Here is a 56,726-nt window from a genome sequence, read left to right on the forward strand (position 1 = left end):
CGGCGGCGAGGCGCAAGACGCTGTCCAGCTCCATGGGCGCGCCGAGCAGCCGCGCGAGCGGCTCACCGCCCGGATCCTCGAGCACCAGCAGGGTCCGGCCGTCTTCGCGCAGAAGCTCCAGCGGCCGCACCGCCCACGCGCCATCGAGTTCGTCCTTCAGTGCGAATTCATGGGCAAGGCGATCGAGGCTGGCGGGCAGGGGATGGTCGGTGGCAGCCCGCACAATCAGGACGTTATTGGCGCTGCCATAGCCCGGGCGCTGCCCTCGACAGAAGACACGCTCGCCGTCTTCCCACACGATCTGAAGGCTGAGGTTGTTACCCATCGGCGCTGGAACCATGTGAAGGGTTTATCCTGCACACTCCGCCGGGAGCAACGTGCGCAGACCGGCGAGATTGTAGATGACGGGAATGCCCACGACCTCCGGCACGGTCGACCTGCAAACTGCTTCACGCGCAATGTTTCGGCGAGGATGGATGGCAATCATCCGTCGTGCTCCCCTTCGTGGTTTGCACATCGTCGTCGGACATCTCGCTGAAGCGTGTAGGAACGAGGATGCAAGGGGGCGCGCCCCCTTCACTGTTATCGACCAGGGAGAACGCTTCCAGGATTATGGCCTGTACGTCCTGATGCAACATCGTTACGTCAAACGGCAATCGTGCTGCGAATGGATCCCAGTCAAAGCACCCTACCACACACGACTTCAACGCGTCTCGTGGCAACTCCGACACAAACTCGACCAGCCCTTCAAACGCCGTAATCGAATTGATCAGCAACCCAACCGGCAACCGTCCGCGTGTCTCATATTGACGCGCGAGCGCCTTCCGGGCAGCCGAGGCACTGTACCCGCAGATTTCGAGTGACTGGACCACAGGCTTCAGATGCCGGGCCTCGAAAGCATCGCGGTACCCGGCAATACGCATTTCAGTCGCGTATTCATTGGCGATCCCGCCGACAAACACCAGTTCTTCTGGAGGGGCGCCGCGGGCCTTGATCTTCTCGATCAAAACGTCAGTGAGCACCCGTGCGCCACCTCGATTGTCTGAGACAACCGACGGTGCCCCCTCACCAGGCAGGTCGAGGTTAATAGACGATACACCCGCTTCTGAACAGAGATTGTTTAGCGGCGTCGGGTTTTGCACGCCGGCAATGAAGAGCAACTCTACGTGCTGCGACAGAAGCGTCTGGGTGACGCTCAATTCCACCGAGGGGTCTCGTTGAGTACTGACGACAATGGGGCAGAGACCCCGACTTCTGGCCTGCTCCTCAAAGGTCTCGGCAAGCCCCGCGAAAAAGCGGTTCCTATAGTGGGGAAGGATCATTCCCGCAAGTCCGGAGCGCGAAAGACGTAATCCGCGCGCTCGCATGTTGACCTTGTAGCCAAGGTCTCGCGCGACTTCGAGGACGCGATTGGCGGTTTCCTCCTTGATTCGATACCGCTCCCAGGTTCCGTTCAACACCATGCTAACCGTGGATGTCGAAGAACCCGTCGCTTTCGCGATATCGTAAATCGTGGATTTTCGTCTGGAATCGGTGGGAGCCATTTGGTTCACTTCAGCAGCACATTCGTTTTCGTACCGCAGACCTTAGACCTTTCGGCACGGAAAGCAAAATCAGGGTTTCCACGGAGTTGACCAGGCTGCTAAATAGATTCAGCATTCGATTTACCGGATAGCTAAATGGATTTAGCAAACGGCGCCGCCCCCGGCCGCGACCACCCAACAGCTGAACAGAAACGTTAGGAGACAGACATGCGCGTCAACACAAAGAAAGCAATCACACTGGCGGCGGTTATCGCGATGGCCGTCGGTGCAGTCACCTCCGCAGGCGCTCAGGAGGCCAAGCCCGCCAGCCCGAAGGGCAAGGTGATTGGCGTAACGAACCGCGACATGAACGAATATTTCGGGACTATCTCGAACGCCATCAAGGCAGAAGGTGAGAAGAATGGCTTCACTGTCATCCTGACAGACGCCCAGAATGACATGACCAAGCAGCTCAAGGATTGCGAGGATCTGCTTTCGCGCCATATCGATTTCCTCGTGTTGAATCCCCAGGAGCCGGCAGAGGGGGCGCAGTGCGCGAAGAAGGCAAACGCGCTGAAAATTCCGGTGATCACCTTCGACAGTGGCCTTCAAGGAAACGCGAAAGTTCTCACGCAGGTTCGCGCGCAGAACTACGACGGCAACGTACAAACCGGGGAGTTCGCCGGCAAGTACATGGGGAATAACCCCATCAAGCTGGCGATTGTCAGCGGTTCCGCAGGCAACGTGGTGTCGCAGGACCGCCGCACTGGCTTCCTCGGCGGCTTCAACGAATATCGCATGAAGAACTACGGCAATTCCAACGTGAATGTGGTTGCTCAGCTTTACGGCAATTGGAATCAGAATGACGGCCGCAAGGTCATGGAAGACATTCTGGTCGCGCATCCCGACATCAACATGGTGTATTCGGAAAGCGACGCGATGGTCATCGGCATGATTCGCGCGATTAAGGCACGGAACATGCAAGGCAAGATGAAGATCTTCAGCTTCGACGGCAACAAATTCGCCTACAAGGCGATTATGGACGGTGATCTCGTAGCTACCGGTGAAAACTCGCCGAGCCTTATAGGGAAAACCGTTGTCGACGTGCTTAAAGAGTACGTCGAGACTGGCCGCCGTAACTTCCCGGACATCACATATGTGCGAAAGCTGCTGGTGACGAAAGACAACGTCTCGACCGTCTACAACGCCAACTCGCCGTTCTAATCGCAGCGTCTGCTGTCGAGAAGAGAGACATCGCGTCTCCCTGGCTTATCGCTTCAGGGCAAGTCGGTTCTGCGGAAGGTGTGATATGGAAACCTATGCTGTTGAAATTGATTCCGTTTCCAAACGGTTTGGCGGGATACACGCACTCAATAATGTCTCTCTGAAAGTCCGCCCCGGCGAAATTCATTCAATTGTCGGTGAGAACGGTGCCGGAAAGTCGACCTTGATGAAGGTGCTTTCAGGCGCTGTGGTCAAGGACACCGGAAACATCGCGATTTTCGGTAAGGAGACGGACATCGGAGACACGGTAACCAGCAAAGAGTTGGGTATCGGGATCATCTATCAGGAGTTCTCGCTGGCGCCTGACCTCAGCGTTGCCGAGAACATCTACCTCGGCAATCTCAACGGTGGGAAAAAGCGGCTCGTCGTTCCTTTTGCAGACTTGTTTCGCAAGTCAAAAGGCATCCTTGACCGGCTCGGCTTCAAAATTGATCCACACCGGCTTGTCCGCACCTTGCCCGTCGCGTTGCAACAGGTCGTAGAGATCGCCAAGGCGCTCTCACAGGATGCCAGGATCCTGATCCTCGATGAGCCGACTGCGGTCCTGACAGACTCCGAGTCTGAAAAGCTGTTTGGGATTCTCGAGAGTCTTCGCAAGGAAGGCGTTTCGATTATCTATATTTCGCATCGCCTCGAAGAAGTTCTCCGACTGTCCGACCGCATCTCAGCGATGAAAGACGGCGAACTCGTTTCCACCAAGGACGTAGGTGAGCTCGATAAGGCCAAGATCATCACCGAGATGACTGGCCGGGAGTTCGCAACTCTTTTCCCCAAAAGGGAAAAAATCAACATCGGGAAAGAGCTCCTCCGTGCTGAGAATCTGTCCGCAAACAACGGAATTCATAACGTCAACCTCACCCTCCACAGGGGCGAGATTTTGGGTCTTTCCGGGCTGATTGGCTCCGGACGGACAGAGTTCGCCCGTGCAGTTTTCGGCCTGGACAAGATCACCGAAGGTGAACTCTTCGTCAACGGAGAAAAGGTCTCCGTCAAGAACATCAAGGATGCCAAACGGCTCAAGATTGGGCTGATTCCCGAAGACCGCAAGCACCAGGGGCTGGCGCTTCGGATGAGCATCCTCGAAAACATCACAATGGCGAAGGTCAAGGGTGTGATCAAAAAGTTCGTACTGATCAACCACAAAAAGGAAGAGGAGATCGGCTCGCAGTATGTGAAGGAGCTTCGCATTAAATGTGGGAGCGTTCATCACGCTGCAGGTTCTCTATCTGGCGGCAACCAGCAGAAGGTCGTTATCGCGAAGTGGCTGAACACGGCTAGCGAAATTCTCATTCTCGACGAACCCACTCGAGGCGTTGATGTCGGCGCCAAGGTCGAGATCTATCACGTGATTAACAAACTGGCCGATCAAGGATTTGGCGTCATCCTCATTTCATCCGAACTGTCGGAGGTTATCGGGATGGCAGACCGTGTTGCCGTCTTTACAGAGGGAACCGTCTCGGGGGATCTGCGCGGCAAAGACATTAGCGAAAAGGCAATCATGCATTTGGCCTTTCCTGTATCCAATCAAGAGGCGGTGGCATCATGACTACATTTTCGACAAGGTTGGGTGGAGCCAAGTCCGGCAGCGCAGTGCAAAAATTCCGTAGGGTGGTATCCGAGAACACGGTGATTTTTGTTTTCATCGCGATGCTGATAATCGCTGGTTTCGTATCAAATAATTTCTACGACTATAGCAACATTCTGAACATCCTAAGCCAGGTCTCCTATCTGGGAGTAATTTCCTGCGGAATGTTGCTCGTCATCATGATCGGCGGCATTGACCTCTCGGTCGGTTCGATGGTCGCGCTGTCCTCCGTCGTCATCGCGGTGTGCCTCGAGAAGTATGGATTCGGGTTGCTGACAAGTCTGGCGCTGGGCATTGCGGCTACCTGCCTGGCTGGTTTTGTCTCGGGCCTGCTTGTGGCGAAAGCAAACATCGCTGCATTCGTCGCGACGTTGGCAATGATGACGATTGTGCGCGGTCTGGCTTTAACTGTGTCCGGCGGTCGCCCAATCATGATTGACAACGACTTTATTGCGAATTTCGCGCAGAGCAGCGTCTTTGGCGTACCGCTGCCGATTCTGGTGATGTTGGTTTTCGCATTCGTCACGTGGTTCATCTTGCAGAAGACGATCGTCGGCCGGATTCTGATTGCCACCGGCAGCAATGAGACATCTGTTGTCTATTCCGGCATCCAGGTGTGGTTCTTCAAAGTCTTCGCCTATGTTTTCTCTGGGTTTGCATGCGGAATCAGCGCCGTCGTTCTCGCCTCACGGACTGGCGTCGGTTCTCCGATCCTTGGTGAGGGGCTGGAGCTCGACGCGATCGCCGCAGTTGTCATCGGTGGCGCCAGCCTGCAAGGCGGTCGAGGCCGCGTGTTGAATACCATCGTTGGCGTCCTGATCCTCGGTGTGATTTCAAACATCATGAACCTGGCAGGCATCCCCGACTATTTCCAGCGCATCGTGAAGGGTCTGATTATCGTGGCCGCTGTTCTGACCGAAGGCTTGCGGACGAGAAATCGCCACTAACCAATTTACTTTTAAATTAGAGGTCCGTGATGTCATATCTCGATGAATTGTTTGGCTTGACGGGAAAGTCGGCGTTCATTACTGGCGGTGCACAAGGCATTGGCAAGGCAGTCGCACTGGCAATGGCGCGCAGCGGCATGAACGTCGCAATTGTCGACGTCAACCAGGCCAAGGCCGACGAAGTCGCTGAAGAAATCGAAGGCCGCGGCGTCAAGGCGTTGGCTCTCAAGGTAGACGTCACCAACGCGGCAGAAGTCGATTCGATGATGACGCAGATCGTCGGCAAGTTCGGCCGACTCGACGTCGCCCTTAATAACGCGGGCATCGCTAACAACACGCCGGCTGAGACGCTTGACCTCGCCGACTGGAAGAAAGTGATTGACGTCAATCTGAATGGCGTCTTCCTGACTGCTCGAGCGGCTGCACGACAGATGATTGCTCAAGGTGGAGGTTCCATTATTAACACGGCCTCCATGTCGGCGCACATCGTCAACCGGCCGCAGACGCAAAGCGTCTACAACACATCGAAGGCCGGCGTCATCCAACTGACGAAATCGCTGGCGGTCGAGTGGGCCCGGCACAAAGTGCGTGTGAATTCCATCAGCCCGGGCTACATCAAGACTGAAATGACTGTCCACGTGCGCCAGGATTGGCAGGATTCATGGATGAGCCAAAGCGTGACGCCCGCAATGGGCCTGCCCGAGGACTTGATCGGCGGCGTTCTGTACCTGGCGAGTGATGCCGCGGCATTTACCACGGGCGCAGATCTCGTGATGGACGGCGGATTCACTGTAGTTTGACGCTACACTTTTTCTACTACGCTCGGGCTTGATTTGCCGGAGTCATCGATTGCGATTGAAAACCTGAAGGGGCTCTCATGAAATTCGGAATCTACTACTCCTACTGGGAACACGAGTGGAGCGCGAAATTTGCGCCATACGTCGAAAAAGTCGCGAAGCTGGGCTTCGACGTAATCGAGGTTGCCGCACATCACATCAATGAATACAGCGACGCCGAACTCGCCGACATCAAACGGTGCGCGCAAGACAACAACATCATACTGACCGCAGGTATCGGGCCGTCTAAAACGCGGAACCTGTCGTCGCCGGAAGCATCGGTCCGCGAAGCGGGCAAGGAGTTTTTCAAGCAAACGCTCACGAATGTCGCGAAGCTCGACATCAAGACGATCGGCGGCGCACTGCATTCCTATTGGCCCGTCGACTATACGAAACCGGTTGACAAGGCTGGTGATCGCGCTCGTGGTGTTGAAGGCATCCACGGCATCGCGGACTTCGCTAACGACCTGGGGATCGACCTCTGCATTGAAGTCCTCAATCGCTTCGAAAACCATGTCCTGAACACCGCAGCCGAAGGTGTGGACTTCGTGAAAGACGTTGGCAAGCCCAACGTCAAGGTCATGCTCGATACGTTCCATATGAATATCGAGGAAGACAGCATTGGTGAAGCTATCCGTACCGCTGGCCACTTGCTTGGGCACTTTCACACCGGCGAGAACAATCGCCGCGTGCCGGGTAAAGGTCGAATTCCATGGCACGAAGTTGGCTTGGCGCTTCGCGACATCAACTATGCGGGAGCGGTTGTGATGGAGCCGTTTGTGAAAACGGGCGGCACAATCGGGTCCGACATTAAGGTTTGGCGCGATCTCACTGAAGGAGCCGATGAGGCAAAAATGGATGAGGATGCTCGTCAGGCGCTCGCGTTCTCCCGCTATGTGCTGGGAGGCTGAAATCCGTTGGCAATGAAGTGGCGCTGCTTCGAACAGCATTCGCCGCTTGTGGCCTGAGGATTGGCCATTGGCTTGCCGACGCACCGAAAGCCGAACGGGATTCGCTTCATAGTACATAGTCATACTAAGGTAATTACTGGCTATCGCTATGATAAAACCAGCTTCGTCTGGTGAAATCACGCGCGTGGTTGATGCCCGCATCGTGCGCGGGCAAAAGCTTACCCGGTTTCATCCTGCGAGGGCAGATTCGCTACGGGCGCTCAGTTCGGGTGCCGTGTCGAAATTGCTTCCGGACCGCTTATGACGAGCGCTTGTCACTGCTTCCAACGGTAAATGTAATGGCAACTCCATCGAGTACCCGCTTTTCTCTCGGCATCGACCTAGGCACGACGGACCTGAAAGCAGCACTTTTGGGCGAGGATGACTCCGTGCATGGGACCGCCTCTTCACCCGTGAAGAGCTACTACCCGCGTGCCGGCTGGTCGGAGCAGAACCCTGAAGAGTGGTGGAGCGCATGTCTTGCTGCGCTTGGCGACCTGCGCAGCCGATTTCCCGATGCCTGGTCACAGGTGGACTGCATTGGATTGTCGGGACAAATGCACGGCGTCGTTGCTCTTGACGTCAACGACGAGCCTGTACGGCCCGCCATTATCTGGAACGACTCCCGCGCGACGGTGCAGGCAGCCGAATTGGCTGAGCGATTCGCGTCGGCCGTCGATTTGCTTGGAAGCGTGCCCATGGCAGGATTCACTGCACCGAAGATGTTGTGGCTCAAGAAAAATGAGCCTGGCACTTTTGCAAGAATCGATTGCGTCATGTCGCCCAAGGACTTTCTTAGGCTGCGCCTGACAGGCTTGCGCGTCACCGACACGTCTGACGCGGCCGGCACCCTCTGGCTGGACGTTCCCCGACGCGCCTGGTATGAGCCCATTGTCAATGCGACGGGTCTCACGCTGCGACAGTTGCCTGAGATCGTTGACGGAACGAGCCCGTCTGGCTATGTCACGAAGCAGACTGCCGAGCAGTTCGGGCTTCGTACTTCGGTCGTGGTCGCGGGTGGTGCAGGGGACAATCCGGCCTCAGCCGTCGGTATTGGTGCATGCTCGGCGGGTGACGCGTTTATCACACTTGGCACTAGCGCTGCCGTCGTTGCGTTGACTGACGATCCCACTGCCAACATCAGCGGAGGAATTCATCGCTTCGCTCATACGTTACGCAATGAATGGTATGCGATGGGCGCCATCCTGTCGGGGGCAAGCTGTCTGCGATGGGTGACAAGAATCCTGTCCATGCCTTCTGAACAGTCTTTGCTCGATCTCATATCAGGCGCTGTACCCGTCAACGAAAATCCGCCGCCAGACGCCCCCCTGTTTCTGCCTTACCTGGCGGGCGAACGCACGCCATACAACGACCCGCTAGTTCGTGGCGGATTCATGAACCTGGGCGTTGACACATCCCCCGCCTTGCTCGGTTATGCCGTCCTCGAGGGTGTCGCATTTGCCTTGCGCGACGCGGCTGCGGCCGTCGAGTCTTCGGGCGTGGCGGTCGGCAGATGCGCGCTTGTCGGCGGCGGGGCGCGAAGCGACTACTGGGCGCAGTTGCTTTCCGACGTACTGGGACGAGAGTTGCACACGCTGGTTGGGAGCGAGCTTGGAGCCTGTATCGGCGCAGCGAAACTAGGTTTTGCTGCCTGCGGCCAGGACCCGGCGCGATTGAAGACCATACTCCCGTTGAAACGCAAGTTCGTTCCGCAGCCGGCCCGTACCGAAGCATTACAGCAGCGATATCGCAAATTTCGGAGCCTTTTCCCGGCGGCGCAGTCGCTTACTTCCTGACCACAGTATTCGGATAGAACTTTCCTGCCATGAATCAACTCGACCAACTTAAGCAGTACACGACGGTCGTTGCCGATACCGGCAACTTCCTTGAACTGAACCAGTTCACTCCGCGAGACGCAACTACCAACCCGTCGCTGATCCTGAAGGCGGTCAAGGATTCGAAGTACGCTCCGCTGCTGGCACACGTCGTCAACCGGAGCAAAGGACGGTCGCATGCCGAGGTGGTCGATGCGGTGCTAGTCCGGTTCGGGCTGGAAATTCTCGGAATCGTACCGGGACGCGTGTCGACGGAAATCGATGCGCGGCTCAGCTTTGACACGCAGGCGACGATCGAACGGGCTCATCGGATTATTGGGTCGTATGAAGTCGCGGGCATTGATCGCGAGCGGGTACTGATCAAGATCGCCGCGACATGGGAAGGCATTCAGGCTGCCTGGCTCCTCGAGCGCGACGGCGTCCACTGCAACATCACGCTCCTGTTCGCGCTCTGCCAGGCGGTCGCGTGTGCTCATGCTGGCGTCCGTCTGATTTCTCCGTTCGTTGGCCGCATCTATGACTGGCACAAGGCCAGTGAGAAGGGAAATTGGGACGAAGAGGCCAACGCCGGAAGCAATGACCCGGGTGTGCGGTCGGTTGCGACGATATACAAGTATTACAAGCGCTTCGGCATTCAAACCGAGGTGATGGGCGCGAGCTTCCGCAATACAGGGCAGATTCTAGCGCTGGCAGGCTGCGATCTGTTGACGATCAGCCCGGACTTGCTTGCCGCACTGAAGTCGTCGACGGAACCGGTCGAGCGGATGCTGGCGAGCGCGGAAGACTGTAATGAGCCAGCCGAACAGCCCGAATACTCGGAAGCGCAGTTCCGCTATCTCCTCAGCGAAGATGCGATGGCAACCGAAAAGCTCGCCGAAGGCATCCGGGGTTTTGCAAGGGATGCTGCTGCTCTCGATAGCCTGATCGATGGTTTGCGTTGAGTAGTGGTCGCAACGCGACTTCGAAACGACTCAGCCTCGTAGCCTACCGGAACGCGGTTATCGGCGATGAGTGCGGCGGGCTGCGCGAGCCACGTCGGATGGTGACTTTCGCCTTAGCCGACTGATCAATAGCTTAATGCCGGAGTCGGAAATTCTTCGCGGATCTACCCAAATTCAGCACGCTATACCTCCGGCAAATGCTGGTCATCGTAAGCGGCTCGCGCCGGCCGTTATAGACGGTGACTGAGAGGGACGCCCAGGTGATGCCCATCATCTCCTCAAGATTGCGAAGACTCAGCGAGTAGGCCACATACCACCGCACGCGCAGCGTGCATTACGTCCAGCGGAGGTATTGTCAAGTTGGTGCTGGGGTCGACGAATATAATTGGGCATGAAGAAAGCTTCCGTCTCCGTTCTGCCATCGGGCGAGGCGCCGATTTCGTTCAAGGGCTATCGATTTCCGCCGGACATCATCAGCTACGCAGTGTGGCTGTACTACCGGTTCCCGCTCAGCCTGCGCATGGTCGAGGAGATGCTGGCGGCACGGGGCATCGAGCTTACCTATGAAACGGTACGGTGCTGGGCGACGAAGTTCGGTCTGGCGATCGCCCGGCGCATTCGTTCGACAGCGCCGGGTCGCGGCGACAAGTAGCACCTGGATGAGGTGGTCGTGACGATCAACGGCAGGAAGCATTGGCTGTGGCGGGCCGTCGATCAGCACGGCGCAGTGCTCGGTTCATGGACAGGTTTCGAATCAGGTTTCGAATCTGTTCATGGCGTGCCGTTACAACCGGAACGCGCAGCGCGCAGCGCAAACGCGAGGCGCGTGCCCGAGCAGCACCCTCATAGCGCGCTGAAGTACCGCTCGCCACGTGCGTTCAGGCGCAAGGCCGATTTATCAACTCAAGTGTGAGGCGGTGTCCGGAGGTACAGGGGCAAATCCAAAGCTCGGCGGACCAGCACGCATAGTTGCGGCACTCTGCCTGAGCCTCTCCTGTTGCTTGTCGAATTGCATCGCATCTCCAATCGCGGTTTCCCGGGGCGGTTTCAAGGGTGAAGCGCAACAGCGAGATTAGTGTTTAGAGGTTTGAGGTTGATTTGCTGATACGAGGGTCGCCCCTTTCGAACAAAGCCGTCCTGTTATCGCTCAGTATGCGCCGAAGATCCGGTCGAGCGCCGCGAGGATGGCCTCACGTCGATCTGAAAGGGAACCGATGCACTTGCCGAGAGCGTTCAACGGGACCGCGCTCATGCCAGGCGTATCAAGGAAACATTCTTCGCCGTTGACTTCGAAAATGGGAAGCAGGTCGGATGGTTTGCCGGAGAAGCCGAGATGTCGGACAGGTCGCAGAGGAATCACGATGCGCGTCGGTAGAATACCGACATGGGTGCTTTGCACGTCGAGCAGGTAAGGTGCAAGTTTGCGCGTCTCAATGTCGGGGTTCGTGTAGAGATCAAACCGGCCCATTAAAACGTCCTGTATTTCGCGAGCGGAAGCCCGTCGCGATCGACCATCGCAGTGTAAGCGGCGACCAACTGGGCGTTATCATCCGCCCAACGGCGCGCCTCTGCCTCCTGGATTTCTTCGCGCACGCCGCGCTCGCTCGCCCGCGAAAGATTAATACCAAGCTGCTTGGCCCGCTCCAGCACCTCAGGCGGCAAGGTGACGTTGGTGGATTTACGCGGTCGAACTTCGAGTGATTTGCCCATGTGCGGCTCCATGTTGCATACCATGTGCATTATGATGCACAAGTTCGACGGATCGCAAGTGTGTTGGCTGGTGTGTAGAAGCTAAGTTGTAATGTCCGCTTTTTCGCAGCGTAAGCTGACCGGCCGCCGGCGATCCGGCGCGGGAGGCTTTGATGGCTGCGATGCGCCGGCCATCCTGAATAATGGCACCGTCGTCCGACTTGATGAGATTGAAGGCTGGATGCCGTTGAGCCCGCGCATGCTGACGGATATCAGCCAGACCGGATCGGGTTCGAAGTGGGAATGCCGGGATGACATCAGCAGCGCCCAACTAGAAGATATCAATCGTCGGTTAATTCTAAATGCGGAAAGGTCGGTGTATTTCAGCAGCGCAAACCAGCGTACGAAGTACCTTAATCGGATGGCGGCGTTGAGGGCGTAATGTTCGAATTTGCCGACGATTCGATTGGTCGGATACCGCTTCCGCCGCCTTAGAGTATCGAAAGGGTGATTGAGCCGTCATGCCAGGGGGCGAACGCTCAGCAGACTGCGGAAATCGGGCCGGACTGAAGATGAACTGGCAATCGAGTCCACCCTTACTTCGCGGCCTGACCTCCCGGTGTTGTCTTATCGCGACATCGTCGGCCGGTTGTCGAGAGGAAGCAGCGGGCCTGATGGCGTTTTGTTCCTCACTTTGGCTTTGACCGATCGTCGGAGTGAGATGAAGAAATTCCACAATATGGGAAAACTGTGATTGGACGAAGTTGGGGGTGAGAGTAGGGGTGGCCTCAGATTCCTAAGTTGGAAGTCAAACCCAGCAAGGGTTTGCAGTCGACGCCATTCCCCCTCCGTCTCCGCCAGCAATGGTGGCAAACCCCGCAGAGTCCAGGCTCTGCGGGGTTTTGTTTTTTTCGGCCCTGATTCAGCGTGGTTTCGCGTCGATGCGTTGCGCGCTTGAACAAGTTCGTTCGCAGTGAATCCAATAGATCGCCGATGTGTGGCGACCGCAATTTCAGAAGAAGCGTGTCGGTACGCTCCGATGTGCAATCGGAGCGGCCGCGCTGCTGCATCGGCGATGCTTGTGTGTGTCTCCAGCGATAAAATTGCGACGAGGAATGCACTCTGCACATCAGGCATGTGTGTGCGCCTCACTCACTTCGATTACAGGCTGGCGCCGTTTTCACCGGAATGCGCTCGCATGTAACCAGACGTTACGTAGCCCGCGGCGGTGCGATCTTGTGCATTAGTTATTACAAGCTTGAAATACGCGGTGAGCCGCCTTGCGCTATATTTCCGCCAACAAAACACATTCTTCCAAAGGATGATCAATGAAGTCCACTCGTCTTGTTCCACTTCTGATCGGGGTTTTGACGTTGGCTGCATCGGGTGCTGCAATGGCCGGAGGGCTGAACGTCGGGGTTAATATCGGCATTCCCGCGCCGGTCTATGTTGCGCCGGCTCCGGTCTACGCACCGCCGCCACCGCCTCCGCCGCCGGTCGTCTATCAACCGGCTCCCGTGTACTACGGCGGCCCGGCGATCGTGGTCGGCTGGCATGGCGACCGCTACTGGGACGGCCGTCGCTACTGGGCGCGCGATGATTGGTATCGCCATCGTCCCCCGGGCCACAGCGACTATGGCCGCTATCACTACGACAATCATCGTGGCTGGCATTAAGCTGTAGAGCGCGATCAGGTTAGCGCCGCAGATTCAAAAAATACCGCCCGGAAGGGCGGTATTTTTATGCCCGCCGCACATGGTCGGTACGCGAATGCAACGGTAGCGTCCGGAGCCACGCGCCTACGCCGCAGGCGTACTCATCATGCAGGCGCCTTCATCGCGAGGCAGCAGGCGCGCTCATCGCTCACTCGGCCACGGCAGCCATGCCGCCCACCACCGCACTGAAGCCGCTATCGACGTGCACGATTTGCGCCGTCACACCAGCCGCCAGATCCGACAGCAGGAACGCCGCGGTATTGCCCACCTGTTCGATCGTCACGTTGCGCTTGAGCGGCGCGTTCTGTTCGACGAATTCGAGAATCTTGCCGAAGCCTTTGATGCCGCTCGCGGCTAGCGTCTTGATCGGTCCCGCTGAAATACCGTTCTGCCGAACTCGGTGGCGAATTCGGTGATGCGGTCCTTGAAACGCTCGCCGACGTAGGTGAACGCCAACTCGGCGCCTTCGCGCTTGCAGGCTTGCGCGATGCCGTACGCAATCGAACGGTTCGACAACAAGCCGGTCAGCAGGATGCGTTTGCCAGCGAGGAAGCCCATGAAATCTCCTGAACGCTCTGCGCGCCGCGCACACGAACGTCGCGCGAGATGGATGCGCGGACTGCGCGGATTAATTGGGTAGAATTCTCTCACATTGCCATTGCCCACTGACCAACAAGGCCCCTATGACGACTGGCTCGCGACGGGTTCAAACGCCGGTTGCATTTCGATGCAGCGTGATTCACGGACTCTCGCGTGCCGGTCTGGCAGTTGTGCCGCGTGCATGGCGCTCGGCGCGCGCCGTCGCGACAGCCTGCATGCTAGCCATGGCCGGTTTGCTCGCGGCGCCGCAAGCGCATGCGGTCCACGCCATCGCGCAATACGGCGAGCCGAAATATCCGGCTGATTTCAAGCACTTCGACTACGTCAACCCGGATGCGCCGAAGGGCGGCACGCTGGTGCTGGCTAACCCAAGCCGTCTCACGAGCTTCGACAAATTCAATCCGTTTACGCTGCGCGGCAATACGGCGCCCGGTGTGGACCTGCTGTTCGAAAGCCTGACCATCGGCAGCAGCGACGAGGTCGCGTCCGCGTACGGGCTGCTCGCCGACGACATCAACATCGCGCCGGACGGCTTGTCGGTGACCTTCCGCATCAACCCGCGCGCGCGCTTTTCGAACGGCGATCCGGTCACCGCCGACGACGTCAAGTTCTCCCTCGACACGCTGAAGAGCCCGCAGGCCGCACCGCAATTCGCGTCGATCTTCAGCGAGATCAAGCGCGCGGTGGTGGTCGATCCGCACACGGTGCGCTTCGAGTTTCGCCAGCGCAATCGCGAACTGCCGCTGCTCGCGGGCGGCATGCCGGTGTTTTCGCGCAAGTGGGGGATGAGGCCGGACGGCAGCCGCATTCCGTTCGACCAGATCGCGTTCGAAAAGCCGATCGGCAGCGGCCCTTATCTGATCGAACGGTACGACAACGGCCGCACGATCACGTATCGGCGCGATCCGAATTACTGGGGTGCGGAGCTGCCGGTGCGCGTCGGCATGAACAACTTCGATCGCATCGTCTACAAGCTGTATTCGGATAGCACGGCGCGGCTCGAGGCGTTCAAGGCCGGTGAGTACGATGTGCTGGTCGAGTATGTTGCGCGCAACTGGGTGCGGCGCGACGTCGGCAAGAAGTTCGACAGCGGCGAACTGATCAAGCGTGAATTTTCGCAACACAACGGCACCGGCATGCAGGGCTTCTTCCTGAACACGCGGCGGCCATTGTTCCAGGATGTACGGGTGCGCAAGGCGCTCGATCTCGCGCTCGATTTTCAGTGGCTGAACCGGCAGCTGTTCTTCAATCAGTACCACCGTATCGACAGTTTCTTCGCCAATACGGATTTGCAGGCGAAGGGCTTGCCAACACCTGGTGAGCTGGCGTTGCTCGAACCATGGCGGGCACAGCTCGACCCCGCCGTGTTCGGACCGCCGCCGAAGCAGCCGGATACCGATCCGCCGGGCTCGCTGCGCGCCAATCTGCTGAAAGCGCGTGAGCTGTTGCAACAGGCCGGCTGGACCTATCGCGACGGCGCGTTGCGTAACGCCAAGGGCGAGCCGTTCCAGTTCGAGATTCTCGACGACTCCGGCTCGGCCGCGCAGATGGAGCCGATCGTCGCGACCTTCATCCGCAATTTGCAGAAGCTGGGCATTACCGCGACGTTTCGCGTGTCGGATTACGCGGTCTATCAGAAGCGCCTCGATGCATTCGATTTCGACGTCACCACGATCCGCATGCCGGACGTGCAGGTGCCGGGCTCGGAGCAGATCCAGCGCTTCGGCAGCAAGGCCGCCGATACCACTGGCTCGGACAACATGATCGGGCTGAAGTCGCCGGTGGTCGATGCGGTTCTGAACGCGCTCGTGCATGCGCAGACGCGCGAGCAACTGGTCGACGCGACGCATGCGCTCGACCGCTTGCTGATGCATGGCTACTATGTCGTGCCGCACTGGTACAGCGGCACGCATCGGGTGGCGTTCAAACGCGGCCTTGCGTGGCCGACAACCCTGCCGCTGTACTATGGCGCGGAAGGCTGGATCACGTCGATGTGGTGGTACGAGCAGCCGCAGACACAGCCACAAGCAGAGCCGCAACCGCCGCCGCAAACACAGCCGCACTCGTAGCCACAACCGCCGCCGCGCCAACGCGCGATTCATTCACCGCCTTCGCACCGGAACGCCGCCCATGTGGAGCTACATCCTCAAACGCCTGTTGCTGATGATCCCGACCTTGCTCGGCGTGCTGACGCTGACCTTCGTCGTGATCCAGTTCGTGCCGGGTGGCCCGGTCGAGCAGATGCAGCACGAACTGCGCAAGGGCGCGGAGAGCGGCGCGCCGTTCGGTCTGCGCTCGCATAGCGGCGTCGACGCGCAGCAGATCGCGCAGCTGAAGCAGCTCTATGGCTTCGACAAACCACCGCTCGAACGCTATGTGCTGATGCTCAAGCGCTTCTCGACCTTCGACCTCGGGCAGAGCTATTTCCGCCATCAAAGCGTGTGGTCGCTGATCGTGTCGAAGCTGCCGGTGTCGATCAGCATCGGCCTGTGGACCTTCTTCCTGACATACCTGATATCGGTGCCGCTCGGCATTGCGAAGGCGGTGCGCAACGGCTCGCGCTTCGATATCGCGACGAGCCTCGTGGTGCTGATCGGCTACGCGATTCCGGGCTTCGTGCTGGGCGTGCTGCTGCTCGTGCTGTTCGGCGGCGGCACGTTCCTGCAGCTGTTTCCGCTGCGCAATCTCACTTCGGACAACTGGGCGCAGCTGAGTCTTGGCGGCAAGATCGTCGACTATCTGTGGCACATCACGTTGCCGATCACGGCGTCGGTGGTCGGCAGCTTCGCGGTCATCACGATGCTGACGAAGAACGCCTTTCTCGACGAGATCCGCAAGCAATACGTGCTGACCGCGCGCGCCAAAGGTCTGTCGGAAAAGCGCGTGCTGTGGAAGCACGTGTTCCGCAATGCGTTGTTGCCGCTGATCGTGGGCTTTCCGGCAGCGTTCATCGGCGCATTCTTTACCGGCAGTCTGCTGATCGAGACGCTGTTTTCACTCGACGGGCTCGGGCTGCTGTCGTACGAATCGGTGGTGCGGCGCGACTATCCGGTCGTGCTCGGCACGCTCTATCTGTTCACGCTGATCGGCCTTGCGACCAAGCTGATCTCCGACCTCTGCTATGTGTGGGTCGATCCCCGCATCCAATTCGAACAACTGGAGCGCTGATGAATCGAGCCCGCCTTTCAGTCGACGCGGCGGCGCGCACCGAACCCGCTCGCGCGCTCATGTCGCCTTCGCCCGCGCGCCGCGTGTGGCAGCGTTTTCGCCAGCAGCGTCTGGGTTACTGGAGTCTGATCGTGTTCGTCGTGGCGTTTGCGGCGAGCCTCGCGGGCCCGCTGTGGTCGAACGACAAGCCACTGGTGGTGCGCTACGACGGCCAGTTGTATTTCCCGATGTTCAAGACTTACGCCGAGACCACGTTCGGCGGCGATTTCCCGACGCCGGCCGATTATCTCGATCCGTATATCAAGCATCGCTTCGACGCGCCGGGCAACTTCGCGCTGTATCCGCCGAATCGCTACTACTACGACACGCTGAATTACTTCTCGAAGGCGCCGAACCCGGCGCCGCCGTCGCGCGATAACTGGCTCGGCACCGACGACCGCGGCCGCGATCTGTTCGCGCGGCTGCTCTACGGCTTCCGGGTGTCGGTGGAGTTCGGGCTGGTGCTCACGCTGATCGGCACGCTACTCGGCATCGCCGCGGGCGCCGTGCAGGGTTACTTCGGAGGACGTATCGATATCGTCGGGCAGCGCCTGATTGAAATCTGGAGCGCGATGCCGGAGCTTTACCTGCTGATCATCTTTTCGTCGATCTTCGAGCCGGGCTTCATTCTGCTGATCGTGCTGCTGTCGCTGTTCGGCTGGATCGGCTTGTCCGACTACGTGCGCGCGGAGTTTCTGCGCAATCGCCACCAGGACTATGTGCGCGCGGCGCGAGCGATGGGCTTGTCGAACTGGCAGATCATGTGGCGCCACGTGCTGCCCAACAGTCTGACGCCGGTGATCACATTCCTGCCGTTCCGGATGAGCGGTGCGATTCTCGCGCTGACGAGTCTCGACTTTCTCGGCCTCGGCGTGCCGTCGCCGACACCCAGCCTCGGTGAGCTGCTCGCGCAAGGCAAGGCGAATCTCGACGCGTGGTGGATCTCGTTGTCCACCTTCGGTGTGCTGGTCGCGATGCTGTTGCTGCTGACCTTCATGGGCGACGCGCTGCGCAACGCGCTCGATACCCGCATCTCCGATGCGATGCGCGCCGGAGGCAATCAATGAGCGCAACGGTTCATAACAACGCGCAACCGGTGCCGGCGCCGCCGCTGCTGGAACTCGACCATCTGCAAGTGAGCTTCGGCGACACCGTCGCGGTGAACGACGTCACGCTCGCGATCCAGCGCGGCGAGCGGGTGGCGCTGGTCGGCGAGTCGGGCTCGGGCAAGAGTGTGACCGCGCTGTCGATCCTGCGGTTGCTGAGCGACGCGCAGGTGAGCGGCTCGATCCGTTTCGACGGCATCGATCTGCTCGGCAAAAGCGAACGCGAGATGCGCGGCATGCGTGGCTCGGACATTGCGATGATTTTCCAGGAGCCGATGACCGCGCTCAATCCGCTCTATACGGTCGGCGACCAGATAGCGGAGACCATCGTCGTGCATGACGGCGTGACGGCGAGCGAGGCGCGCAAACGCGCGGTCGCGCTGCTGGGGCGCACCGGTATCGCCGAACCGGGCAAGCGTGTAAACAGCTACCCGCATCAGCTGTCGGGCGGCCAACGGCAGCGCGCGATGATCGCGATGGCGCTCGCGTGCCGTCCACGGCTGTTGCTGGCCGACGAGCCGACCACGGCGCTCGATGTGACGATTCGCGCGCAGATCGTCGAGCTGCTGCTGGAGTTGCAACGCGACGAAGCGGAAAAGCGCGGCATGGCCGTGCTGCTGATTACGCACGATCTGAATCTGGTGCGCCACTTCGCGCAGCGCATCGCGGTGATGGAGCGAGGCGTGCTGGTCGAGAGCGGGCCGGTCGAGCAGGTGTTCGAGGCGCCGCAGCATCCTTACACGCAGCGACTGCTGGCGAGCCGGCCGCAGCGCACGGTGGTGCCGGTGCTGCCGATCTCGCCGGTGCTGCTCGAAGCGCGCGCGGTCACGGTCGACTTCAAAACGAAACTGCCGGGCTTGGGCGGCTGGTTCCGGTCGGGACGTTTTCGCGCGGTCGCCGACGCGAACGTGTCGGTGCGCCAGGGCGAGACGCTCGGGATCGTCGGCGAATCGGGTTCGGGCAAGTCGACCCTCGCGATGGCGCTGCTCGGTCTGCAACGCACCGCGCACGGCGAGATCGAGTTTCAGGGCAGGGCGCTCGGCAGGTATCGCGGTGCCGAACAGACCGCCTTACGCGCGAACATGCAGGTTGTGTTTCAGGACCCGTTCAGTTCGCTTTCGCCGCGTCAGACCATCGAACGGATCGTCGGCGAAGGACTGGCGCTGCATCGGCCACAGATGACGCCGCAAGCGCGGCGCGACAAGGTGGTGTCGGTGCTGCGCGAAGTCGGCCTCGACCGTACGGTGCTGTACCGCTATCCGCATGAATTTTCCGGCGGCCAGCGTCAGCGGATTGCGATTGCGCGCGCGCTGGTGCTCGAACCGCGCGTGCTGATCCTCGACGAACCGACCAGCGCGCTCGACGTGTCGATTCAGCAGCAAGTACTGAAATTGCTCGCCGGGTTGCAACAGAAGTACAACCTCGGCTTCGTTTTCATCAGTCACGATCTGGCCGTGATCGGGGCGATGGCGCATCGCGTCGCAGTGATGCAGAACGGTTCGATCGTCGAAAGCGGGGACGTCGAGAGGATTTTTGCGACGCCGTCGCATCCTTACACGCGAAAGCTCCTGAAAGCGGCCCTTGACCATTGATTTTTCAACCCTTTCGCCAATTGAGTGCGTATCTCGATTGTATTTTTCTATTTGTTTTGACATGTGAATACTTACTGGCTAGTATCGACCAAACTTTTTTCCGTAGACCACTGATTTTTAGGCAAAAACTACCGACCAATGCAGCACAGAAACCTGACCCAGGCTTGCACGCGCGTCGTCGCCGGGATGTTCATTGGCGTCTTGATGGCAGCAGCTCCCGGCGCGTTCGCCGACGAAGTAAGCAGTTTCGCTCAAAATGCGTCATATTCGACCGCCAGCGGGTCGAATTCCTTGTCCTTCTCCAATTCGCAAACCACCGCTTCGGCTAGCGAAGGCGGCAGCGCCAAATCGTTCCTGTCCGGCATGGCTGGCAAAGCGGGCGACGTGGTGGTCGGCGCGCTGAACATGATCGGCGTTCGCTACCGTTGGGGTGGCAATACTCCTGATTCGGGGCTCGATTGCAGCGGGTTCGTGCGCTACGTGTTTCAGGACACGCTCGGTATGGCGCTGCCGCGCCGCGCCGAGGAAATGAGCCGCGTCGGCGAGAAGGTTCGCGTGAGCGACCTGAAGCCGGGCGATCTGGTGTTCTTCAACACGATGCGCCGCACGTTCTCGCACGTTGGCATCTATATCGGCGACAACAAGTTCGTGCATTCGCCTTCCACGGGCAGCACGATCCGCGTCGACGACATGGATAGCGGCTACTGGGAAAAGCGTTTTACGGGTGCACGCCGGATCGAGGCGTCGTATCAGGAGGGCGAGGATCTGCGCAAGCGTGTGAACGCGACGATTGGCGCGAATAACTGATTCTGGCCGGGTCGGCAGTTTGGGCGCGATAAAAAAGCCTGCTTCATGCGAAGCAGGCTTTTTGCTTTTGGGCGGGTGTTTTGTGCGCAGCGCGCCCGCAGCGGCAACCTGCGCTCTCCAGCTGGCTACGCCGCCGCGCGGCTCGCGGCCAGCTTGCGTTGCAACTCCGGCATCATCTTCGCCGCCGCTTCTTCGCCAGCCAGAATCGCCGCGTTGCGCTGCGAGAAGTCGCTGCCGCTCATCGCGGCCAGATTCGGCCGGATCACGACGTCGGCGTACTTGTCGAGTTCATAGGCCTTGATCGTCTGGCCCATGATCGTGAAGGTCTGCATCAGCACGTCGAACGAACTGGCGGTCAGGCCGCTTTCCGGGCGCTGCGAAATATCCACGGCGATCACGAAATCCGCGCCCATCTTGCGCGCGAACGAGGCCGGCACCGGACTCACCAGGCCGCCGTCGACGTATTCATGGCCGCCGATCTTCACCGGCTCGAAAATCGACGGCACGCTGCACGATGCGCGCACTGCGATGCCGGTGTTGCCGCGCTGGAACAGGATCGGCTGACCGGTTTTCAGATCGGTGGCCACCACGCCGAGCGGCTTGGGCATCTTCTCGATCGGGCGATTGTTCAGTGTCTTGTTCAGGTAGTTCTGCAGCGCGACGCCTTGCAGAAAACCGCGCGTGCGAAACGGCATCGCCCAGTCGCTGATCGACGCTTCGTCCATGGTCAGCGCGAGCTTGTTCAGCGCAAAGCCGTTCATGCCCGATGCGTACAGCGCGCCGACCACCGAACCGGCGCTGGTGCCGGCCACCAGGTCGATCTGGATATTGCGCGCCTCGAGCGCCTTGATCACGCCGATATGCGCGAAGCCACGCGCGGCGCCGCCGCCCAGCGCAAGCGCGACGCGCACCGGCCGCGGCGATTTCTCAGGCGGCGGGTTGACGGTGGGCGTGGCGGCGACCGGCGCGCAGTCGGTTTTGCCGCCGGTCGTGGTGCAGGCGGCCAGTACCGCGGAGGCGGCTGCCAATGAAAAGTTGCGGCGGGCGAGACGGGGTGAAGAGGGTTTCAACGAATTCTCCAGCAGCGGCGCGGGCGACGCATTCGGCGTCGCCGCGGGCCGCGATCAGGCTGATGGTCAGACGGACAGGATCGCCGCGGCGATTCCGCGCGCTGTGGACCTATCTCCAGCCGCAGCGCGCGCACATCATAAATCAAAGCCCCGCGCGCGCGGCGGCCTGGTAATGAAACGTTGCAGAGGAAGCCTTCGGGTGACTTGGAGCGCGGCTTTAAGGTGGCCTCGGCGTGGCTTGTATGTCGCTCAGGCGCCCGCCAGCGCTCGAACACACATCGTCGCGCACACCGCCATCGGCCATTCGGACGAGGCCAGGCAACGCGCGTGCGGAAGGTATAATTCGGCTCTCGCATTTATTTCCCTCGTGTCCATGCCCGGCGCTGTGTGCCGCATGGGCGCGGTCCGCTGCCGCGCTTCACGGGCGATGTCCGTCCAGGCGCCGACGCCAGTCTTCCGAGTAACCGCTAATGACCACCTCCGTTCGTACCCGTTTTGCACCGAGTCCCACTGGCTTCATCCACCTCGGCAACATTCGCTCCGCGCTCTATCCGTGGGCGTTCGCGCGCAAGATGAAAGGGACCTTCGTGCTGCGGATCGAGGACACCGACGTCGAGCGCTCCACCAGCGAATCCGTCGACGCCATTCTTGAAGGCATGGCGTGGCTCGGCCTCGATTTCGACGAAGGCCCGTTCTACCAGATGCAGCGCATGGACCGTTACCGCGAAGTGCTCAGGCAGATGCAGGACGCGGGCCTCGTCTACCCGTGCTACATGTCGACGGAAGAGCTCGATGCACTGCGCGACCGGCAACGCGAAGCGGGCGAAAAGCCGCGCTATGACGGCACGTGGCGTCCGGAGCCGGGCAAGGTTCTGCCGCAGCCGCCGGAAGGCGTGCAGCCCGTGCTGCGCTTCCGTAATCCGCTGACCGGCGTGGTCGCATGGGACGACGCGGTGAAGGGCCGCATCGAGATCTCGAACGAAGAGCTCGACGACCTCGTGATCGCGCGCCCGGACGGCACGCCCACCTACAACTTCTGCGTGGTGGTCGACGATCTGGACATGCGCATCACGCACGTGATTCGCGGCGACGATCACGTGAACAACACGCCGCGGCAGATCAACATCCTGCACGCGCTCGGCGGCGAAACGCCGGTGTACGCGCACTTGCCGACCGTGCTGAACGAGCAGGGCGAGAAGATGAGCAAACGTCACGGCGCAATGAGCGTGGTCGGCTATCGCGACGCCGGTTATCTGCCGGAAGCGGTGGTCAACTATCTGGCGCGTCTGGGCTGGTCGCATGGCGACGCGGAAGTGTTCACGCGCGAGCAGTTCATCGAATGGTTCGATCTGGAGCACCTGGGCAAGTCGCCGGCTCAGTACGACCACGACAAGCTGAACTGGCTCAATGCGCACTACATCAAGGAAGCGGACAACGCGCGCCTCGCCGGGCTTGCCAGGCCGTTCTTCGCGGAGCTGGGTATCGAGGAAGCCGCGCTCGCTCAGGGCGCGGATCTGACGGCGGTGATAGGCTTGCTGAAGGATCGTGCGTCGACGGTGAAGGAGATCGCGGAGAACGCCGCGATGTTCTATCGCACGCCGGCGCCCGACGCCGAATCGCTGGCGCAGCACGTAACCGGCCTGGTGCGTCCGGCGCTCGCCGATCTGGCCGCTGCGCTGAAGACCGTGGAGTGGACCAGGGAGGCGATCGCCGCCGCGCTGAAGACGACGCTTGGCGCGCACAAGCTGAAGATGCCGCAGCTGGCGATGCCGGTTCGTCTGCTGGTGGCGGGCACGACGCACACGCCATCGATCGACAGCGTGCTGATGCTGTTCGGCCGTGACGTCGTCGTGGGCCGCATTGAAAAAGCGCTGGCTTGATCGAGCGGGTTCGCGCGTGCGTTGAGAGGGTTTGCATACGGCCTGAAAAAAGTCGCATGTAATTGCTCAAAGGGTATTTACAAAGCGCAGATTGGCCTCTAAAATCTCGTTTCTCTGATGTGCAGGGGGTATAGCTCAGCTGGGAGAGCGCTTGCATGGCATGCAAGAGGTCAGCGGTTCGATCCCGCTTACCTCCACCAACAGCAGAGTAAAGTTGTTCTGAAGTCTGGAAGTTGTAGAAAAAAAGACTTCACAAACGGCTGCAACGTAGTTAGAATATCGGTCTTCGCAGTTGACGAAACGAAATAACTGACAAGTTAGCGTGAGTTAGCGGCGAATTAAAGACAGATCTGAAAAGATTATGTCCCCTTCGTCTAGAGGCCTAGGACATCACCCTTTCACGGTGAGTACAGGGGTTCGAATCCCCTAGGGGACGCCAAACATCAGCGTCGCTTTAGTATTCGAGTAATAGTGAAGCAGCGCAGCTTGCAGAGAAATAACCGACGCTCGCAAGCCAGGGTGTAAAGACTGGAGTGGTAGTTCAGTCGGTTAGAATACCGGCCTGTCACGCCGGGGGTCGCGGGTTCGAGTCCCGTCCACTCCGCCAGACAAAGCCCGTTCATTCAAACCTGAACGGGCTTTTTCATTAAAGGTGTAAGCAGTACGTTGTCCCCTTCGTCTAGAGGCCTAGGACATCACCCTTTCACGGTGAGTACAGGGGTTCGAATCCCCTAGGGGACGCCAAAAACACCGGCGTCGTTCGGTTGGAAGTTTGAACGGTGCAATAGGTGAATGAGCGTAGCTCACAAGCCACGAGCAAAATCTGGAGCGGTAGTTCAGTTGGTTAGAATACCGGCCTGTCACGCCGGGGGTCGCGGGTTCGAGTCCCGTCCGCTCCGCCAGATTGCTGTTGGAAGACGTTCAATACAGTCAAGTAATAAGCAAAAAGCCCGCGCCTAGCGGGCTTTTTGCTTTCATAGGCGCCGATCTTCAATGCGTTTCATGATCTCCGAGCCGTTGACGCGCACAGCTTCAACGATAGGTCCACTGCCGATGGGCGACGAACGCGAGTGGTGGAACAACGCAAACCACCATCGCAATGCCCAATCCCGGACTGGCCCCGGCCACCTGCATGACGTGCGACACCAGCGTGGTCAGTGCCAGACCTGACAGTGAAACGACCACGAATCGCCAGACGTTCGTCAGAGCGGGAACAGAGGAGAAGCTCCAGAACGTATTGAGGAGATAGGCCCCTCCCGTCGAACAGGCAAATGCAATCGCGTTGGCAGAGGGCGGCGACTGCAAGCGGGAACAGCCGCGCTGGTGATTTCCGATGACTCGTCGCAGACGCTGATCGCCGCGATGCGGGCAGGCATTCGCGATGTGCTTGGCTGGCCGGTCGACAAGCGTTCTCTCGGGGACGCGCTGTTGCGTGCCGAAAGCCAGCGGACGCTGCGCGGCGCCCGCGAGACCCAGGTGGTGTCGTTCATCTCCTGCAAGGGTGGGGCGGGCACGAGCCTCATCGCCAGCAACATCGCGCACGCGATTGCAGCCACCCAGGAGCAGCGGGTTCTGCTGATCGACCTCAATCAGTCGTTCGGCGACGCGGCGTTCCTGCTGACCGACGAGATCCCGGCTTCGACACTGCCGCAGATGTGCACGCAAGTGGGGCGCATGGATGCGGCCTTCTTCGACGCGAGTCTGCTGCACGTCAGCGAGAATTTCCACGTTCTTGCGGGTGCCGGCAATCCGGTCAAGGCAGCCGATATCAAGGAAGACCGGCTGGAATGGATCATGGGTGTCGCCGTGCCGCGTTATGACTTCGTGGTGATCGATCTCGGGCAAACCATCAATCAACTGTCGATTCTGGCGCTGGACCGCAGCGACCAGATTCATATGGTGTTGCAGGCCAGCATGCCGCACGTGCGGGCCGGGCGCCAACTGCAGGAGATCCTCGCATCGCTCGGCTGTGCGCCCGACCAGATCCGGCTGTTGCTGAACCGGTACGCGCGCCACGGCGAACGGGCGCGCGCCGCGCTGGAAGAGGTGCTCGGCATGCGTCCGTATCAGTTCATCCCTGAAGACGTCTCGGTGGTTGCGGCGGCGATGGACCAGGGCTTGCCGATCGCGAAGACTGCGCGTGGCAGCAGTGTGTCGCGCAGCCTGCAGATGCTGGCGGAGAACATTGTCAAGCGGGCCCCGCTGTCCGGACGTAACCATGCGCAGGGCGAGTCGCTGTTCGCCCGCATGCTCGGCCGCAACGCCGGGCCGAAACCTGGAACCATGTAGAAACGATCGAGGAGCACGGCACGTCGCTGCGTGAAAAGATTTCGTCCCAACGTGTGCAGTCGCTTGGCGAATACCATGAGAGCGCACATTCGCGGAGCGGCATGCTCCGGGCCGCGTATCAGAAATTGAAGCAGGAGATCCACCAACTCGTGCTCGAACGCGTCGAACTGGAGCGCCTGTCCCGGCTGCCGTCCGAGCAGGTCCGGCAGGAGATCGGCACGCTGATCGGCCGCATCCTCGAGGAAGAGAAAGCGCCCGCCAACGATCTGGAGCGCAAGCAGCTGGTTGTCGACATTCATGACGAGATGTTCGGCTTCGGTCCACTCGAGGCGTTGCTTAGGGATCCGACCATTTCCGATATCCTCGTCAACACGTCCCGGCATACCTATGTTGAACGCAAAGGGCGGCTCGAGCTGACCGACGCGACCTTCTATGACGACGCGCATTTGATGAAAGTGATCGAAAAGATCGTGTCGCGTGTTGGACGGCGCATCGACGAATCGAGTCCGATGGTCGATGCGCGATTGCCGGACGGCTCGCGCGTCAATGCAATCGTGCCGCCGTCGGCTGTCGACGGGCCGCTGCTGTCGATTCGGCGCTTTGCTGTCAATCCGCTGCAGGTCGCCGACCTCGTCGAGTTGCAAAGCCTGACCCCGCCGATGGCGGAGCTACTCGATGCGCTGTCGCGAGCGAAGGTCAACATCCTCGCTTCAGGCGGTACGGGCAGCGGCAAGACGACCTTGCTGAATATCCTGTCCGGCTTCATTCCGGGAGACGAGCGCATCGTCACGATCGAAGACGCCGCGGAACTGCAACTGCGTCAACAGCATGTGCTCAGACTCGAAACCCGTCCGCCGAATATCGAAGGGCGGGGCGAGATCTCGCAGCGCACGCTGGTGCGCAACGCGCTGCGCATGCGCCCCGACCGGATCATTCTTGGCGAAGTGCGTGGCGAGGAAGCGCTCGACATGCTCAACGCGATGAATACCGGCCACGAGGGGTCGCTTGCCACCATCCACGCGAACACGCCGCGCGACGCGCTGACTCGCCTCGAAAACATGCTCGGCATGGCTGGGCTCGGGCTGCCTTCACCTTCAAGCGCACGGGTGTCGATGCCAACGGGAACATCCAGGGATGGTTTTGTGCGACCGGCGTGCGGCCGAAATTCGCCGAGCGGCTGCAGGCGTTTGGCGTCGGCTTGCCGGACCAGATCTACGATCCGTGCCGGCGCTTCGAGACAAAGTGACCCGCATGATCCGAGTCGCGAGCAGCTCATCCGGATACGCAGGAGACCCGCATGGCACTGATCTTCTACGCCTTCATCATCTTGCTGTTTGCTGCCGTGGTGCTTGCGTTCGAGGGCGTCTACCACTGGTGGAACGACCGGCACGGACCTGCGGCCGGGCGGTTCGAATCGCGCCTGCGTGCGATGTCCGCCGGCGGGCATGTCAACAAGCAGCGCCTGTCGATTCTGAAGCAGAGCATGCTGAACGAGTCGAAGCTGGTCGACCGGATGCTCATGCGCGTACCGCGCATTCAATCGGTCGACTTGATGCTTCAGCAGTCAGGGCTCGGCTGGTCGGTGGCGCGGCTGGTCGCTACCTGCATCGCGCTGCCGCCGATCGTGATGGCGGCTGCCATCTTCGCACCGGTGCCGACCCTGCTCGCCGGACTCGTCGCATTGTGCACGAGTGCACTTCCGGTCCTTTACGTCCGCCGCAAGCGTAACAAGCGCCTGCGTCAACTCGAGCGGCAGTTGCCGGATGTCTCTGACATGCTGGCTCGCGCGTTGCGCTCGGGACACTCGTTTTCGGGAGCAATCGGCATGGTCAGTGACGATTTCGCCGAACCGATGAGCAGCGAGTTCCGTATCACCTTCGACGAGGTCAATTACGGCGTCCCGCTGCATGACGTGTTGTTGAACCTCGGCACGCGCGTGCCCATCAGCGATCTGCGCTACTTCGTGATCGCCGTGCTGATCCAGCGGGAAACCGGCGGCAATCTTGCTGAGGTGCTGGATGGCATTTCCGCGCTCATCCGCGAGCGCTTCAAGCTGTTCGACAAGATCCGCGTGCTGTCGGCCGAAGGCAAGATGTCCGCCTGGGTGCTCGGATTGCTCCCGTTCGGCACCGGCGCTCTGATGCTGCTGGCCAATCCGACTTTCCTGGAAGTGCTATGGCAGGATCCCGCCGGACTGAAGATGGTAGGCGCCACGCTTGTTTCGATGCTGTTCGGTCTGCTATGGATGCGGCGCATCGTGCGGATTCGGGTTTAGTGCCGTTTGATTCTGGCGCGACGGCTTGCGCGTCACCGAGGAGGAACTATGGAAACGCTCCAAACGATGCAGGTGGTGTTGCTGATCGGCCTGTTCGCCGTGGTGTTTGCCTGTGCATTCGGCGCGATGCTGGTATTCGCGCCGCGTGACATGCGGCGCCGTATCGAGCAGGCTGGCGGTGCGAAGGTCGCGGCAACGGCGGTGTCCGGCGGCGAATTGCCTGGCAGTGGCTGGATCGAGAAGCTGGCGGAGATCTCCGAGCCCATTTCGAAACTGTCGATTCCGAAGGAGGGCTGGGACCAGTCCGCGCTACGCGTGCGGATGATGAACGCGGGCTGGCGCACGCCGGCGGCCGCTGCGGTCTATTTCGCCGCGAAGACCGTACTGGCGATTGCGTTGCCGCTGCTTGCGATGAGCTGGCTCGTGGTCTTGCCAGGTCCGGCGTTCATTCACATCTACCGGGTGCTGTTGCCTACCATGACGGGCACTGCGGAATAAATGCTTTGGTATGCTCGGGACAAACAGGCATTGCCAGCGCGCGCGGCCTGTTTTACCGTTGACCGACTCATTATCGTTGTTCCGCCATGTTCGATCCAACCGAAGCCCCGTCACCGTTTCATCTGCGCAATGCCAGCATGGACGATTTCGAGTTCGCCGAGGCGCTGACTCGCAACAACATGGGCGGCTACTATCGCCGGCACCATCTGGTCTGGCGTGGCGATCTGTTTCTCGGCAGCTGGCGCGAATCGGAGAATTTTATTCTCGAAGTGGATGGCCAGCCGATCGGCGTGCTGCGCATCACGCAGGAGGGCGATTCGCTGCACATCCGCGACGTGCAGATTGCCGAAGGGCATCGGCGGCTTGGCGCCGGCACGTATCTGCTCGACATCTCGCATCAATGGGCGCGCGAGCGTGGGCTGCGCGAATTGCAACTGCGCGTGTTCGTCGACAATCCCGCCGCGCGGCTTTATCAGCGCAAGGGCTATAAGCTCGCGGGGCCGCGTCTCGCGCAGCTTGGCGCGATCCGTCATCTGGCCCGGCGGGTCTGAGACCGCGACTCAGTGGGCAACTCCGTGGGCAACTCAGCGGGCGGCACCGCTCGACGCATCCGCGCGATCTTGCGCCGCTTCTTCTTCCGCCTCCGCGTCGCCGTGTTCACCCTTTTCCGCACGATGTTCCGAACCCCGCTCGATGAACGCCCGCGGACTTTCGCCGAACGCGCGCCGGAACATCGCGGAGAACGCGCTCTGGCTCTGATAGCCGAGTTCCTGCGCGACATGCGAGAGCGGACGCCCCTGGCTCAACAGCGGAATCGCGCGCGCCAGAATTGCTTGCTGACGCCATTGCGAAAAGCTCACGCCCAACTCCTGACGAAACAGCCGCGCGATCGTGCGCGTACTCGCGCCCACGCTGGATGCCCATTGTTCGAGCGACTCGCCGTGCGTCGGGTCAGCGATCACGGCCTCGCACAGCGCCCGCAGACGCTTTTCGTTGGGCATCGGCACGGACAGCGGCAGCGGCTCCGAGCGCGTCAGTTCGTCGAGTGCGAGTGCGCCGAGCAACTGCTCGCGCGCGGCCGAAATGCCGGGTGTATCGAGCGCGGCGATCACCTCCCGCAGCAGGTCCGACACTTCGACGACGCGCGGTGTATCCAGCCCGGCCGGCACGGTGCTTTCGGTGATGTAGAGCGTGCGCAGGAACGCGTCTTCGATGGCCACCACTTCGTGCGTCACGTGTGGCGGCACCCAGATCGCCCGCGACGGCGGCACCATCCACGTCGTGCCGGTTGTCGCGACCCGCAGCACGCCGCGCGACGCATAGGCCACCTGAGCCCACGCATGCGTATGACGCGCGATGCGCCAGCCCGAAGGCATCTGCCGCGAGCGCACGCGAATCGGATGCGTCTCGTTCGGCTGGAACTCGGGCGGAATGTCGACAAAGCGGACGAAGCTCGACAGCTCGGAGTCGGCGGACGAAGTCATGGCGCAGATCGATCCAGATAACGGAGTGCTGGAAGCCGGTGTGAAGCGTGGAACTACGGCATGCGCAAAGCGCTGCCATCACAGGTCCGGCACCACGCCCACAGCGGGCCTCATCATTGTAGATGTTGCCTGCAACCCGCCGTTGCATAATGTCCCGATTGCCCGGACCCCGAGGAGAACCTCATGAGCTTTGCTACCGCGGATTTGTGCGACGCACACGAAGACCAGTTGGCGCTCGGCACGTTGCGCGTGCTCGAGCCGGTCTTTCACCTGTTCAGCCGTGCCGAGTGCTTCAGCGGCGAAGCCGTGACGCTGAAAGTATTCGAAGACAATGCGCTGGTGCGCGCCACGCTCGAAGAGAAGGGCGCGGGCCGCGTGCTGGTGGTCGACGGCGGCGGCAGCCTGCGTTGCGCGCTGGTCGGCGGCAACCTTGCTCAGCTCGCGGAACAGAACGGCTGGGCGGGCATCGTGCTGAACGGCTGCGTGCGCGATACGCAGGAACTCAACGAAGTCAACGTCGGCGTGGCGGCGCTCGCCACCTGTCCGCGGCGCGGCCAGAAGCGCGGCGCCGGCGAGCGCGGCGTGGCGGTGCAGTTGCCCGGCGCGCTGGTGCGTCCCGGCGAATGGATCTACGCGGATATCGACGGCGTGCTCGTTGCGAGCGCGGCGCTGAACTGACCTGCCGGCTGACCCCCCGCCTCGAACCGAAGCCACCCGAACCCTCATTCAAGGAGAGCAAACGACGATGCAGACCGTCTTTGTATACGGCACGTTGCGTGCCGGTGAAGTGAACGACATCAGCGCAGCCGCGGCGCGCAACGAGATCGCCGCGCCGAATCGGCTCGGCACGGCGACTGTGCGCGGCCATCTGTTCGACTTCGGCTTGTACCCGGGCCTCGTCGTCGACGAAGCGGGCATCGACGTGATCGGCGACGTCTACGAAATCGACGATGCGCTGGTCGCGGTGCTCGATGAAATCGAAGCCGTGTATCCGGGTGTCGAGAATCGCTTCCTCGCGCGCGAGGTGATGGTGAAAGTAGACGGTAACGTCGTGAATTGCCGCTTCTATCCGGTCGCGCCGAATGCGGTGAAGGGCCTGCCCGAAATCAAATCGGGCGACTGGATCGAGTACCGCAACACGCGCTGACTGAGCGCGGCGCACGCGCGCGACGAAGGCGTAACGCGTGCAAAAAAAAGGCGGCCCGGCAGGCTTGCGCCTGTCGGGCCGTGTGGTCGGTCAGTCTTGCGACTCAAGCAGCCTTCACGCTGCTCATCGCGCGTAAAGGCAAGCTTGCTACAGCGTCGTGCGTCGACGGCCTCAGATTTCCTCGTACAGCGGCAGCGTCAGGAAGTCGGTGAACTGCTCCGACGTCGACATCTGTTCGAAGATCTGCGCGGCGCGCTCATACGGCTTCGTATCGCCGCCCACCGCCTGCTTCACCTTGTCGAGCTCCTGCGCCGACAGCTCGCGCACGAGTTCGACTGTGACCTTGCGGCCGTCGTCGAGCTTGCCCTTCGGTGAGCGAATCCATTGCCACACCTGCGAGCGTGAGATTTCCGCGGTGGCGGCGTCTTCCATCAGGTTGTGAATCGGCACGCAGCCATTGCCCGCGAGCCACGACCCCAGGTAGTGAATGCCGACATTGATGTTGTTGCGCAGACCGCCTTCGGTGATGGGCGTTTCCGGACGGAAGTCCGTCAGGTCGGTGGCCGTGACGAGCACGTCGTCGCGTTGCTTGCCGATCTGGTTCGGCTTGTCGCCGAGCACCTTGACGAACTCTGCCATCGCGATCGGCACGAGGCCCGGATGCGCGACCCAGCCGCCGTCGTAGCCGTCGCCGGCATCGCGCGCCTTGTCGGAGCGCACGCCGCCCATTGCGCGGTCGTTGGCCGCCGGATCGTTCTTGATCGGAATCAGCGCGCTCATGCCGCCGATCGCCGGCGCGTTGCGGCGATGGCAGGTCTTCAGCAGCAACAGCGCATACGCGCGCATGAACGGCGACGTCATCGTGATCTGCGAGCGGTCGGCGAGGCAGAAATCGCGGTCCGCCTTGAACTTCTTGATCGCCGAGAAGATGTAGTCCCAGCGCCCGGCGTTCAGCCCCGAGCTATGTTCGCGCAGTTCGTACAGGATCTCGTCCATCTCGAACGCGGCGACGATCGTTTCGATCAGCACCGTCGCGCGAATCGTACCGCGCGGCACGTCGAGCGCTTCCTGCGCGGCGACGAAGATGTCGTTCCACAGGCGCGCTTCCAGATGGCTCTCCATCTTCGGCAGATAGAAGTATGGGCCCGAGCCGCGCGCGACCAGTTCCTTCGCGTTGTGAACCATGAACAGCGCAAAGTCGAAGATGCCGCCCGACACACGCTTGCCGTCCACCTTCACGTGCTTCTCGTCGAGGTGCCAGCCGCGCGGACGCACGATCAGCGTGGCGACCTTGTCGTTCAGTCGGTACGACTTGCCGTTCTGCTCCAGCGAAATCGTGCGGCGCACCGCGTCGTTCAGATTGATGTGGCCGGTGATCTGGTTATCCCAGCTCGGCGCATTCGAATCCTCGAAGTCGGTCATGTACGAATCCGCGCCCGAGTTCAGCGCGTTGATGATCATCTTGCGCTCGACCGGACCGGTGATCTCCACGCGGCGGCATTGCAGATCGTGCGGCAGCGGCGCGATTTTCCAGTCGCCTTCGCGCACGCTTTTCGTCTCGGCGAGGAAGTCGGGACGCTCGCCGGCGTCGAGCCGTTTCGTGCGTTCCACCCGCGCTTGCAGCAGCTGCTGACGGCGCGGTTCGAAAGTGCGATGCAGTGCGGCGACGAGCTCGAGCGCTTCGCGCGTGAGGATCGCTGCATAGCCCGGCTTGATCTCAGCCGTGATTTCCATGCCCTGCGGCAGCGACAACGATGACAGCGGGTTCGCCATGTTTTCTCCTGGTCGGTCAGATCGCAAAGATGCAAATGTTGAAAAGCGGTTGATGTGGGTCGTGGTCCCGATAGCCGCCGTCATGCGCCAGGGCTGTGGCGCGTGCGGCTGCCACCGGGGTTGCCGGTGGTACCTGGGTTATGGCTGGCGCGGCCAGCGGGCGCGAAGGTCCGCAGAAAAGCGAGCAGGTCGTTCATGCCGCCGCCCACGCCATGCGGCGTGACGCCCAGTTCTTCGACGGGGGCGTTTTGCCGGTTGAGCCAGAAAGTGGTGAAGCCGAACCACGTCGCGCCTGCCACGTCCCAGCCGTTCGACGACACGAAGACGATCTCGCGCGGCTGCGCGCCGAAGGCTTGCGTGCCGAGCGCATAAGCGGCGGGCGAGGGTTTGTAGGCGCGCACGGCGTCGACGGAGAGAACGTGGTCGAACAGGCCGGTCATGCCGGCGCTTTTGACCGCGATGTCGAGCATTTGCGGGTTGCCGTTCGACAGGATCGCGAGACCCATGCGCGAGACGGGTTCATTGCCCGAAGGCGTCGGCGTGGTCGACGGGTTTGCCGCCGCATCGCGCAATGTGCGCAACGCGGGCACCGCGTCAGGGAACGCGGACAGGCACGCGTATTCGTCCATCAGACGCTTCTCGGCCGCGCGGCCCAGCGTCAGCTGAAGCTTTTTCGCGGCGAAGCGTAGTGCGTCGCGCGTGATGTCCCAGAACGGCCGGTAGTGCGCGCCGGGCGCGTCCGCCGGATCGGCCAGCGTGCGCAATTGCGTGTATTCGATCTGTTTCTGGCGCCACAACTGCGACAGCGCGTCGCCGTGACCGGGGAACATCTGCTCGGCGGCAGCGATCACCGAATGCACGTCGAAAAGCGTGCCGTACGCGTCGAAAATCACTGCTTTTGAGGAAGGTGTCGTTGTGGCCGACATTGCCGTGCACTCCTGTCAGAGGTCAGGATGGATTGTATTAGTGACGATCGACGCTAAAAAAGAGGCTAAACATCACTTGATCTTTTACTTTCATGAACCTAATCTGACGCGCACCGACCACTTTCTCGCATAGCTCCAAGGGAACTGCCTTCCTTCGGAGCATCGCGGCGCGAATCGCTCATGGACCGTTTCAAGCAGATCGAGACTTTCGTCACCGTCGCGGCCAAGGGCAGCCTGTCCGCCGCGGCCCTCGCCGAAGGCGTCGCGCCCGCGATCATCGGCCGCCGCATCGATGCGCTCGAAGAGCGCCTCGGCGTCAAACTGCTGGTGCGCACGACCCGCAAGATCACGCTGACCTTCGAAGGCTCGGCCTTTCTCGAGGACTGCCAGCGCATCATTCACGACATGCAGAACGCCGAAGCGAGCGTGTCGGCGGGCGGCGTGAAAGCGAGCGGCCATTTGCGGCTGTCGGCGCCGGCCGGTTTCGGGCGGCGGCACGTCGCGCCGCTGGTGCCCGCGTTCACCGTCGCGCATCCGGATGTGTCGGTCACGCTCGACCTGTCCGATCGCCTCGTCGATCTGGTCAACGAGGGTTTCGATTGCGCGGTGCGTCTCGGCGAATTGCCGGATTCGTCGCTGGTGTCGCTCAAGCTCGGCGAAAACCGCCGCGTATGCGTGGCGTCGCCGGCGTACCTGAGCCGGCGCGGCGCGCCGCACAACCTCGCCGAGCTCGCGCATCACAACTGCCTCGCGCTCGGCGCGAGCGCCAACCAGCAGCGCGGCTGGATGTTCCAGCAGGGCGACAAGGTCGTCTCGATCAAGGTGTCCGGCACGATGGAATGCTCGGACGGCGCGGTGCTGCACGAGTGGTGTCTCGACGGCTATGGTCTTGCGTGGCGCTCCTGGTGGGAGGTCGGCACGGATATCGCGGCCGGGCGGCTCGTGAGCGTGCTCGACGAATTCGCCGCGCCGCCGATCGGCATTCACGCGGTGTTTCCGCAGCGCCGCCATTTGCCGCTGCGGGTGAGGCTGTTTCTGGACTTTCTCAAGCATACGTATGGCCATCCCGGATACTGGGGCTGACTGACGTCGGGCCACACTCAGCGATCGGGCGTGTCGTCGCAAGCACGGGGTTTCCGATATGCGGACAGACCCTTGACGAAGATCCATAGCCGCGCTTGCTCGCACTACAATCGTTTGAAGCGGCTTGCACGCCGAGCCTCGTTGGACGCTCACGCCGCGCTGCGCGCAGCCGGCGACGGAGGGCATCATGTTCAGGCACATCCTGGTTCCGACCGATGGTTCAGAGCTGTCACGCAAAGCAATAGACGGCGCGATCGATCTCGCGCAGGCCGTTGGCGCGCGCGTCACCGCCTACGCGTGTTTGCCGCAATATCCGTACTCGCCGTTTTCCGACGTGGTGGTCGAGCCGCCAGCCGAGTTCCTGCAGCGCAGCGAGCGTGAAGCGCGCGTGCATCTGCGGGAGGTGGAGATGGCCGGGCGGCGTGTCGGCGTGACCGTCGAGAGCCGCACCAGTGTCCATCCGGCGCCTTATCTCGGCATCATCGAAGTGGCGGAGCAGGGCGCCTGCGACGTGATCTTCATGGCTTCGCACGGGCGGCGTGGGCTCGGCAGTCTGCTGATCGGCAGCGAAACGCAACGGGTGCTCACGCATACGAAGATTCCGGTGATCGTGTATCGCTGAACCTGCGCACGCGCGTCGCCCGATGCCCGCCGGGTTAAAAAAACGCGCCGGCGATGAAGCCGGTGCGTCCATACTCGCCATCACGATGCGCTGTGCCGGCCTTTTCTCCGCTGCTGCGATTGCTTCCTGATACCGGCCGCCGGGCTGACTGCTGACAACCCGGCGGCGCTCCTCCCTGTGACGGCGGCTCTCTGACGGAGCCGCTTGATCGTCTTCTGCGTCGCCGTTCCTGCGATCAGACCGCGGGGCCGCTCAGGTTCACGACGCGGCCGATCATGTGGCCGATTACGCAACCTTCTTGTCGAAGAACTGTTCGTCTTCCGTCGAACCATGCAGCGCGGTCGTCGATGCTTCGCGTTCGACCGTCTGCGTGACGGCGTCGAAGTAGCCGGTGCCGACTTCGCGCTGGTGCTTCACGGCGGTGAAGCCCTTTTCGGCCGCCGCGAATTCAGCCTGCTGCATTTCGACGAAGGCAGTCATCTGATTGCGCGCATAACCGTGCGCGAGGTTGAACATCGAGTAGTTCAGCGCGTGGAAGCCGGCCAGCGTGATGAACTGGAACTTGTAGCCCATCGCGCCGAGTTCGCGCTGGAACTTGGCGATGGTCGCGTCGTCCAGGTTCTTCTTCCAGTTGAACGACGGCGAGCAGTTGTACGACAGCAGCTGGTCCGGGAATTCCTTGTGGATCGCGTCGGCGAATTTCTTCGCGAACTCGAGGTCCGGCTTGCCGGTTTCGCACCAGATCATGTCGGCATACGGCGCGTAGGCGAGGCCACGCGAGATCGCCTGTTCGAGGCCCGGCTTCGTGCGATAGAAACCTTCCACCGTGCGCTCGCCGGTCAGGAACGGCTTGTCGTTGTCGTCGATGTCCGACGTGACGAGGTCGGCGGCTTCCGCATCGGTGCGGGCCAGCAGCACGGTCGGCACGCCCGACACGTCGGCGGCCAGACGCGCGGCGGTCAGCTTGGCGATGTTTTCGCGAGTCGGCACGAGCACCTTGCCACCCATGTGGCCGCATTTCTTCACCGAAGCGAGCTGGTCTTCGAAGTGCACGCCCGCGGCGCCCGCTTCGATCATCGCCTTCATCAGTTCGAACGCGTTCAGCACGCCGCCGAAACCGGCTTCCGCGTCGGCGACGATCGGTGCGAAGTAGTCGATATAGCCTTCGTCGCCCGGATTCTTGCCTTCCGACCACTGGATCTGGTCAGCGCGCGTCAGCGTGTTGTTGATGCGCTTCACGACGAGCGGCACCGAGTTGGCCGGATACAGCGACTGGTCCGGGTACATTTCGCCGGCGACGTTCGCATCGCCCGCCACCTGCCAGCCGGACAGATAGATCGCTTTCAGGCCGGCCTTGACCTGCTGCATCGCCTGGTTGCCGGTCAGCGCGCCGAGCGAGTTGACGAACGGCTCGTTGTTGACGCTCTCCCAGAGCTTTTCCGCGCCACGCTTCGCGAGCGTGTGTTCCACCTGAACCGAGCCGCGCAGACGGATCACGTCTTGCGCCGAGTAGGTGCGCTTGATGCCCTTCCAGCGCGGATCGGTTTCCCATTGTTGCTGGAGTTGCTGCGCTTGTTGTTCGCGGGACATGGTCATGGTGTTCTCCTTGGTTGCCTGTAATGGATGGGGGACTCTGTGTTCGTCGAAGCGGCTGGCCGGTTGGGCGTTCCGCTCGTGAAGTCTTGTATAAGAGTCTAGGCAAATCAAAGATCGCGAAATAGTCGCGGTGATGCCCTTTTTTAATATTTATTTTTATTTGTAATCAATGGCTTGAGACCTACATTCCGCATTAAGAAACGACTTTTCCTCTGTTGCAACGCGCTGTCTTGTGCCGTGCAGCACGATTTTTTACGACGCAAAAAAATTTTCCACATCGTGAAATATTGGCGCCGCCCGATTTGCGGACGAAAAAAAACCGGTGCCTGAGCACCGGTTTCTTCCGACGGACGAACGGCGCGAGGCCGTCCGGGTCTTTTACACGCTGATTCCGATCCTGATGTCGGACCGCTTAGCTGCCGCGGCGAGCCGTACGCGGGCCGTCGCTGCGGCGTGCGCCGTAGCCGCCGTCGCGCGAACCGCCGCCAGCAGACTTGCCGGCCCAGCCGCCGCCATTGCCGCTGCGCGAACCGCCGCCGTTGCCGGCCGGCTTGCCCGAACCGCTGCCGAAGCGACGGCCACCGCCGTTGCCGCCGCCCGGACGGCCGCGGCCGCCAAAGCCGGGACGGCCGTTACCCGACGGAGCCGACTTGCGCGGCTCGAAGCCTTCGACGACGTTGACCGGCAGCGGCGTGCGCACGAAACGTTCGATGCGCTTGAGCGCGCCCTGTTCCGCGTGATGCACGAGGCTCACCGCGATACCGGAGCGGCCAGCACGGCCGGTACGGCCGATACGGTGCACGTAGTCTTCGGCGAACTTCGGCAGGTCGTAGTTGAACACGTGCGTGATGCCCGGGATGTCGATACCGCGAGCGGCGACGTCCGTTGCCACCAGCACGCGCACGCGGCGCTCGCGCAGCGCGCGGATCGTGCGGTTACGCGCACCTTGCGGCAGGTCGCCATGCAGCGCGGCCGATTCGAAACCGGCGTCGGCCAGACGGCCTGCGAGCTGGTCGGCGTCCATCTTGGTCGCCGTGAAGACGATCGCCTGGTCGAGGCCGGCGTCACGCAGCAGGTGGTCGAGCAGACGATCCTTGTGATCGCGGTCGTCGACGTAGTGGACGGTTTGCGCGATGTTGGTACGCTGTTCCAGACGCTGGACGATCTCGATACGCTCCGGATCCTTCAGCAGGCGGCCGGTCAGCGAACCGATCTTGCCGTCGAGCGTGGCCGAGAACAGCATCGTTTGACGCGTGGCCGGCGTAGCGGCGACGATCGTTTCGATGTCTTCGATGAAGCCCATGTCGAGCATGCGGTCGGCTTCGTCGAGCACGAGGATCTGCAGTTGCGACAGATCGATACGGCCGCGTTCCAGGTGGTCGATCAGACGGCCCGGCGTGGCGACCAGGATTTCCGGGTTCTTCGCCAGCAGCATCAATTGCTGGCCGTAAGCGACGCCGCCCAGAATGCTGACGGTGCGCAGGCGCTTCAGGTGCTTGCCGTAGGTGGCGGCGGCGGTCGTGACCTGCATCGCGAGTTCGCGGGTCGGCGTCAAAACCAGCATGGTCGGACGGGCAACCGGTTGCGGACGGCGCGTGCGGGCGCCGTCGGCCGGACGCGGCTCACGCGGCTGGCTGGCCTGCGCCTTTTGCAGTTGCGAGAAACGCTCGATGGCGGGCAGCATGAACGCGGCGGTCTTGCCCGAACCGGTCGGGCTCGAAACCAGCAGATCGCGGCCGGCGATGCCGGCGGGGATCGCGCGTTGCTGAACCGGCGTCGGGTTCTGGTAACCAGCGGCGGTCAGCGCGGAGACGACATCCGCGGACAGGCCGAGCGACGCGAACGTCGGGCCGGTCGGGACCGCGGCTTCAGCGGCGACGGCTTGCGAAGCGGCAGCAACGGCTGCGGCTTGTGCGGGTGCGTCGGCGAGACCGAGGGCCTGATCGGCGATGGCGTTCAACGGGCTGGAGGTGTTGCTCGAAGTCATGAGAATCCTTGGTAAATCCTTGGTACACACGGAATTAAAACGTCGGCGCCAATCGGCATACCCAAGTCGTCGGATTCAGCGAGCAAAGAAGCAGCGAGCAAATCGAAAAACGGGGGCAGCTCGCGACAATGAAGGCGAGCTTTTCGTTAGAAGCTGTATCGGATGCGACATGCCAACACGGCGTGCCGCCAGCCTGGGACATGATCGCCCGTAGGGGGCTAGGCAGGAGGGGACAGGTTCTAAACTGGATTGGAGCTAAACGCTACGAGGCGCTGCGCCGCAAAGGCCGCTAGAGAAAAGCCGGGCAAAGCAGTGAAGCGCAGGCAGCATTGTATAGGGTTTTGTTGCACTGCGCCACTATTAGGACATTTCCTGGCGGAAATGTTTGCGCTGGCCGCACGCGCGGGTCGAACAGTCTGACAGCCGGGCGGGCCGCCATTGGGCGGCCAGTAAGCCGCAACCGGACCGCCCGTTGCCCCCGGTTGCCGCCCGAGGCTGGCCTCAGGCCGCTGTGCCGCTCTTCAGCGATTCGACGAGTTCGACGTATTGCTGCTTCGCAACGTCCTGCGCGGTGCCCTTGAGCGCAGCCCACGCGTCGTACTTGTATTTGCCGACGATGTCGGTGAAGCCCGGCTTGTCACCGTGAACGTCGCCGCGGGTGGCCTGCTTGTAGAGCGCATAGAGGCGTAGAAGGGTGAGGTTGCCCGGACGCTCCGGCAACTGCTGGACGTCTTCATGGGCTTGGGCGAATTGGGTGTCGATGTCGGTCATGGTCGTGTTGCCCGCCGGGCGGGATCGGGTGGTGAGGATTGGCCGACGATCATAACAACTGCATGCTGCCCGCGGGGCCGAGGGCTTATTCCAAACAGCGCCTGCCGGGCGGCGCGCAAAGCCAAACCACATTTGCGCGCGCCGTGCCGATTACAATACGGTCCATGACTCAAACTGTGCTCCTTGCCCTCGATACCTCGACCGAATTCTGTTCGGTAGCGCTTCTGTCCGTCGACGCCGACGCCGACGGACAGCCCGGCGCCGCACCCCAACTCTGGGTTCGCCACGAACAGACCGGCGCGGTCTCCAGCACGCGCCTGCTCCCCGCCATTCGCGAACTTTTCGCCGAGGCCGGCCTGACATTGGCGGACTGCGACGCCATCGCGTTCGGTGCCGGTCCCGGCTCGTTCACCGGGCTGCGCACGGCGACCGGCGTCGCCCAGGGGCTCGCGTTCGGCCTGAATCTGCCGGTCGTGCCGGTCAGCACGTTGCTGGCCTGTGCGGAAAGCGCGCGCCTGCGCGATCCGTCGGCGACGCGCGTGCTCGCCGCGCTCGACGCCCGCATGGACGAAATCTATTGGGCCGACTTCGCGTGGGACGACGCGCAACGCGAATGGCGCACCGTGCAAACGGCGTCGCTCGATGTGCCGGAGCGGCTCGTTTTGCCCGACGCGCCTTTCACACTGGCGGGCAACGCCGCAGCGGCTTTCGGCGCGCGGCTGCCCGCGGTGGCCGCCGCGCGAACCGTCGACGGCGAAGCGCTGCCGCATGCGTTGCCGCTCGCGCACGCGGCACTGCGCGCGTTGCGCGCCGGCCGCACGGTGCCCGCCGACCAGGCCGCGCCGGAATATGTGCGCGACAAGGTCGCGCAGACCACGGCGGAGCGCGTCGCCGGGAAAGCTGAAAAAGCCGCCAGGGACGAGCAGGCCGGGCGCGACGCAAGGCTCGCGCAGGCCGCGCAGGATGGCGCCGCCGATGCCGCATCTCACGGCGAGGACCGGCAATGAGCGGCGTGTTGCTCGCGGACCGCTACATGGCGCCGATGACCGAGGGCGATCTGGACGAGGTCGCCGCGATCGAAAAAATCGCTTATGAGTTTCCGTGGAGCCGGGGCAATTTCGGCGACTCGCTGCGCAACGGCTATTTCGGCATCTGTCTGCGGCATGTCACCGGTACGTTGATCGGCTATTGCGTGCTGATGCCGGTCGTCGATGAAATGCATCTGCTCAATCTGTGCGTGACGCCCACTGCGCAAGGCGCCGGTGCCGGCCTTGCGCTGTTGCGCGAGGCGGTGCGCATTACGCGCGCCGAGAAACTCGACGGCCTGCTGCTTGAAGTGCGGCCGTCGAACCATCGGGCGATCCGGCTTTACGAACGTTTCGGCTTTGCGTCGATTGGCCGGCGCAAGAACTACTATCCGGCGCGGCATCGCAGCCGGGAGGACGCCATCGTGATGCGTTTCTCGTTTGCCACGGAGGGCGCAGATGGCGCTGCATGAATCGGTACTGGAAGAGTTCGGACTCACGCCGCTGTGGGTGCGTCGCGGGATGGCGGCGCAGCAGCCGGCTGAGGACGCCGGCGTCGAGCAGGGCGCTGGTGTTGATGCGCTAGCCGGGCAGGGTGCGCGTCGTGACGATGCGCGCGGTGCGGCAGCCGGGTCGGCGTCGGTGGGTCTCGCGCAGGATGCGCCACGGCCCGCGATGCGTGCGGGCGAGACGCGGCAAGCCGATTCCGCGCAGATCCAGGGCGAACGCCGCGCGCCTGTGCGCGACGAGCAAGTGGCGTCGCCGGCCGGGGCGCGCGAGCGGTTGGATGATCGCGCCGCATCGGCGCGTGCAAGCGAGCCGTCGCCATCCGACGCGCCGCCCGACGACGATTTCGCGTGGTTCGACGACCTGCCTGCCCACGCCCCGTCAGAAGCACGCGGCGAAACGCCCGCACTGCCGGCCATCCACACGCTCGACTGGGATGCGTTGAGCGAGCGCGTCGCCGCCTGCCGGCTTTGCCGCCTGTGCGAGAAGCGCACCAACACCGTATTCGGCGTCGGCGATCGCGAGGCCGACTGGATGCTGATCGGCGAAGCGCCCGGTGAGAACGAAGACCGCCTGGGCGAGCCGTTCGTCGGCCAGGCCGGCAAGCTGCTCGACAACATGCTGCGTGCGCTGACGCTCGCGCGCGACACCAACGTCTATATCGCGAACGTGATCAAGTGCCGCCCGCCCGGCAACCGCAACCCCGAGCCGGACGAAGTCGCGCGTTGCGAGCCGTATCTGCAACGCCAGGTGGCGCTGGTCAAGCCGAAGCTGATCGTCGCGCTCGGCCGCTTCGCCGCGCAGAGTCTGCTGAAAACCGACGCGAGCATTTCGTCGCTGCGCGGCCGCGTGCACGAATACGAAGGCGTGCCGGTGATCGTCACCTATCACCCGGCATATCTGCTGCGCAGCCTGCCGGACAAGGCGAAGGCCTGGGCCGACCTGTGCCTCGCGCGCGACACGTGGCGCGCGGCAGGCGGCGCGCCGTCGAACGCGGCAAAGTGATGAGCGCCGATGAGCCGGCGGCGCAAGTCGTCGCCGCGCCCGGCAACCATGCCGCGCTCCTCGATACGTTGCTCGGCACCTTGCGCGACCCGGCCGTGCGCGATCTTGCGTGGCTGCTGCTGAGTGCCGACCTGTTGCGCCCGCAACCTCCGGTGGGCGTGCTAGCCAATCCTTTCGACACAGATCAGGAACTTCAGGCAACCGTCGACTGGTTGCGCGCACTCGATGCCGCGCCGGACCCGCTGCAGCGCGAGCTCGCGGCGACGCGCATCACGCGTCTTGGCCGATACGCCGAACGGCTGCTCGGCTGGTTTCTGCAACACGGACCGGCGGCGCGTTTGGTTGCGGCCGGTGTGCCGTTGCGGCGCGCGGGCGTCACGCTTGGCGAATGCGATTTTCTCGTGCGGACCCAGCAGGGTGCGCGGCTGCATTGGGAGTTGGCGGTGAAGTGCTATCTGCATGCCGGTGAAGGGGCCGGTGAAGCGCATGGGCAGGTAGCCGCGCAGTTGGCCGACTACGTCGGCCCGAATCTGAAAGACCGCTTCGATCTCAAGCTCGCGCATCTGCTGAACCACCAGTTGCCGTTGAGCGCGCGCGAAGAGTTCGCGTCGGTGGGTTACGCGGGGCCGTGGATGCCGCAGATGTTCATCAAAGGCTGGTTGTTTTACCGGCACGGCGGGACGCCGGCGGAGCCCAGCGAACTCGCTCCGGCGCATGGCCGAGGCTGGTGGGTCACGCGCAGCGATTGGCCGGCTTTCGCGGCGGCGCATGCGCAAAAGTGGCGCATGCTGCCGCGTTTGGAATGGCTCGCGCCGAGGCGCGTTGAGCACCTTGAGCAGCAGGGTGAGCAGGTTGAAGCCGAGACCGCGGGAGGATCGCTTTGCGTCGACGCGCAAACGCTTGCGGCACAGATTTCGCATCAGCATGGACCGACGATGGTCGTTGCTTTAGCCGACGACAGCGCAGGCCATTTGAGCGAATCCTCGCGCGGCTTCATCGTACCGGACGAGTGGCCCGAGCAGGCGCGGAACTACGCGCGGCAGTAGGGGGGCGACAGGCGGTCAGCAGCAGCTTCGACGGAAAGCCATGCGATGCCGGGGCAACGCGACGATGGCAGAGCACGGCACGATGGCAGAGCAGCACCAGGTAGTCTCTCAGTCTCGACGCAACACGCCATCCCTGCGCTCACCACCACCGATAAAAATGATGCACCGGCCCGACGCCACCACCGACGTCGAGTCGATCACTCGCTTGCAATGCGCCGGTCAGATAAAGCTTCGCGTCAGCCACCGCGCTCGCCAGATCGTCGCGTTGCGGAATCAGCGCCGCAATTGCCGACGACAGCGTGCAGCCCGTCCCATGCGTGTTCTTCACCGGCACGCGCGGGCCGCCCAGACGCAGCGTGCCGCTGTCCTGCACCAGCCAGTCCGGACTGTCCGCCGCGCTCAGATGGCCGCCCTTCATCAGCACCGCGCGCGCGCCGAGCGCACGCAGCGCTTCGCCTTGTTCGACCATGCCGGCTTCGTCGGTGGCCGCCTGCACGCCGAGCAATGCGGCGGCTTCCGGCAGATTGGGCGTCAGCAGATCGGCGAGCGGCAGCAATTCGTCACGCACCACCGTGACCGCATCCGGCAACAGCAACGCATGATGGCTCTTCGAGATCATCACCGTGTCGAGCACGATGTGCTTCGGTTGATGGCGGCGCAGCGCAGCGGCGACCGCGCGTGCGATCGCCGCGTTCGCCAGCATGCCGATCTTCACGGCGTCGATGCGGATGTCGTCGAACACCGCGTCGAGTTGCGCGGTAATGAAGCCTGGCTCCGGCGCGTGAATCGCTGTTACGCCGCGCGTGTTCTGCGCGGTGAGCGCGGTGATCACGCTCGCGCCATACGCGCCGAGCGCCGAGAATGCCTTCAGGTCGGCCTGAATGCCGGCGCCGCCGCCGGAGTCGGAACCGGCGATCGTCAGCACATTGGGAATCGGTTGAGTCATGGTCAGGCGAGGAAGAAGGAAGGCGCGGGCATGCTGTTCAGAGCGGCCCCGTCGCGGGTCAGTGCTTGGCTTCGCCGATCAGCGCGATCGAGTCGAACGCGCGTTGATTAGCCTGGTGGCGCCGCATCACGAACCACATCATCACGCACACGAAGCTGCCGAACAGCATGATCACCGCGGTGACCGGCACGTCGAGCCACACCAGCACCGCGTACAGGCACAGCATGACCAGCACCGAGAGATTTTCGTTGAAATTCTGCACGGCGATCGAGTGACCGGCCGACAGCAGCACGTGGCCGCGATGCTGCAGCAGCGCATTCATCGGCACAACGAAGAAGCCCGACAGGCCGCCGACCACCATCAGGAAGACATACGCGCAGACCAGATAGCCCGGCACGTGCATGCGGCCGAAATACAGACCCCAATGCGCGGGGAACAGGTCGCGCGTGTAGAACGCCATCAGCATCACGGCGATCCCCATCATGATGCCGACCGGCAGCACCGACAGCGACTTCTTCAACGGCACGCGCGAGGCCGCGAAGATCGCGCCGGCCGCCACGCCGACCGCCACCACCGCCTGCAGGATCGCCGCCTCGGAGAGCGACATGCCCAGCGACACCTCGGCCCACTTCAGCACGATGAATTGCAGCGTCGCGCCGGCGCCCCAGAACAGCGTGGTGACGGCGAGCGAAATCTGGCCGAGCTTGTCGCGCCACAGCACGAGGAAGCAGTCGGCGAAATCGGTGATGAGCCTGATCGGGCCGCGTTCCTGTTTCGGATAACGCGCGCCGGTATCGGGAATGCGCAGATTGAACAGCGCGGCGATTATGTAGATCCCCATGATCACCAGCATCGCCGCTTCGGCGGGCGTGTTGACGGTGGGCAGGTGCAGCCGGAGGATCGGTGCGGCGATGTGCGGACTGATCAACGCGCCGCCGAGCACCGTGCCGAGTATGATCGAACCAACCGTGGTACCTTCGATCCAGCCGTTCGCGGCGACCAGCCGCTCAGGCGGCAGCAGCTCCGTGAGGATCCCGTATTTGGCGGGCGAGTAAGCCGCCGCGCCGAAGCCCACGATGCCGTACGCAAACAGCGGATGCGCGCCGACCAGCATTGTGACGCAACCGACGACCTTGATGGTGTTGGTGACGAACATCACGCGTCCTTTCGGACGGGAGTCGGCGAAGGCGCCCACAAAGGCGGCAAGAACGACGTACGACAGCACAAAGAACAACTTGAGCAGCGGCGTCATCCAGTTCGGGGCGTGAAGATCTTTCAGCAGTGCGATAGCAGCGATCAGAAGCGCATTGTCGGCCAGCGACGAAAAAAACTGCGCGGCCATGATGGTGTAAAAACCTTTTTTCATCTGATGCGATGCTGTCCTCGCTGCGGCCTGTCCGCCCCGGCCGTTTGCAGTGCGTCCGGGCTTATGCCGTTCGAAATGGGTTGTGCGCACGGCTTTATATCATGAAAATAGCTGGATCCGGACTAGCAAAATCCTTGATCGTACCGCCCAGCGGGCTGCCGAGCGCCAAAAACGCCCAGTAAGCCGCTGATTCGCAAGCGTCTTTACTTAAATATCCCATGCCGCGCCCCCTCTCAGCCACGATTCACACCGCCGCACTTGCCAATAATCTTGCCGTCGCGCGGCGCTACGCGCCCAAATCCAAAATCTGGGCCGTCGTCAAGGCCAACGCCTATGGGCATGGCCTTGCGCGCGTCTTTCCAGGTCTGCGCGCCACCGACGGCTTTGGTTTGCTGGACCTCGAAGAGGCCGTGAAGTTGCGTGAATTGGGTTGGGCCGGGCCAATTCTGCTGCTCGAAGGCTTCTTTCGCCCGACCGATATCGACGTGATCGACCGCTATAGCCTGACCACCGCGCTGCATTCGGACGAACAGTTGCGCATGCTCGAAATGGCGCGCCTGTCCAAACCCGTCAACATCCAGTTGAAGATGAACACCGGCATGAACCGGCTCGGCTACACGGTGGAAAAATTCCGTGCCGCGTGGGAGCGGGCGCGCGCCTGCCAGGGCGTCGGCCAGATCACCTTGATGACCCATTTCTCGGATGCCGACGGCGAGCGCGGCATCGCCTATCAGATGGAAGCATTCGAGCGCGGCGCGCAAGGCATCGCGGGCGCGCGCAGCCTCGCCAATTCGGCGGCCACGCTGTGGCATCCCGCCGCGCATTTCGACTGGGTGCGCCCGGGCATCATGATGTACGGCGCGTCGCCGTCGGGCGTGACGGCTGCGATCGAAGGCACCGGGCTGCAGCCGGCGATGACGCTCACGTCGGAGCTGATCGCCGTGCAGACGCTCAACGAAGGCAGCACCGTCGGCTATGGTTCGGCGTTCAAGGCGCGCGGCTCGATGCGTATCGGCGTGGTGGCGTGCGGCTATGCGGACGGCTATCCGCGGGTCGCGCCGGAAGGCACGCCGGTCATCGTCGACGGCGTGCGCACGCGGATCGTCGGGCGCGTGTCGATGGACATGCTCACGGTCGACCTGACGCCGCTGCCGACCGCCAACGTCGGTTCGCGCGTCGAGTTGTGGGGCACTGCGCTGCCGATCGACGACGTCGCGCAGGCGTGCGGCACCATCGGCTATGAGCTGATGTGCGCGGTGGCGCCGCGCGTGCTGGTGCGCGCGGAGTAAAGCGCGGCGCCCGGCCGCAGCGGACGGCGGCTTGTTTGCGGCTCGCGGCGCGGCTTGCCGAGTGATTTGCCGCTTCGCTTTTTGCGGCGCTCGCTGCATCGCTTTTTGCACCGCTGTTTGCTCTGCTGACCGCTTCGCCCGCCGCCGCGTTCGCGGCGGCCGCTGCCGCCCCGGCGACACGCTCATCAACCGCATCAATCCCAAGAACAGCAACACAGGCAATCACGCGTGGCTAAACCCAAGACGTTGTACATCTGCAGTGAATGCGGCGGGCAATCGCCGAAATGGGCCGGGCAGTGCCCGTCATGCAATGCATGGAATACGCTGATCGAATCGGTCGCGGAATCGCCGTCCACGCACCGTTTCCAGTCGCTCGCGAAGAGTGCGCCGGTGCGGCGTCTGGCCGAGATCGACGCGTCCGACGTGCCGCGTTTCTCCACCGGCGTCAGCGAGTTCGACCGCGTGCTCGGCGGCGGTCTGGTGCCGGGCGGCGTGGTGCTGATCGGCGGCGATCCGGGCATCGGCAAATCGACGCTGCTGCTGCAATCGCTCGCTGAAATCGCCGCCGACAAACGCGCGCTCTATATCAGCGGCGAAGAGTCGGCCGCGCAGATCGCGTTGCGCGCGCAACGGCTTTCATTGCTGGAACCCGGCTCGAAGGCTAGCGAACTGCAATTGCTCGCGGAAATCCAGCTCGAAAAAATCCAGGCGACGATCGCCGACCAACGGCCCGACGTCGCGGTGATCGACTCGATCCAGACGGTCTATTCCGACGCGCTGACCTCCGCGCCGGGCTCGGTCGCGCAGGTGCGCGAGTGCGCGGCGCAATTGACGCGCATCGCCAAGCAGTCGGGCACCACCATCATCATGGTCGGCCACGTGACCAAGGAAGGCGCGCTGGCGGGGCCGCGCGTGCTCGAGCACATCGTCGACACGGTGTTGTACTTCGAGGGCGACACGCATTCGTCGTTCCGTCTCGTGCGCGCGATCAAGAACCGCTTCGGCGCGGTCAACGAGCTCGGCGTGTTCGCGATGACCGAGCGCGGTTTGCGCGGCGTGGCCAATCCGTCGGCGCTGTTTTTGTCGCAGCACGAGCAGTCGGTGCCGGGCTCCTGCGTGCTGGTGACGCAGGAGGGCACGCGACCGCTGCTGGTCGAAGTGCAGGCGCTGGTGGACGCGGCCAACGCGCCGAATCCGCGGCGCCTCGCGGTCGGTCTCGAACAGAACCGTCTGGCGATGCTGCTGGCGGTGCTGCATCGGCATGCGGGGATCGCGTGTTTCGATCAGGATGTGTTTCTGAACGCGGTCGGCGGCGTCAAGATCACCGAACCCGCCGCCGACCTGTCGGTGCTGCTCGCGATCCATTCGTCGATGCGCAACAAGCCGCTGCCCAAGGGGCTGGTGGTGTTCGGCGAAGTGGGCCTGGCCGGCGAGATCCGGCCGTCGCCGCGCGGTCAGGAGCGTCTGAAGGAAGCGGCCAAGCTGGGTTTCTCGGTCGCGGTCATTCCGAAGGCCAATGCGCCGAAGCAGCCGATCGAAGGCTTACAGGTCGTTGCGGTCGAACGGATCGAGCAGGCCATCGACCGGGTCCGCACGCTTGAATAGACGGGGTTGCGGCGCCCGCGGACGCGGCGGGCGCCGTAATGCACCGTAAATATCTCCATATTGGCTGTAACCTAAATGGCATTCCTTTTTCCTAAGCTGCGAGGGTATGCATCCCTTCTGATGCCCCAAAAAAGGATCGCGCCTTGAAACAGTCATATGAAACCGTAGCCGAGCGGCCGATACAGGTGCGTGGCTGCCGTGTGTCCGCACCGATTCGCCAGCCTTGGGGCGGCGCTTGCCGGATTGTCGAGTGGATCGATACGGCGGGGCAGATATCGCGGCGGGTGGTGGCCGAAGATGCCACGGCCGCCGAGGTGCGCGCCACGATCAATCGTCATGTGGAAGGCCGCAAGCATCTGCTGTACGACGACGAAAAGACCCCGCGCCAGACTTTGCCGCGACAGACCGTTGCGCGGCGCTGAGGTTCGGGCGGCGGGGGGTGCGTGGGGTACCGCAGTCACCACCGCATCGTCTGGACTGGCCGAACCCGGACCCGTGGTTCGGCCTTGCTGCATTATCCGATCACGCTATCGTCATCTTCTGCGTCGCTTGCGCTTGCCGCCGCATACGCCTGCGGATTGAACAGCGGATGCTGCGCAGCCTCCGCCGGCGTCAACACCGGCGACACACAACAGTCGAGCGACTCCAGCAGCGCAACCCAGTCTTCCAGCGCACGCGTGACGATCACGCCGGCCAGTTCCTGCGTGAGCGCGACGGCGTCCGGGCCGCCGATCGCCTGGCCGAGGCTCCAGTGACGCGTCGCCCATTCGGGCCGGTCGAGCGCCATGCATAGCGTTTCCCAGAACTTCAGTTCGAGCGCGCCGACCGCGAGCCAACGGTCATCGAGCGTGCGGTACAGGTTGTAGCAAGGCACGCCGCCGTTCAGCAGACCGGCGCCGGCGGCCGGCGCGACGCCTTCGTTGGCGAGCGCGACTTGCGCGACGACGTTGTGCGCATACGTGACGTGCGTCATCGACACGTCGACGAAGCGGCCTTCGCCGCCGCGCGACACATGCCATAGCGCGGCGAGAATCTGTGTGACCGCACTCAACGCGCCGCCGAGCAGGTCGGCGATCTGGAAGTTCGGCAGGATCGGCGTGCCGTCACGGCTCGCCAGTTGATCGAGCACGCCCGCATAGCCGATGTAGTTCAGATCGTGGCCGGCGTGATCGACGAACGGGCCGCTTGCGCCATACCCGCTGATCGCACAATAGACGAGCCGCGGATTGGCCGCGCGCAGCGTCGCGTAGCCGATGCCGAGACGCTCCATCACGCCGGGCCGGAAACTCTCGATCAGCACGTCCGCTTCCGCCGCGAGCGCGCGCAACACGTTGCGTCCCGCTTCGGATTTGAGGTCGAGACGGGTCTCGCGCTTGCCGCGATTCACCAGCCGGTAGAACGCGCCGGGCCGGCCGGCCACGCGGTCGCTCGACGACTGCATCATCGTGCGAGTGGGGTCGCCCGCGCCGGGCGCTTCGATTTTCAGCACGTCGGCGCCCAGTTCGGCGAGCCGCAGCGCGGCCACCGGGCCGGGGAGCAGACGCGTCAGGTCGAGTACTCGCAGCCCTTGCAGCGCGGGCGGCGCCAATGCGGCCGATGACATGGATGATGCTGTCGCGAAAGACAAAGCCAACCTCTCGTCGGTGCCGGCGCGGACCGGAAACAGCGTGCCGCTAGCCGATTTGTTCGAGTTCCTCGTGAGTCTCGAGCCATTCGGCTTCGAGCGTTTCGAGGCGCGCGTTCACGTCTGCCTGACGGCGGATCGCCTCCGTCAGTTTGCTTTTCTGCTCGGGCTCATAGCTGGTTGGATCGACGACGAACGCATCCAGCGCCGTCTTCTCCGTATTGAGCGCGTCCATTTCCTTTTCGATCTTCGTGATGCGGCTTTGCAGCGGCTTTTTCAGATGCGCGAGCTTCTGACGCGTTTCTGCTTCCAGGCGACGCTGCTCCTTGCGATTCACGCCGTTGTCCACGCCGCTGTCCGCGCTGCTGTCAGCCCCTTTGGCCGCCGCGCCCGCTTTGAGCGCCGCGCGCTGCTCGGCCGCATGCTGCAGCAGCCAGTCGCGATAGTCGTCGAGATCGCCGTCGAATTCCTGCAGACGGTGCTTCGCGACCAGCATGAATTGATCGGTGGTGGCGCGCAGCAGATGCCGGTCGTGCGACACCAGAATCAGCGTGCCTTCGAATTGCGCGAGCGCCATGGTCAGCGCGTGACGCGTTTCGAGATCCAGGTGGTTGGTCGGTTCGTCGAGCAGCAGCAGGTTCGGCTTCTGCCAGATGATCAGCGCGAGCGCGAGGCGTGCTTTTTCGCCGCCGGAGAAAGGCGCGATCTTCGACGTCGCCATCTCGCCGGAAAAGTTGAAGCTGCCGAGGAAGTCGCGCAGTTCCTGTTCGCGCGTGTCCGGCGCAAGACGCGCGAGATGCTGCAGCGGCGTGTCGTCCGGGCGCAGCGTTTCGAGCTGATGCTGCGCGAAGTAGCCGATGCGCAGACCCTTGCCTTCGCGCACGTGGCCGCCGAGCGCTTCGAGCGTGCCGGCCAGCGTCTTGATCAAGGTCGATTTGCCCTGGCCGTTCGCGCCGAGCAGGCCGATACGCTGACCGTTCTGGATCGACAGCATCACGCGATCGACGATCGGAATCTCGACGCCTTCTTCGCCACGGTAGCCGCAGCGCACGTCTTCCATCACCATCATCGGATTCGGCGCGGAATCGGGCACGCGGAACTCGAACGTGAACGGCGAGGTGGCGTGCGCCGGCGCGATCAGCTCCATCTTTTCGAGCGCCTTCACGCGGCTTTGCGCCTGACGCGCCTTGGTAGCCTGCGCCTTGAAGCGATTGATGTAGCTCTGCAGATGCTCGACCGTGCGCTGCTGCTTTTCATACGCGCTCTGTTGCAGCGCGATCTGCTGCGCGCGCAGCACTTCGAATTGCGAGTAGTTGCCGCCATAACGCTTGATCTGCTGCTGCTCCAGGTGCAACGTGACATTGCAGACCGAATCGAGAAATTCGCGGTCGTGCGAGATCACGATCAGCGTGCCGGGGTAGCGGTGCAGCCAGTCTTCGAGCCAGACGATCGCGTCGAGATCCAGGTGGTTGGTCGGTTCGTCGAGCAGCAGCAGGTCGGAGCGGCACATCAGCGCTTGCGCGAGATTCAGCCGCATGCGCCAGCCGCCCGAAAAGCTGCTGACCGGCTCGCGTGTCTGTTCGAGCGTGAAGCCGAGGCCGAGCAGCAACGCTTCGGCGCGCGCGGGCGCGGTGTAGCCGTCGGCGTCGGCGAACGCGGCGTGCGCTTCGCCTTCGGCCGCGCCGTCGTGAGCGGCCGAGGCGGCGGCGATGGCGGCTTCGATCGCGCGCAACGCGGCGTCGCCGTCGAGCGTGTAGGCGAGGGCGGTCTTGTCCGCGGCGGGCGTTTCCTGCGCGACGTGGGCGAACTGCCAGTTCGGCGGAATGGAGAAATCGCCGCCGTCCGCATGCAGTTCGCCGAGCAGCACGGCAAACAGCGTCGACTTGCCCGCGCCGTTCGCCCCCACGAGGCCGGCCTTCTCGCCGGGGTTGAGGGTGAACGTGGTGTTGTCGAAGAGCGGCTTGGTGCCGCGCGCGAGGCTGAACTGATTAAAGCGGATCACGAAGAGGCCGGCTGAAGAAAACCGCTATTTTAGACTGCCGGGGCTGACACCGGGCGCTCAGTCGGGATCGGCCGTTCGGCCGACTGTTTTGGCGCGGCTTTTGGCATAGACTGACGGCTTTCACCGGGGGAGCACATGACATCGATTTATTCATTTTCGGCACGTACGCTCGGCGGCGAGGAAACGAGCCTCACGCAGTATCAAGGCAAGGTGTTGCTGGTCGTCAATACGGCGAGCGAATGCGGATTCACGCCGCAGTATGCGGGCTTGCAAAAGCTGTATGACACCTATGCGGCGCGCGGGCTCGCGGTGCTCGGCTTTCCGTGCAACCAGTTCGGCAAACAGGAGCCGGGCGATGCCGCGCAGATCGGCAGCTTCTGCGAGAAGAATTATGGCGTGACCTTTCCGATGTTCGACAAGATCGACGTGAACGGTGCGAACGCGCATCCGCTGTTTCGCTATCTGACGGGCGAGGCGCCGGGTTTGCTGGGTCTTGAAGCGATCAAATGGAATTTCACCAAGTTCCTGATCGGCCGCGATGGCAATGTCGTCAAGCGCTATGCGCCGCTGACCAAGCCCGAGGCGATCACTGAGGACATCGAGAAGCTGCTGTAGCGGCGCTTTGGCGGGTGGCCGAATCCGTGGCCAAAATCGCAGCGGCGCGCCAGCGTGGTGCGCCGCTGCGCAATCGGCACGACGGTCGCGGCGCGGCCGGCGAGACTCGCACGTGGTGGCGCGGCGTCTACAGGATCGGCGAGAAGAGGCGCGCCACGTGCATCAGCACGCGCCGCAGCGCGCTCGCCTGCCGGTACTCGTTGCGGTCGATTTCAAGCGACTCGGCGAAATCGTTGCGCAGCATCGTTTCGACCTCCTGCGCGAAGCCGCGGTCCACGGTCAGCACCATGATCTCGAAGTTCAGCCGGAACGAGCGGTTGTCGAGATTGGCGCTGCCGACCGCGGCCGCCACGCTGTCGATCAGCACGACCTTCTGATGCAGGAAGCCCGGCTGGTAGCGGAAGATCCGGATGCCTGCGCGCAGCGAATCGTACGCATACAGCTTCGAGGCGGTGAACACCACCCGGTGATCGCGCCGGCTCGGAATCAGAATGCGCACGTCCACGCCGCGCAACACCGCGAGCCGCAGCGCCGAGAACACCGCTTCATCGGGTATCAGATAGGGCGTGGTGATCCAGATCCGCTCGCGCGCCGCGTTGATTGCTTCGACGAAAAAGAGCGAGCAGGTTTCCTGTTTGTCGGCCGGACCGCTCGGCACGACGAGGCAGTGCATGCCCTGGCCGTTTGGCGGGTCGGCCGGCGTAGCGGCGGGCGGCATGTCGAACTCGGGCAGCTGCTGCGTGGCCCAGTGCCAGTCCTCGGTGAAAACGAACTGGATGCTGGCGACCGCCGGGCCGCGAACCTCGATGTGCGTATCGCGCCACGGCGACAGCGGCGGCCTGCCGCCGAGATATTCGACGCCCACGTTATGACCGCCGACAAACGCGCGTTCGCCGTCCACCGAAACGATCTTGCGGTGATTGCGGAAGTTCAGTTGCAGACGGTTGACGAAGCGGCGATTGGTGGCGAACGGATGGATCTCCACGCCGCCCGCGCGTAGCGCCGCGACGTAGCGGTGGGGCAGATCGAAGCTGCCGATGCTGTCGTACAGGAAGTAGACGCGCACGCCTTGCTGCGCTTTGGCGATCAACGCGTCTTTGAACATCTCGCCGAGCGCATCGTCGCGCACGATGAAGAATTGCACGATCACGTAGTGACGCGCGCTCTCGATCGCTTCGAAGATGGCCTCGAAGGTGGCTGCGCCATTCACCAGCGTGCGTACGGAATTGCCCGGCAGAAACGGCATGCCGCCCAGACGCGTGAGCGAATGCACGAACCTGACGCCGAGCTGCTGCGTAGGCAGTCCCGCCGACGAAGCCCGCGTGTCCCATACCGGCGGATGCGCGCGCGTGCGCAGCAGTTCGTTTTCGACGCGGCGCGCGTCCGCATAGCCGGCGAACTTGCTGCGGCCGAGGAACAGATAGGGCACCAGCGTCAGATAAGGCATCGCGATCAGCGACACGGCCCACGCGATCGCGCCTTGCGAGGTACGGGTGTTGAGAATCGCGTGGCACGCCGCGACCACGCCGAGGATATGGGCGAGGGCGACCAGCGGGCCGACGTGAAGCAGGTCGAATGGCATAAGCTCGCGAAGAGTTGGCAAAGCGCTGCGTTTCAGGCGGTGGGCGCGGGCGACGGCGTTAAGCCGTGGTCTTGCGCCGCGGCATCAGGTGGTGGCCTTAAGCGGTGGCCTCGAGCAGTGGCTTCAACCGGTAGCCTCAAGTCAAGTTCAAGTAGTAGCGTCAAGCAGCAGCCAACGGCCTCAAGCAACCGGGGCCCGACGAGCCGCCTTGTGAAAAAACCGCTCAAACGCGGCACGCCCGGCACCCTCAAATGCCCGCCGCGCGCACCACGCCACCCAACAATAGAACCTCAGACCGGCAGATCCGCGGCCTGAATCAGGAACACATTGTCATCGCCGGCGCTGGTCGACATCCAGACCAGATCGAGGCCGCCGAAAGCCGCTTCGACGTTCTCGCGCTCGTTGCCGATCTCGACGACCAGCACGCCGTCTTCGGTGAGCCAGTTGCGCGCATCGGCGATGATCCTGCGCACGATGTCCATGCCGTCGGCGCCGCCCGCCAGCGCCATGTTCGGCTCGTGCTTGTATTCGGCGGGCAGTTCCTGCATCGACGCCGTGTTCACGTACGGCGGATTGCTGATGATCACGTCGTAGCGGCGCTCGGCGAGCGGCGCATACAGATCGCCTTCGAACAGCGCGACGCGGTCGTCGAGCTTGTAGTCCATCACGTTGCGCGTCGCGACTGCGAGCGCGGGCGCCGACAGGTCCACCGCATCGATATCCGCGTTCGGGAACGCGTGCGCCGCGAGAATCGCGAGGCAGCCCGAGCCGGTGCACAACTCCAGCACCGCGCTCACCTGCTCGGGATCTTCCACGTACGGCTGCAGGCCGTCCTGCAGCAATTCGCCGATGAACGAACGCGGCACGATCACGCGCTCGTCCACGTGAAAGCGAAAGCCATGCATCCACGCTTCCTGCGTGATGTACGCGGCCGGCACGCGTTCGGCGGCGCGGCGCTCGATCACGTTGAGCACGGCGTCGATTTCGGCCGCGCTCAAACGTGCGTCGAGAAACGGCTCCAGCAGGTCGAGCGGCAGATGCAGCGTGTGCAGGATCAGATAGGCGGCTTCGTCGTAGGCGTTGGCCGAGCCGTGGCCGAACGACAGTTCAGCCTGGTTGAAGCGCGATACCGCGAAACGCAGCAGGTCGCGGACAGTGGAAAACGGAAGCGTCATCGCAAATAGTCCTTGGTCAGGCGATCAGTTGTTCGAGCACGCGGCGATACACGTTCTTCAGCGGCTCGATGTGTGCGACTTCGATATGTTCGTCGATCTTGTGGATGCTGGCGTTCAGCGGGCCGAATTCGATCACCTGCTTGCAGATGCGCGCGATGAAGCGGCCGTCCGAGGTGCCGCCGGTGGTCGACAGTTCGGTGCTCACGCCGGTTTCGTCCTTGATCGCCGTGGCGAGCGCGTTCGACAGCTCGCCGCGCGGCGTCAGGAACGGCAGGCCGCTCACGTTCCATTGCAGATCGTAGTCGAGGCCATGTTTGTCGAGGATCGCGTGCACGCGCGCCTGCAAACCTTCGACTGTGCTGGCCGTCGAAAAGCGGAAGTTGAACATCACGTCCGCATGGCCGGGGATCACGTTGCTCGCGCCGGTGCCGCTGTGAATGTTCGACACCTGCCACGTGGTGGGCGGGAAGTATTCGTTGCCGTCGTCCCAGCGCTCGGCCACCAGCTCGGCCAGCGCGGGCGCGAGCAGATGCACCGGATTTTTCGCCAGATGAGGATAGGCGATATGGCCTTGCACGCCCTTGACGATCAGCTTGCCGGACATCGAACCGCGCCGGCCGTTCTTCACCGTGTCGCCGAACCGCGCGCTCGAAGTCGGTTCGCCGACGACGCAGTAGTCCATGCGCTCGCCGCGCGCCTGCAACGCTTCGACGACCTTGACGGTGCCGTCGGTGGCCGGGCCTTCTTCGTCGCTCGTGATCAGGAAGGCGATCGAGCCGCGATGCGCAGGGTGCGCCGCGACGAATTCCTCGCTCGCCACCACGAAGCCGGCGATCGACGCCTTCATGTCCGCCGCGCCGCGGCCGTACAGCTTGCCGTCGCGCCGGGTTGGCTCGAACGGCGCCGAGTGCCACTGTTCTT

The 56,726-nt window shown here is 62.5% G+C and carries 49 protein-coding genes, 5 tRNA genes and 4 pseudogenes (1 of these 58 running past the window's edge); 38 read left to right on the forward strand and 20 right to left on the reverse strand.

Translation table 11 applies throughout. The features are described from left to right. Window positions 1-325: hypothetical protein (locus tag HV744_RS03760; RefSeq protein ID WP_217469091.1), on the reverse strand; the 325-nt coding region annotated here is incomplete at its 3' end. Window positions 326-449: 124 nt separating this feature from the next. Next, entirely contained in the window at window positions 450-1,544 is a 1,095-nt protein-coding gene (locus HV744_RS03765; protein WP_175148218.1) for a LacI family DNA-binding transcriptional regulator, read from the reverse strand. Between the two features lie 207 nt (window positions 1,545-1,751). On the opposite strand from HV744_RS03765, the gene HV744_RS03770 reads away from it, so the two are divergent. The 8 genes and pseudogenes from HV744_RS03770 to HV744_RS03810 all read left to right on the forward strand — a co-directional run. Next, entirely contained in the window at window positions 1,752-2,747 is a 996-nt protein-coding gene (locus HV744_RS03770) for a sugar ABC transporter substrate-binding protein (protein WP_175148219.1), read from the forward strand. Window positions 2,748-2,832: 85 nt separating this feature from the next. After that, a complete protein-coding gene (locus HV744_RS03775; protein ID WP_175148220.1) occupies window positions 2,833-4,353 on the forward strand; it encodes a sugar ABC transporter ATP-binding protein in 1,521 nt (506 codons plus the stop codon). Continuing rightward, a complete protein-coding gene (locus tag HV744_RS03780) occupies window positions 4,350-5,339 on the forward strand; it encodes an ABC transporter permease (RefSeq protein WP_217469092.1) in 990 nt (329 codons plus the stop codon). The genes HV744_RS03775 and HV744_RS03780 overlap by 4 nt, the downstream gene beginning before the upstream one ends. Window positions 5,340-5,368: 29 nt before the next feature. Beyond that, window positions 5,369-6,139 (forward strand): SDR family oxidoreductase, encoded by a 771-nt coding sequence (locus tag HV744_RS03785; protein ID WP_175148221.1) that lies wholly within the window; start codon window positions 5,369-5,371, stop codon window positions 6,137-6,139. A 77-nt stretch (window positions 6,140-6,216) separates the two neighbouring features. Continuing rightward, window positions 6,217-7,086 (forward strand): D-psicose 3-epimerase, encoded by an 870-nt coding sequence (locus tag HV744_RS03790; protein ID WP_175148222.1) that lies wholly within the window; start codon window positions 6,217-6,219, stop codon window positions 7,084-7,086. A gap of 338 nt (window positions 7,087-7,424) precedes the next feature. After that, on the forward strand, window positions 7,425-8,921 hold the full coding sequence (xylB, locus tag HV744_RS03795; RefSeq protein ID WP_175148223.1) for a xylulokinase: 1,497 nt from the start codon (window positions 7,425-7,427) through the stop codon (window positions 8,919-8,921). Between the two features lie 29 nt (window positions 8,922-8,950). Then, a complete protein-coding gene (gene tal, locus HV744_RS03800) occupies window positions 8,951-9,901 on the forward strand; it encodes a transaldolase (protein WP_175148224.1) in 951 nt (316 codons plus the stop codon). Between the two features lie 415 nt (window positions 9,902-10,316). Continuing rightward, window positions 10,317-10,631: pseudogene (locus tag HV744_RS03810) on the forward strand (IS6 family transposase); the annotation flags it as partial. Between the two features lie 417 nt (window positions 10,632-11,048). On the opposite strand, the gene HV744_RS03815 reads toward HV744_RS03810, so the two are convergent. Continuing rightward, window positions 11,049-11,369 carry a CcdB family protein gene (locus HV744_RS03815; protein WP_175148225.1) on the reverse strand — a complete coding sequence of 107 codons (321 nt, stop codon included), beginning with the start codon at window positions 11,367-11,369 and terminating at the stop codon, window positions 11,049-11,051. Continuing rightward, window positions 11,369-11,611, reverse strand: coding sequence for a type II toxin-antitoxin system CcdA family antitoxin (locus tag HV744_RS03820; protein ID WP_246278935.1), 243 nt, complete (start codon window positions 11,609-11,611; stop codon window positions 11,369-11,371). Before HV744_RS03820 ends, HV744_RS03815 begins: the two co-directional genes overlap by 1 nt. 91 nt (window positions 11,612-11,702) lie before the next feature. On the opposite strand from HV744_RS03820, the gene HV744_RS03825 reads away from it, so the two are divergent. Beyond that, on the forward strand, window positions 11,703-12,032 hold the full coding sequence (locus tag HV744_RS03825) for a hypothetical protein (RefSeq protein ID WP_175148227.1): 330 nt from the start codon (window positions 11,703-11,705) through the stop codon (window positions 12,030-12,032). Window positions 12,033-12,918: 886 nt separating this feature from the next. After that, entirely contained in the window at window positions 12,919-13,266 is a 348-nt protein-coding gene (locus HV744_RS03830) for a hypothetical protein (protein ID WP_175148228.1), read from the forward strand. A 187-nt stretch (window positions 13,267-13,453) separates the two neighbouring features. On the opposite strand, the pseudogene HV744_RS03835 reads toward HV744_RS03830, so the two are convergent. Next, a pseudogene (locus tag HV744_RS03835) lies at window positions 13,454-13,863 on the reverse strand (SDR family oxidoreductase). Window positions 13,864-13,988: 125 nt separating this feature from the next. Here HV744_RS03835 and HV744_RS03840 point away from each other — a divergent pair. The 5 genes from HV744_RS03840 (at window position 13,989) to HV744_RS03860 (ending at window position 20,617) form a co-directional block, all read left to right on the forward strand. Further along, window positions 13,989-15,974, forward strand: a complete 1,986-nt coding sequence (locus HV744_RS03840; protein ID WP_175148229.1) for an extracellular solute-binding protein — start codon at window positions 13,989-13,991, stop codon at window positions 15,972-15,974. A gap of 61 nt (window positions 15,975-16,035) precedes the next feature. Next, complete coding sequence (locus HV744_RS03845; RefSeq protein WP_175148230.1) at window positions 16,036-17,073, forward strand: microcin C ABC transporter permease YejB; 1,038 nt, start codon at window positions 16,036-16,038, stop codon at window positions 17,071-17,073. Next, window positions 17,073-18,179 (forward strand): ABC transporter permease, encoded by a 1,107-nt coding sequence (locus HV744_RS03850; protein ID WP_175148231.1) that lies wholly within the window; start codon window positions 17,073-17,075, stop codon window positions 18,177-18,179. Before HV744_RS03845 ends, HV744_RS03850 begins: the two co-directional genes overlap by 1 nt. Continuing rightward, window positions 18,176-19,810 carry an ABC transporter ATP-binding protein gene (locus HV744_RS03855; RefSeq protein WP_175148232.1) on the forward strand — a complete coding sequence of 545 codons (1,635 nt, stop codon included), beginning with the start codon at window positions 18,176-18,178 and terminating at the stop codon, window positions 19,808-19,810. The genes HV744_RS03850 and HV744_RS03855 overlap by 4 nt, the downstream gene beginning before the upstream one ends. Before the next feature lie 138 nt (window positions 19,811-19,948). Then, window positions 19,949-20,617 (forward strand): C40 family peptidase, encoded by a 669-nt coding sequence (locus HV744_RS03860; protein WP_175148233.1) that lies wholly within the window; start codon window positions 19,949-19,951, stop codon window positions 20,615-20,617. A 125-nt stretch (window positions 20,618-20,742) separates the two neighbouring features. On the opposite strand, the gene HV744_RS03865 is transcribed toward HV744_RS03860, so the two are convergent. Next, complete coding sequence (locus HV744_RS03865; RefSeq protein ID WP_175148234.1) at window positions 20,743-21,687, reverse strand: patatin-like phospholipase family protein; 945 nt, start codon at window positions 21,685-21,687, stop codon at window positions 20,743-20,745. Window positions 21,688-22,157: 470 nt separating this feature from the next. On the opposite strand from HV744_RS03865, the gene gltX reads away from it, so the two are divergent. From gltX to HV744_RS03895, 6 genes are all read left to right on the forward strand, one after another. Further along, window positions 22,158-23,567, forward strand: a complete 1,410-nt coding sequence (gene gltX / locus HV744_RS03870) for a glutamate--tRNA ligase (protein ID WP_175148235.1) — start codon at window positions 22,158-22,160, stop codon at window positions 23,565-23,567. 124 nt (window positions 23,568-23,691) lie between these two features. Beyond that, window positions 23,692-23,767 (forward strand) — tRNA-Ala (locus HV744_RS03875). Window positions 23,768-23,930: 163 nt separating this feature from the next. Continuing rightward, window positions 23,931-24,006: transfer RNA gene (locus HV744_RS03880), tRNA-Glu, on the forward strand. 91 nt (window positions 24,007-24,097) lie between these two features. After that, a tRNA-Asp gene (locus HV744_RS03885) sits at window positions 24,098-24,174 on the forward strand. Between the two features lie 61 nt (window positions 24,175-24,235). After that, a tRNA-Glu gene (locus tag HV744_RS03890) sits at window positions 24,236-24,311 on the forward strand. A gap of 81 nt (window positions 24,312-24,392) precedes the next feature. After that, window positions 24,393-24,469, forward strand: a tRNA-Asp gene (locus HV744_RS03895). A 130-nt stretch (window positions 24,470-24,599) separates the two neighbouring features. On the opposite strand, the gene HV744_RS03900 is transcribed toward HV744_RS03895, so the two are convergent. Next, window positions 24,600-24,872 (reverse strand): GtrA family protein, encoded by a 273-nt coding sequence (locus tag HV744_RS03900; RefSeq protein ID WP_246278936.1) that lies wholly within the window; start codon window positions 24,870-24,872, stop codon window positions 24,600-24,602. 18 nt (window positions 24,873-24,890) lie between these two features. Here HV744_RS03900 and HV744_RS03905 point away from each other — a divergent pair, with 18 nt between their 5' ends. From HV744_RS03905 to HV744_RS03925, 5 genes and pseudogenes are all read left to right on the forward strand, one after another. Continuing rightward, complete coding sequence (locus HV744_RS03905; protein WP_246278937.1) at window positions 24,891-25,856, forward strand: CpaE/TadZ family protein; 966 nt, start codon at window positions 24,891-24,893, stop codon at window positions 25,854-25,856. A 5-nt stretch (window positions 25,857-25,861) separates the two neighbouring features. Next, window positions 25,862-27,102, forward strand: a pseudogene (locus HV744_RS03910) (TadA family conjugal transfer-associated ATPase). Window positions 27,103-27,153: 51 nt separating this feature from the next. After that, window positions 27,154-28,131 carry a type II secretion system F family protein gene (locus HV744_RS03915; protein WP_175148237.1) on the forward strand — a complete coding sequence of 326 codons (978 nt, stop codon included), beginning with the start codon at window positions 27,154-27,156 and terminating at the stop codon, window positions 28,129-28,131. A gap of 48 nt (window positions 28,132-28,179) precedes the next feature. Further along, window positions 28,180-28,557, forward strand: a pseudogene (locus HV744_RS03920) (type II secretion system F family protein); the annotation flags it as partial. 158 nt (window positions 28,558-28,715) lie between these two features. Next, a complete protein-coding gene (locus HV744_RS03925) occupies window positions 28,716-29,180 on the forward strand; it encodes a GNAT family N-acetyltransferase (RefSeq protein ID WP_175148239.1) in 465 nt (154 codons plus the stop codon). Between the two features lie 33 nt (window positions 29,181-29,213). Here the strand turns inward: HV744_RS03925 and HV744_RS03930 are convergent, their stop codons facing one another. After that, complete coding sequence (locus HV744_RS03930) at window positions 29,214-30,113, reverse strand: AraC family transcriptional regulator (protein ID WP_175148240.1); 900 nt, start codon at window positions 30,111-30,113, stop codon at window positions 29,214-29,216. A gap of 183 nt (window positions 30,114-30,296) precedes the next feature. On the opposite strand from HV744_RS03930, the gene rraA reads away from it, so the two are divergent. Then, on the forward strand, window positions 30,297-30,791 hold the full coding sequence (gene rraA / locus HV744_RS03935; RefSeq protein WP_175148241.1) for a ribonuclease E activity regulator RraA: 495 nt from the start codon (window positions 30,297-30,299) through the stop codon (window positions 30,789-30,791). Window positions 30,792-30,858: 67 nt separating this feature from the next. Then, window positions 30,859-31,260 (forward strand): gamma-glutamylcyclotransferase family protein, encoded by a 402-nt coding sequence (locus HV744_RS03940; RefSeq protein ID WP_175148242.1) that lies wholly within the window; start codon window positions 30,859-30,861, stop codon window positions 31,258-31,260. A 171-nt stretch (window positions 31,261-31,431) separates the two neighbouring features. Here HV744_RS03940 and aceB read toward each other — a convergent pair whose 3' ends face one another. Next, window positions 31,432-33,033 carry a malate synthase A gene (gene aceB, locus HV744_RS03945; RefSeq protein WP_175148243.1) on the reverse strand — a complete coding sequence of 534 codons (1,602 nt, stop codon included), beginning with the start codon at window positions 33,031-33,033 and terminating at the stop codon, window positions 31,432-31,434. 80 nt (window positions 33,034-33,113) lie between these two features. Continuing rightward, window positions 33,114-33,959, reverse strand: coding sequence for a (S)-2-haloacid dehalogenase (locus HV744_RS03950; protein ID WP_175148244.1), 846 nt, complete (start codon window positions 33,957-33,959; stop codon window positions 33,114-33,116). A 180-nt stretch (window positions 33,960-34,139) separates the two neighbouring features. Here HV744_RS03950 and HV744_RS03955 point away from each other — a divergent pair, with 180 nt between their 5' ends. Both HV744_RS03955 and HV744_RS03960 read left to right on the forward strand, forming a co-directional pair. Then, window positions 34,140-35,042, forward strand: coding sequence for a LysR family transcriptional regulator (locus HV744_RS03955; RefSeq protein WP_175148245.1), 903 nt, complete (start codon window positions 34,140-34,142; stop codon window positions 35,040-35,042). 187 nt (window positions 35,043-35,229) lie between these two features. Then, window positions 35,230-35,664, forward strand: a complete 435-nt coding sequence (locus HV744_RS03960) for a universal stress protein (protein ID WP_175148246.1) — start codon at window positions 35,230-35,232, stop codon at window positions 35,662-35,664. A gap of 285 nt (window positions 35,665-35,949) precedes the next feature. Here HV744_RS03960 and aceA read toward each other — a convergent pair whose 3' ends face one another. The 3 genes from aceA to HV744_RS03975 form a co-directional block, all read right to left on the reverse strand. Next, a complete protein-coding gene (aceA, locus tag HV744_RS03965) occupies window positions 35,950-37,254 on the reverse strand; it encodes an isocitrate lyase (RefSeq protein WP_175148480.1) in 1,305 nt (434 codons plus the stop codon). Between the two features lie 418 nt (window positions 37,255-37,672). Further along, window positions 37,673-39,247 (reverse strand): DEAD/DEAH box helicase, encoded by a 1,575-nt coding sequence (locus HV744_RS03970; RefSeq protein ID WP_175148247.1) that lies wholly within the window; start codon window positions 39,245-39,247, stop codon window positions 37,673-37,675. Between the two features lie 501 nt (window positions 39,248-39,748). Next, a complete protein-coding gene (locus HV744_RS03975; protein ID WP_175148248.1) occupies window positions 39,749-40,018 on the reverse strand; it encodes an acyl-CoA-binding protein in 270 nt (89 codons plus the stop codon). A gap of 164 nt (window positions 40,019-40,182) precedes the next feature. Here HV744_RS03975 and tsaB point away from each other — a divergent pair, with 164 nt between their 5' ends. Genes tsaB through HV744_RS03995 form a run of 4 tightly spaced genes read left to right on the forward strand, consistent with a single transcriptional unit; the run spans window position 40,183 to window position 43,601 of the window. Continuing rightward, complete coding sequence (gene tsaB, locus HV744_RS03980; RefSeq protein WP_175148249.1) at window positions 40,183-41,025, forward strand: tRNA (adenosine(37)-N6)-threonylcarbamoyltransferase complex dimerization subunit type 1 TsaB; 843 nt, start codon at window positions 40,183-40,185, stop codon at window positions 41,023-41,025. Beyond that, the gene (gene rimI, locus HV744_RS03985) at window positions 41,022-41,516 is read left to right on the forward strand and encodes a ribosomal protein S18-alanine N-acetyltransferase (RefSeq protein ID WP_175148250.1); all 495 of its coding nucleotides are present in this window, start codon (window positions 41,022-41,024) and stop codon (window positions 41,514-41,516) included. Before tsaB ends, rimI begins: the two co-directional genes overlap by 4 nt. Next, complete coding sequence (locus HV744_RS03990) at window positions 41,503-42,555, forward strand: uracil-DNA glycosylase (protein ID WP_175148251.1); 1,053 nt, start codon at window positions 41,503-41,505, stop codon at window positions 42,553-42,555. Before rimI ends, HV744_RS03990 begins: the two co-directional genes overlap by 14 nt. Beyond that, window positions 42,555-43,601, forward strand: a complete 1,047-nt coding sequence (locus HV744_RS03995) for a DUF1853 family protein (protein WP_175148252.1) — start codon at window positions 42,555-42,557, stop codon at window positions 43,599-43,601. The genes HV744_RS03990 and HV744_RS03995 overlap by 1 nt, the downstream gene beginning before the upstream one ends. A 139-nt stretch (window positions 43,602-43,740) precedes the next feature. Here the strand turns inward: HV744_RS03995 and thiD are convergent, their stop codons facing one another. Together thiD and lplT are read right to left on the reverse strand one after the other, a co-directional pair. Then, window positions 43,741-44,547, reverse strand: a complete 807-nt coding sequence (gene thiD, locus HV744_RS04000) for a bifunctional hydroxymethylpyrimidine kinase/phosphomethylpyrimidine kinase (RefSeq protein WP_175148253.1) — start codon at window positions 44,545-44,547, stop codon at window positions 43,741-43,743. A 58-nt stretch (window positions 44,548-44,605) separates the two neighbouring features. Further along, entirely contained in the window at window positions 44,606-45,913 is a 1,308-nt protein-coding gene (gene lplT / locus HV744_RS04005) for a lysophospholipid transporter LplT (protein ID WP_175148254.1), read from the reverse strand. A 218-nt stretch (window positions 45,914-46,131) separates the two neighbouring features. On the opposite strand from lplT, the gene alr reads away from it, so the two are divergent. The 3 genes from alr to HV744_RS04020 all read left to right on the forward strand — a co-directional run bounded on the left by alr (window position 46,132) and on the right by HV744_RS04020 (window position 49,229). Then, complete coding sequence (gene alr, locus HV744_RS04010) at window positions 46,132-47,202, forward strand: alanine racemase (RefSeq protein WP_175148255.1); 1,071 nt, start codon at window positions 46,132-46,134, stop codon at window positions 47,200-47,202. Between the two features lie 228 nt (window positions 47,203-47,430). Then, complete coding sequence (radA, locus tag HV744_RS04015; RefSeq protein ID WP_175148256.1) at window positions 47,431-48,807, forward strand: DNA repair protein RadA; 1,377 nt, start codon at window positions 47,431-47,433, stop codon at window positions 48,805-48,807. Window positions 48,808-48,950: 143 nt separating this feature from the next. Further along, complete coding sequence (locus HV744_RS04020; protein ID WP_175148257.1) at window positions 48,951-49,229, forward strand: DUF2866 domain-containing protein; 279 nt, start codon at window positions 48,951-48,953, stop codon at window positions 49,227-49,229. Window positions 49,230-49,321: 92 nt separating this feature from the next. Here HV744_RS04020 and HV744_RS04025 read toward each other — a convergent pair whose 3' ends face one another. Together HV744_RS04025 and HV744_RS04030 are read right to left on the reverse strand one after the other, a co-directional pair. Continuing rightward, the gene (locus tag HV744_RS04025) at window positions 49,322-50,410 is read right to left on the reverse strand and encodes a CaiB/BaiF CoA transferase family protein (protein WP_175148258.1); all 1,089 of its coding nucleotides are present in this window, start codon (window positions 50,408-50,410) and stop codon (window positions 49,322-49,324) included. 70 nt (window positions 50,411-50,480) lie between these two features. After that, window positions 50,481-52,433, reverse strand: coding sequence for an ATP-binding cassette domain-containing protein (locus HV744_RS04030; RefSeq protein ID WP_175148259.1), 1,953 nt, complete (start codon window positions 52,431-52,433; stop codon window positions 50,481-50,483). Window positions 52,434-52,568: 135 nt separating this feature from the next. Here HV744_RS04030 and HV744_RS04035 point away from each other — a divergent pair, with 135 nt between their 5' ends. After that, the gene (locus tag HV744_RS04035; protein ID WP_175148260.1) at window positions 52,569-53,048 is read left to right on the forward strand and encodes a glutathione peroxidase; all 480 of its coding nucleotides are present in this window, start codon (window positions 52,569-52,571) and stop codon (window positions 53,046-53,048) included. 127 nt (window positions 53,049-53,175) lie between these two features. Here the strand turns inward: HV744_RS04035 and cls are convergent, their stop codons facing one another. The 3 genes from cls to dapE all read right to left on the reverse strand — a co-directional run. Next, on the reverse strand, window positions 53,176-54,630 hold the full coding sequence (gene cls, locus HV744_RS04040) for a cardiolipin synthase (protein WP_175148261.1): 1,455 nt from the start codon (window positions 54,628-54,630) through the stop codon (window positions 53,176-53,178). Between the two features lie 290 nt (window positions 54,631-54,920). Further along, the gene (gene prmB / locus HV744_RS04045) at window positions 54,921-55,805 is read right to left on the reverse strand and encodes a 50S ribosomal protein L3 N(5)-glutamine methyltransferase (protein WP_175148262.1); all 885 of its coding nucleotides are present in this window, start codon (window positions 55,803-55,805) and stop codon (window positions 54,921-54,923) included. A gap of 16 nt (window positions 55,806-55,821) precedes the next feature. Further along, a protein-coding gene (gene dapE, locus HV744_RS04050) for a succinyl-diaminopimelate desuccinylase (RefSeq protein WP_175148263.1) crosses the window boundary here: on the reverse strand, window positions 55,822-56,726 show its 3' portion. Its footprint extends 235 nt past the window's final position; only the last 905 of its 1,140 coding nucleotides appear in the window; its start codon lies off the right edge, out of view; it ends in the stop codon at window positions 55,822-55,824.

This window comes from Paraburkholderia ultramafica (assembly GCF_902859915.1).
GTDB lineage: Bacteria > Pseudomonadota > Gammaproteobacteria > Burkholderiales > Burkholderiaceae > Paraburkholderia > Paraburkholderia ultramafica.

Excerpts from the sequence above, each read along its gene's own strand:
- HV744_RS03765 (WP_175148218.1), bottom strand. The coding sequence starts at position 1,544 with ATGGCTCCCACCGATTCCAGACGAAAATCCACGATTTACGATATCGCG.
- HV744_RS03770 (WP_175148219.1), top strand. The coding sequence starts at position 1,752 with ATGCGCGTCAACACAAAGAAAGCAATCACACTGGCGGCGGTTATCGCG.
- HV744_RS03775 (WP_175148220.1), top strand. The coding sequence starts at position 2,833 with ATGGAAACCTATGCTGTTGAAATTGATTCCGTTTCCAAACGGTTTGGC.
- HV744_RS03780 (WP_217469092.1), top strand. The coding sequence starts at position 4,350 with ATGACTACATTTTCGACAAGGTTGGGTGGAGCCAAGTCCGGCAGCGCA.
- HV744_RS03785 (WP_175148221.1), top strand. The coding sequence starts at position 5,369 with ATGTCATATCTCGATGAATTGTTTGGCTTGACGGGAAAGTCGGCGTTC.
- HV744_RS03790 (WP_175148222.1), top strand. The coding sequence starts at position 6,217 with ATGAAATTCGGAATCTACTACTCCTACTGGGAACACGAGTGGAGCGCG.
- xylB (WP_175148223.1), top strand. The coding sequence starts at position 7,425 with ATGGCAACTCCATCGAGTACCCGCTTTTCTCTCGGCATCGACCTAGGC.
- tal (WP_175148224.1), top strand. The coding sequence starts at position 8,951 with ATGAATCAACTCGACCAACTTAAGCAGTACACGACGGTCGTTGCCGAT.
- HV744_RS03815 (WP_175148225.1), bottom strand. The coding sequence starts at position 11,369 with ATGGGCCGGTTTGATCTCTACACGAACCCCGACATTGAGACGCGCAAA.
- HV744_RS03820 (WP_246278935.1), bottom strand. The coding sequence starts at position 11,611 with ATGGGCAAATCACTCGAAGTTCGACCGCGTAAATCCACCAACGTCACC.
- HV744_RS03825 (WP_175148227.1), top strand. The coding sequence starts at position 11,703 with ATGTCCGCTTTTTCGCAGCGTAAGCTGACCGGCCGCCGGCGATCCGGC.
- HV744_RS03830 (WP_175148228.1), top strand. The coding sequence starts at position 12,919 with ATGAAGTCCACTCGTCTTGTTCCACTTCTGATCGGGGTTTTGACGTTG.
- HV744_RS03840 (WP_175148229.1), top strand. The coding sequence starts at position 13,989 with ATGACGACTGGCTCGCGACGGGTTCAAACGCCGGTTGCATTTCGATGC.
- HV744_RS03845 (WP_175148230.1), top strand. The coding sequence starts at position 16,036 with ATGTGGAGCTACATCCTCAAACGCCTGTTGCTGATGATCCCGACCTTG.
- HV744_RS03850 (WP_175148231.1), top strand. The coding sequence starts at position 17,073 with ATGAATCGAGCCCGCCTTTCAGTCGACGCGGCGGCGCGCACCGAACCC.
- HV744_RS03855 (WP_175148232.1), top strand. The coding sequence starts at position 18,176 with ATGAGCGCAACGGTTCATAACAACGCGCAACCGGTGCCGGCGCCGCCG.
- HV744_RS03860 (WP_175148233.1), top strand. The coding sequence starts at position 19,949 with ATGCAGCACAGAAACCTGACCCAGGCTTGCACGCGCGTCGTCGCCGGG.
- gltX (WP_175148235.1), top strand. The coding sequence starts at position 22,158 with ATGACCACCTCCGTTCGTACCCGTTTTGCACCGAGTCCCACTGGCTTC.
- HV744_RS03915 (WP_175148237.1), top strand. The coding sequence starts at position 27,154 with ATGGCACTGATCTTCTACGCCTTCATCATCTTGCTGTTTGCTGCCGTG.
- HV744_RS03925 (WP_175148239.1), top strand. The coding sequence starts at position 28,716 with ATGTTCGATCCAACCGAAGCCCCGTCACCGTTTCATCTGCGCAATGCC.
- HV744_RS03930 (WP_175148240.1), bottom strand. The coding sequence starts at position 30,113 with ATGACTTCGTCCGCCGACTCCGAGCTGTCGAGCTTCGTCCGCTTTGTC.
- rraA (WP_175148241.1), top strand. The coding sequence starts at position 30,297 with ATGAGCTTTGCTACCGCGGATTTGTGCGACGCACACGAAGACCAGTTG.
- HV744_RS03940 (WP_175148242.1), top strand. The coding sequence starts at position 30,859 with ATGCAGACCGTCTTTGTATACGGCACGTTGCGTGCCGGTGAAGTGAAC.
- aceB (WP_175148243.1), bottom strand. The coding sequence starts at position 33,033 with ATGGCGAACCCGCTGTCATCGTTGTCGCTGCCGCAGGGCATGGAAATC.
- HV744_RS03950 (WP_175148244.1), bottom strand. The coding sequence starts at position 33,959 with ATGTCGGCCACAACGACACCTTCCTCAAAAGCAGTGATTTTCGACGCG.
- HV744_RS03955 (WP_175148245.1), top strand. The coding sequence starts at position 34,140 with ATGGACCGTTTCAAGCAGATCGAGACTTTCGTCACCGTCGCGGCCAAG.
- HV744_RS03960 (WP_175148246.1), top strand. The coding sequence starts at position 35,230 with ATGTTCAGGCACATCCTGGTTCCGACCGATGGTTCAGAGCTGTCACGC.
- aceA (WP_175148480.1), bottom strand. The coding sequence starts at position 37,254 with ATGTCCCGCGAACAACAAGCGCAGCAACTCCAGCAACAATGGGAAACC.
- HV744_RS03970 (WP_175148247.1), bottom strand. The coding sequence starts at position 39,247 with ATGACTTCGAGCAACACCTCCAGCCCGTTGAACGCCATCGCCGATCAG.
- HV744_RS03975 (WP_175148248.1), bottom strand. The coding sequence starts at position 40,018 with ATGACCGACATCGACACCCAATTCGCCCAAGCCCATGAAGACGTCCAG.
- tsaB (WP_175148249.1), top strand. The coding sequence starts at position 40,183 with ATGACTCAAACTGTGCTCCTTGCCCTCGATACCTCGACCGAATTCTGT.
- rimI (WP_175148250.1), top strand. The coding sequence starts at position 41,022 with ATGAGCGGCGTGTTGCTCGCGGACCGCTACATGGCGCCGATGACCGAG.
- HV744_RS03990 (WP_175148251.1), top strand. The coding sequence starts at position 41,503 with ATGGCGCTGCATGAATCGGTACTGGAAGAGTTCGGACTCACGCCGCTG.
- HV744_RS03995 (WP_175148252.1), top strand. The coding sequence starts at position 42,555 with ATGAGCGCCGATGAGCCGGCGGCGCAAGTCGTCGCCGCGCCCGGCAAC.
- thiD (WP_175148253.1), bottom strand. The coding sequence starts at position 44,547 with ATGACTCAACCGATTCCCAATGTGCTGACGATCGCCGGTTCCGACTCC.
- lplT (WP_175148254.1), bottom strand. The coding sequence starts at position 45,913 with ATGAAAAAAGGTTTTTACACCATCATGGCCGCGCAGTTTTTTTCGTCG.
- alr (WP_175148255.1), top strand. The coding sequence starts at position 46,132 with ATGCCGCGCCCCCTCTCAGCCACGATTCACACCGCCGCACTTGCCAAT.
- HV744_RS04025 (WP_175148258.1), bottom strand. The coding sequence starts at position 50,410 with ATGTCATCGGCCGCATTGGCGCCGCCCGCGCTGCAAGGGCTGCGAGTA.
- HV744_RS04035 (WP_175148260.1), top strand. The coding sequence starts at position 52,569 with ATGACATCGATTTATTCATTTTCGGCACGTACGCTCGGCGGCGAGGAA.
- cls (WP_175148261.1), bottom strand. The coding sequence starts at position 54,630 with ATGCCATTCGACCTGCTTCACGTCGGCCCGCTGGTCGCCCTCGCCCAT.
- prmB (WP_175148262.1), bottom strand. The coding sequence starts at position 55,805 with ATGACGCTTCCGTTTTCCACTGTCCGCGACCTGCTGCGTTTCGCGGTA.